Annotated in this window: 45 protein-coding genes, 1 tRNA gene and 1 other RNA gene; 25 read left to right on the forward strand and 22 right to left on the reverse strand. The window is 68.0% G+C overall.

The window, feature by feature from the left end; all coding sequences use genetic code 11:
- Window positions 1-26: 26 nt before the first annotated feature.
- Window positions 27-2,321 carry an MMPL family transporter gene (locus ACFU5M_RS07590; protein WP_379045411.1) on the reverse strand — a complete coding sequence of 765 codons (2,295 nt, stop codon included), beginning with the start codon at window positions 2,319-2,321 and terminating at the stop codon, window positions 27-29.
- Window positions 2,322-2,524: 203 nt separating this feature from the next.
- Between ACFU5M_RS07590 and ACFU5M_RS07595 the strand changes: the two genes are divergently transcribed.
- From ACFU5M_RS07595 to tgt, 5 genes are all read left to right on the forward strand, one after another.
- Entirely contained in the window at window positions 2,525-3,115 is a 591-nt protein-coding gene (locus tag ACFU5M_RS07595; protein ID WP_379045414.1) for a TetR/AcrR family transcriptional regulator, read from the forward strand.
- A gap of 36 nt (window positions 3,116-3,151) precedes the next feature.
- On the forward strand, window positions 3,152-3,655 hold the full coding sequence (locus ACFU5M_RS07600) for an RrF2 family transcriptional regulator (protein WP_379045417.1): 504 nt from the start codon (window positions 3,152-3,154) through the stop codon (window positions 3,653-3,655).
- Between the two features lie 87 nt (window positions 3,656-3,742).
- Window positions 3,743-5,476, forward strand: a complete 1,734-nt coding sequence (locus ACFU5M_RS07605) for an ABC transporter ATP-binding protein (protein WP_379045420.1) — start codon at window positions 3,743-3,745, stop codon at window positions 5,474-5,476.
- The gene (locus ACFU5M_RS07610) at window positions 5,473-7,377 is read left to right on the forward strand and encodes an ABC transporter ATP-binding protein (protein ID WP_379045423.1); all 1,905 of its coding nucleotides are present in this window, start codon (window positions 5,473-5,475) and stop codon (window positions 7,375-7,377) included. Before ACFU5M_RS07605 ends, ACFU5M_RS07610 begins: the two co-directional genes overlap by 4 nt.
- A 57-nt stretch (window positions 7,378-7,434) precedes the next feature.
- On the forward strand, window positions 7,435-8,706 hold the full coding sequence (gene tgt, locus ACFU5M_RS07615) for a tRNA guanosine(34) transglycosylase Tgt (protein ID WP_379045426.1): 1,272 nt from the start codon (window positions 7,435-7,437) through the stop codon (window positions 8,704-8,706).
- Window positions 8,707-8,773: 67 nt separating this feature from the next.
- Here tgt and ACFU5M_RS07620 read toward each other — a convergent pair whose 3' ends face one another.
- Window positions 8,774-9,553 (reverse strand): queuosine precursor transporter, encoded by a 780-nt coding sequence (locus tag ACFU5M_RS07620; protein WP_379045429.1) that lies wholly within the window; start codon window positions 9,551-9,553, stop codon window positions 8,774-8,776.
- Between the two features lie 29 nt (window positions 9,554-9,582).
- Between ACFU5M_RS07620 and ACFU5M_RS07625 the strand changes: the two genes are divergently transcribed.
- Window positions 9,583-10,101: a DUF4190 domain-containing protein gene (locus ACFU5M_RS07625; protein ID WP_379045432.1), complete on the forward strand. Its 519-nt coding sequence runs from the start codon at window positions 9,583-9,585 to the stop codon at window positions 10,099-10,101.
- A gap of 77 nt (window positions 10,102-10,178) precedes the next feature.
- On the opposite strand, the gene ACFU5M_RS07630 is transcribed toward ACFU5M_RS07625, so the two are convergent.
- From ACFU5M_RS07630 to ACFU5M_RS07640, 3 genes are read right to left on the reverse strand one after another with little or no spacing between them, the layout of a single operon-like run.
- Window positions 10,179-10,865 (reverse strand): RDD family protein, encoded by a 687-nt coding sequence (locus tag ACFU5M_RS07630; protein WP_379045435.1) that lies wholly within the window; start codon window positions 10,863-10,865, stop codon window positions 10,179-10,181.
- A gap of 46 nt (window positions 10,866-10,911) precedes the next feature.
- Window positions 10,912-11,829 (reverse strand): tRNA glutamyl-Q(34) synthetase GluQRS, encoded by a 918-nt coding sequence (gene gluQRS / locus ACFU5M_RS07635; protein ID WP_379045438.1) that lies wholly within the window; start codon window positions 11,827-11,829, stop codon window positions 10,912-10,914.
- Window positions 11,830-11,885: 56 nt separating this feature from the next.
- A complete protein-coding gene (locus ACFU5M_RS07640; protein ID WP_379045441.1) occupies window positions 11,886-12,368 on the reverse strand; it encodes a DUF309 domain-containing protein in 483 nt (160 codons plus the stop codon).
- Between the two features lie 447 nt (window positions 12,369-12,815).
- Between ACFU5M_RS07640 and ACFU5M_RS07645 the strand changes: the two genes are divergently transcribed.
- Window positions 12,816-13,001, forward strand: a complete 186-nt coding sequence (locus tag ACFU5M_RS07645) for a DUF397 domain-containing protein (RefSeq protein WP_379045683.1) — start codon at window positions 12,816-12,818, stop codon at window positions 12,999-13,001.
- A 98-nt stretch (window positions 13,002-13,099) separates the two neighbouring features.
- Here ACFU5M_RS07645 and ACFU5M_RS07650 read toward each other — a convergent pair whose 3' ends face one another.
- Entirely contained in the window at window positions 13,100-14,740 is a 1,641-nt protein-coding gene (locus ACFU5M_RS07650; protein ID WP_379045443.1) for a cytochrome bc complex cytochrome b subunit, read from the reverse strand.
- A 164-nt stretch (window positions 14,741-14,904) separates the two neighbouring features.
- Between ACFU5M_RS07650 and ACFU5M_RS07655 the strand changes: the two genes are divergently transcribed.
- Window positions 14,905-16,485 carry a WS/DGAT domain-containing protein gene (locus ACFU5M_RS07655; protein WP_379045446.1) on the forward strand — a complete coding sequence of 527 codons (1,581 nt, stop codon included), beginning with the start codon at window positions 14,905-14,907 and terminating at the stop codon, window positions 16,483-16,485.
- Between the two features lie 19 nt (window positions 16,486-16,504).
- Here ACFU5M_RS07655 and ACFU5M_RS07660 read toward each other — a convergent pair whose 3' ends face one another.
- A complete protein-coding gene (locus ACFU5M_RS07660) occupies window positions 16,505-17,143 on the reverse strand; it encodes a hypothetical protein (RefSeq protein ID WP_379045449.1) in 639 nt (212 codons plus the stop codon).
- Between the two features lie 293 nt (window positions 17,144-17,436).
- A tRNA-Ser gene (locus ACFU5M_RS07665) sits at window positions 17,437-17,524 on the reverse strand.
- 127 nt (window positions 17,525-17,651) lie between these two features.
- Between ACFU5M_RS07665 and ffs the strand changes: the two genes are divergently transcribed.
- Window positions 17,652-17,746, forward strand: an RNA gene (gene ffs, locus ACFU5M_RS07670) — signal recognition particle sRNA small type.
- A 241-nt stretch (window positions 17,747-17,987) separates the two neighbouring features.
- Window positions 17,988-19,277, forward strand: a complete 1,290-nt coding sequence (locus ACFU5M_RS07675) for an aminotransferase class I/II-fold pyridoxal phosphate-dependent enzyme (RefSeq protein ID WP_379045452.1) — start codon at window positions 17,988-17,990, stop codon at window positions 19,275-19,277.
- A 78-nt stretch (window positions 19,278-19,355) separates the two neighbouring features.
- On the opposite strand, the gene ACFU5M_RS07680 is transcribed toward ACFU5M_RS07675, so the two are convergent.
- Window positions 19,356-19,796 carry an SRPBCC family protein gene (locus tag ACFU5M_RS07680; protein WP_379045455.1) on the reverse strand — a complete coding sequence of 147 codons (441 nt, stop codon included), beginning with the start codon at window positions 19,794-19,796 and terminating at the stop codon, window positions 19,356-19,358.
- A gap of 8 nt (window positions 19,797-19,804) precedes the next feature.
- On the reverse strand, window positions 19,805-20,611 hold the full coding sequence (locus tag ACFU5M_RS07685) for a methyltransferase domain-containing protein (RefSeq protein WP_379045686.1): 807 nt from the start codon (window positions 20,609-20,611) through the stop codon (window positions 19,805-19,807).
- 218 nt (window positions 20,612-20,829) lie between these two features.
- On the opposite strand from ACFU5M_RS07685, the gene ACFU5M_RS07690 reads away from it, so the two are divergent.
- From ACFU5M_RS07690 to ACFU5M_RS07700, 3 genes are all read left to right on the forward strand, one after another.
- Complete coding sequence (locus tag ACFU5M_RS07690; protein WP_379045458.1) at window positions 20,830-21,405, forward strand: HhH-GPD-type base excision DNA repair protein; 576 nt, start codon at window positions 20,830-20,832, stop codon at window positions 21,403-21,405.
- Window positions 21,406-21,530: 125 nt separating this feature from the next.
- Window positions 21,531-22,241 (forward strand): hypothetical protein, encoded by a 711-nt coding sequence (locus ACFU5M_RS07695; protein ID WP_379045461.1) that lies wholly within the window; start codon window positions 21,531-21,533, stop codon window positions 22,239-22,241.
- Window positions 22,242-22,584: 343 nt separating this feature from the next.
- Window positions 22,585-23,859 (forward strand): ROK family protein, encoded by a 1,275-nt coding sequence (locus tag ACFU5M_RS07700; protein ID WP_379045464.1) that lies wholly within the window; start codon window positions 22,585-22,587, stop codon window positions 23,857-23,859.
- Between the two features lie 60 nt (window positions 23,860-23,919).
- On the opposite strand, the gene ACFU5M_RS07705 is transcribed toward ACFU5M_RS07700, so the two are convergent.
- Window positions 23,920-25,551 carry a DUF2207 family protein gene (locus tag ACFU5M_RS07705; RefSeq protein ID WP_379045467.1) on the reverse strand — a complete coding sequence of 544 codons (1,632 nt, stop codon included), beginning with the start codon at window positions 25,549-25,551 and terminating at the stop codon, window positions 23,920-23,922.
- A gap of 127 nt (window positions 25,552-25,678) precedes the next feature.
- Between ACFU5M_RS07705 and ACFU5M_RS07710 the strand changes: the two genes are divergently transcribed.
- Window positions 25,679-26,758, forward strand: a complete 1,080-nt coding sequence (locus ACFU5M_RS07710; protein WP_379045470.1) for a neutral zinc metallopeptidase — start codon at window positions 25,679-25,681, stop codon at window positions 26,756-26,758.
- 289 nt (window positions 26,759-27,047) lie between these two features.
- Here ACFU5M_RS07710 and ACFU5M_RS07715 read toward each other — a convergent pair whose 3' ends face one another.
- The 4 genes from ACFU5M_RS07715 to ACFU5M_RS07730 all read right to left on the reverse strand — a co-directional run bounded on the left by ACFU5M_RS07715 (window position 27,048) and on the right by ACFU5M_RS07730 (window position 32,277).
- Window positions 27,048-28,361, reverse strand: a complete 1,314-nt coding sequence (locus ACFU5M_RS07715) for an ammonium transporter (protein WP_379045473.1) — start codon at window positions 28,359-28,361, stop codon at window positions 27,048-27,050.
- Between the two features lie 85 nt (window positions 28,362-28,446).
- Entirely contained in the window at window positions 28,447-29,136 is a 690-nt protein-coding gene (locus ACFU5M_RS07720; protein ID WP_379045476.1) for a TetR/AcrR family transcriptional regulator, read from the reverse strand.
- Window positions 29,133-31,379 (reverse strand): MMPL family transporter, encoded by a 2,247-nt coding sequence (locus ACFU5M_RS07725; protein WP_379045479.1) that lies wholly within the window; start codon window positions 31,377-31,379, stop codon window positions 29,133-29,135. Before ACFU5M_RS07725 ends, ACFU5M_RS07720 begins: the two co-directional genes overlap by 4 nt.
- A 79-nt stretch (window positions 31,380-31,458) precedes the next feature.
- Window positions 31,459-32,277 (reverse strand): hypothetical protein, encoded by an 819-nt coding sequence (locus ACFU5M_RS07730; protein ID WP_379045482.1) that lies wholly within the window; start codon window positions 32,275-32,277, stop codon window positions 31,459-31,461.
- 449 nt (window positions 32,278-32,726) lie between these two features.
- Here ACFU5M_RS07730 and ACFU5M_RS07735 point away from each other — a divergent pair, with 449 nt between their 5' ends.
- The 4 genes from ACFU5M_RS07735 (at window position 32,727) to ACFU5M_RS07750 (ending at window position 40,724) form a co-directional block, all read left to right on the forward strand.
- Complete coding sequence (locus ACFU5M_RS07735; protein WP_379045485.1) at window positions 32,727-35,747, forward strand: DNA polymerase III subunit gamma and tau; 3,021 nt, start codon at window positions 32,727-32,729, stop codon at window positions 35,745-35,747.
- Window positions 35,748-36,039: 292 nt separating this feature from the next.
- A complete protein-coding gene (locus ACFU5M_RS07740; protein WP_379045488.1) occupies window positions 36,040-37,254 on the forward strand; it encodes an acetyl-CoA C-acetyltransferase in 1,215 nt (404 codons plus the stop codon).
- Between the two features lie 114 nt (window positions 37,255-37,368).
- Window positions 37,369-39,519: a 3-hydroxyacyl-CoA dehydrogenase NAD-binding domain-containing protein gene (locus tag ACFU5M_RS07745; RefSeq protein ID WP_379045491.1), complete on the forward strand. Its 2,151-nt coding sequence runs from the start codon at window positions 37,369-37,371 to the stop codon at window positions 39,517-39,519.
- Between the two features lie 113 nt (window positions 39,520-39,632).
- Window positions 39,633-40,724 (forward strand): esterase-like activity of phytase family protein, encoded by a 1,092-nt coding sequence (locus ACFU5M_RS07750; protein WP_379045494.1) that lies wholly within the window; start codon window positions 39,633-39,635, stop codon window positions 40,722-40,724.
- On the opposite strand, the gene ACFU5M_RS07755 is transcribed toward ACFU5M_RS07750, so the two are convergent.
- On the reverse strand, window positions 40,721-41,191 hold the full coding sequence (locus tag ACFU5M_RS07755) for a MarR family winged helix-turn-helix transcriptional regulator (protein ID WP_379045497.1): 471 nt from the start codon (window positions 41,189-41,191) through the stop codon (window positions 40,721-40,723). The two genes, ACFU5M_RS07750 and ACFU5M_RS07755, sit on opposite strands and share 4 nt — an antisense overlap.
- Before the next feature lie 91 nt (window positions 41,192-41,282).
- Here ACFU5M_RS07755 and ACFU5M_RS07760 point away from each other — a divergent pair, with 91 nt between their 5' ends.
- Both ACFU5M_RS07760 and ACFU5M_RS07765 read left to right on the forward strand, forming a co-directional pair.
- Window positions 41,283-41,735, forward strand: coding sequence for an SgcJ/EcaC family oxidoreductase (locus ACFU5M_RS07760; protein WP_379045500.1), 453 nt, complete (start codon window positions 41,283-41,285; stop codon window positions 41,733-41,735).
- Between the two features lie 329 nt (window positions 41,736-42,064).
- Window positions 42,065-45,646 carry a protein kinase gene (locus ACFU5M_RS07765; RefSeq protein ID WP_379045503.1) on the forward strand — a complete coding sequence of 1,194 codons (3,582 nt, stop codon included), beginning with the start codon at window positions 42,065-42,067 and terminating at the stop codon, window positions 45,644-45,646.
- Window positions 45,647-45,656: 10 nt separating this feature from the next.
- On the opposite strand, the gene ACFU5M_RS07770 is transcribed toward ACFU5M_RS07765, so the two are convergent.
- Both ACFU5M_RS07770 and ACFU5M_RS07775 read right to left on the reverse strand, forming a co-directional pair.
- Window positions 45,657-46,973: a class I SAM-dependent methyltransferase gene (locus ACFU5M_RS07770; RefSeq protein WP_379045506.1), complete on the reverse strand. Its 1,317-nt coding sequence runs from the start codon at window positions 46,971-46,973 to the stop codon at window positions 45,657-45,659.
- Entirely contained in the window at window positions 46,970-48,412 is a 1,443-nt protein-coding gene (locus tag ACFU5M_RS07775; RefSeq protein ID WP_379045689.1) for an FAD-binding oxidoreductase, read from the reverse strand. The genes ACFU5M_RS07770 and ACFU5M_RS07775 overlap by 4 nt, the downstream gene beginning before the upstream one ends.
- Window positions 48,413-48,611: 199 nt before the next feature.
- On the opposite strand from ACFU5M_RS07775, the gene ACFU5M_RS07780 reads away from it, so the two are divergent.
- The gene (locus ACFU5M_RS07780) at window positions 48,612-49,046 is read left to right on the forward strand and encodes an SRPBCC family protein (protein WP_379045509.1); all 435 of its coding nucleotides are present in this window, start codon (window positions 48,612-48,614) and stop codon (window positions 49,044-49,046) included.
- A gap of 53 nt (window positions 49,047-49,099) precedes the next feature.
- Here the strand turns inward: ACFU5M_RS07780 and ACFU5M_RS07785 are convergent, their stop codons facing one another.
- From ACFU5M_RS07785 to ACFU5M_RS07795, 3 genes are read right to left on the reverse strand one after another with little or no spacing between them, the layout of a single operon-like run.
- Window positions 49,100-49,447 (reverse strand): VOC family protein, encoded by a 348-nt coding sequence (locus ACFU5M_RS07785; protein WP_379045512.1) that lies wholly within the window; start codon window positions 49,445-49,447, stop codon window positions 49,100-49,102.
- A 14-nt stretch (window positions 49,448-49,461) separates the two neighbouring features.
- A complete protein-coding gene (locus ACFU5M_RS07790; protein ID WP_379045515.1) occupies window positions 49,462-50,274 on the reverse strand; it encodes a MerR family transcriptional regulator in 813 nt (270 codons plus the stop codon).
- Window positions 50,275-50,324: 50 nt separating this feature from the next.
- Entirely contained in the window at window positions 50,325-50,957 is a 633-nt protein-coding gene (locus tag ACFU5M_RS07795) for a hypothetical protein (protein WP_379045518.1), read from the reverse strand.
- 192 nt (window positions 50,958-51,149) lie between these two features.
- On the opposite strand from ACFU5M_RS07795, the gene ACFU5M_RS07800 reads away from it, so the two are divergent.
- The 3 genes from ACFU5M_RS07800 to ACFU5M_RS07810 all read left to right on the forward strand — a co-directional run bounded on the left by ACFU5M_RS07800 (window position 51,150) and on the right by ACFU5M_RS07810 (window position 52,783).
- Window positions 51,150-51,482 carry a YbaB/EbfC family nucleoid-associated protein gene (locus tag ACFU5M_RS07800; protein ID WP_379045521.1) on the forward strand — a complete coding sequence of 111 codons (333 nt, stop codon included), beginning with the start codon at window positions 51,150-51,152 and terminating at the stop codon, window positions 51,480-51,482.
- A gap of 13 nt (window positions 51,483-51,495) precedes the next feature.
- The gene (recR, locus tag ACFU5M_RS07805; RefSeq protein WP_379045524.1) at window positions 51,496-52,104 is read left to right on the forward strand and encodes a recombination mediator RecR; all 609 of its coding nucleotides are present in this window, start codon (window positions 51,496-51,498) and stop codon (window positions 52,102-52,104) included.
- 61 nt (window positions 52,105-52,165) lie between these two features.
- Window positions 52,166-52,783 (forward strand): LysE family translocator, encoded by a 618-nt coding sequence (locus ACFU5M_RS07810; protein WP_379045526.1) that lies wholly within the window; start codon window positions 52,166-52,168, stop codon window positions 52,781-52,783.
- Window positions 52,784-52,787: 4 nt separating this feature from the next.
- Here ACFU5M_RS07810 and ACFU5M_RS07815 read toward each other — a convergent pair whose 3' ends face one another.
- Entirely contained in the window at window positions 52,788-53,432 is a 645-nt protein-coding gene (locus ACFU5M_RS07815) for a hypothetical protein (protein ID WP_379045529.1), read from the reverse strand.
- Between the two features lie 491 nt (window positions 53,433-53,923).
- Between ACFU5M_RS07815 and ACFU5M_RS07820 the strand changes: the two genes are divergently transcribed.
- On the forward strand, window positions 53,924-56,738 hold a 2,815-nt coding region (locus ACFU5M_RS07820; RefSeq protein ID WP_379045532.1), incomplete at its 3' end, for a circularly permuted type 2 ATP-grasp protein.

The following is a 56,738-nucleotide window of genomic DNA, read 5'->3' on the forward strand; positions in this document are numbered from 1 at the left end:
TGCGGGGCCGAGCCATGGCCGTCGAATCAGCTGACGCCGACCGGTTCCTTCGTCGTCTCGGTCGAACGCTGCTGCAACTCACGCAGCTTGGAGCCCTCGACGTCGATGTCGGGCAGGATGCGGTCGAGCCACTTCGGCATCCACCACGACCACTTGCCCATGATCACCAGCAGCGACGGAATCAGCACCATGCGGACGATGAACGCGTCCAGCAGCACGCCCGCCGCGAGTGCGAAGCCGAACGACTTCGCGGTCACGTCGGTCTCCAGCAGGAAGGAGCCGAACACCGAGATCATGATGATCGCCGCCGAGGTGACCACACGCGCGCCGTGGTGGTAGCCGGCGACCACCGCGTCCTTGGCCGACTTGCCGTGCACGAACTCCTCGCGCATCCGGGTCACCAGGAAGACCTGGTAATCCATCGCGAGGCCGAAGACCAGCCCGATCAGCATGATCGGCAGGAAGCTGATCAGCGGATGCGGGTCCTCGATCAGGCCGAGCTTGCCCTCCTGGAAGATCAGCACGGTCGCGCCGAAGGTCGCGCCCATCGACAGCAGGAACCCTAGCGCCGCGGTGAGCGGGACCAGGATCGACCGGAACACCAGGATCAGCAGGACGAATGCCGCGCCCGCCACAATCGCCAGGTAGGGCACGATCTTGCTGAGCAGCACGTGGTCCACGTCGGCGTAGATCGCCGTGGTGCCGGTGATGCCGTACTCGATGCCGTACTCGGCCTTCAGCGCTCCTTCGGCCTCCCTGGCGTCCTGCACCAAGTCCTTGGTGGCCTGGTTGTTGGGCCCGGACTTCGGCACGCCGTCCAGCAGCGCGCCCTGCTGGTCCTGGCTCCACTGCGGCTCGGTGACGTAGTCCATGCCGGGGTAGGACGCGAGCTTGTCGCGCAGCGCCTTGACCGCGGCGTCCCGGTTCTCGGCGGGCACGGCGCTCAGGTCGACGGCCACGTTCAGCACGCCGTTGCTGCCCTCGCCGAAGCCCTCGGTGCGCAGCTCGTAGGCCTTCCGGATGGTGGAGGTCTTCGGCATGCTGTCGTCGCCGGGCAGGCCGAGGTTCAGGCCGGCCGCGGGGGCGGCGAGCGCGCCGAGCACCACGACGCTCAGGATCAGCGCGACCCACGGCATGCGGCCGATCAGCCGGCCGAAGCGCATGCCGTTGGTGACCGAGTTGTCGTCATCCGGATCGTGCTGGGCGACCACCGGCAGCTTCGGCTTGAACAGGAAGCGGCCGAACGCGCCGAGCAGCGCGGGCATCAGCGTGACCGCGGTGAGCACCGCGAAACCGGCGGCGATCGCGCCACCCAAACCCATGAAGGTCATGAACTGGACACCGACGATGCTCAGGCCGGCCAGCGCGATGATTACGGTCAGACCGGCGAACACGACGGCGGAACCGGCCGTGCCCAGCGCGGTGCCCGCGGCCTCTTCCGGCGAGTCCTGGACCGCGAGTTCGTGCTTGTACCTGGACACGATGAACAGCGCGTAGTCGATGGACAGCGCGATACCGATCATCGAGGCGAGGAACGTGGTGAAGCTGGGGATCTCGATCACCGAGGTACCGAGCATGATCAGCGAGGTGGCCGCGCCGAGGCCGATGATCGCGGTGACGATCGGCACGAACGCCGCGACGATGGCGCCGAACGCGACGATCATCACGACCAGCGCGACGGCCATGCCGATCATCTCGGACTTGCCGCTGGGCGCTTCCTGTTTCTGCGCGATAGAGCCGCTCATCTCGACCGTGAGCCCGGCATTGCGCGCGTCGGAGGCGACGTCGTACGCCGCTTCCCGGTGGGCGTCGGTCACGTCGGTGAACTTCGCGATCGTGAACGGAACGTTGATCACCGCCACGGTCGCGGGCGCGGTCTGGCTGAGCACGTTCAGCGGGGCGCCACTGCACTGCGCGGGGTCGGGGTCGGCCAGGCAGCCCATCTTGTCGGCCGCTTCGACCGGGTTGACGATGGGTTTGCTGTGATCGACGATGTCGAGCTGGCCGAGCTTGGCGATGAACGCGTCCAGTGCCGCGCGGTTCGCCGGGTCGGTCAGCTTCTGCCCCTCCGGAGCGCCGGCGACGTAGGTCCCGGTGACCGCGTCGAACTGGAACGCGGCGGAGGCGCCCGGGAAGTGCTTGTCCAGGATCTCGTTGGCACGTTCGGACGGCAGGTTCGGCATGCTGAAGTCGTTGCTCATCGGCTTGCTGAGCTGGGCCCCGAGACCGCCGAGGAGCACGAACAAGACGAGCCAGACGGGAAGGACTATCCATTTCCGGCGGAAGGCGAACTTCCCCCATCTGTACAGATAAACGGACACGAGTGGTTCTCCTAGCGATGACTGGGATCGTGCTGGGTCTGCGTGTAGACAGCACTTGCGGGGGTAGCCCTGCCTGCCTCCGCCTCCACTGACGCTTTCTGCCTACCGTGCGGTAGGTAGACTACCCAGGAGCTAAGCGGAGGAACAACCTCTATTCTGCGGGCGACGTTCGCTCCATGCGAAGGTGATGAGAGGATCATCGAATGTCTGTGCGTGACACACCCGGCGCTGTCGCCGCAGGTAGAGGCACTAAAAGTGCGATTCGAGACGCCGCGGTGAAGCTATTCGGGGCCAAAGGATTCGAGCAGACCAGCTTGCGCGAGGTCGCGGATGCGGTAGGAATCACAAAGGCGTCGCTCTACTATCACTATGCGTCGAAGCTCGATCTGCTATTGGCGATCATCGATCCGATCGTCGATCACATGCGTTCGGTGGTGAACGATCTCGACCAGGTGCCGCACGAAGCCGAGAGCATCCGCCAGGTGCTGCGGACGTATCTGCGCGGCCTGATCCATCACCGCGACGCCGGGGCGCTGATCGTGCGCGACACCGTCGCCATCATCAACGCCATGGCCGACCGCTATCCGGATCTCATGGACGCCAGCCAGGCGCTGCGCGAGTGGCTGGCCGGACCGGACGCCACCGAGGAGGCGCAGTTGCGCGCCTGCGCCGCGCTCGAGGTGATCGGGGTCGCGCTGGTGTCCAAGGAACTCGTGCCCGGTGCCGACGATTCACTGGTGGAATCCTCACTGCTGGATGCCGCGACCTGCGTGCTGGCAGGCGGCGGCGCGTAGATTCGAGCTATTCCCTCGATGCCAGGAGTCGCCGCTGTGCACATCACCGCGAAGGTCGATTACGCGGTGCGGACGCTGCTCGAGATCGCCAGTGCGCCGCGAACAGACCAGTCCGTCGTCGGGCTCGGCGCACCTCTCGTGCAGGCCGCGCCCGTGGTCAAGGCCGAAGCGATCGCCACCGCCCAGCGGATTCCGCCGAAGGTGCTCGAATCCGTGCTCGGCGAACTGCGCCGCGCCGAACTGGTGATCAGCAGGCGCGGTCCGGACGGCGGCTACTGGCTGGCCAAACCCGCCGCCGACATCTCCATCGCCGACGTGATCCGTGCGATCGAGGGCCCGCTGGCGTCGGTGCGCGGCGCCCGGCCGGAGGACGTTCGTTATTCCGGTGCGGCCGAGCCGTTGCAGCGGGTGTGGATCGCGCTGCGGGTCAATATTCGTGCGGTGCTGGAGGACGTCACCATCGCCGACATCGCGAGCGATCGGCTGCCCGGATTCGTCGAGGCGCTCACCGAAGACCCCGGCGCCTGGGCGCGCCGCTAGCTCCGTATACCCCGACGGGAGAGCATTCATGCAGGTCAGAAATCTCCACGACGCCTCGCGCCGACAGCCGGTAGCCTGCGATCCATCATGCTGATCAGACTCCTCCGCTCGCATCTGTACCCCTACCGCGCCCAGCTGGCGGGGGTCGTCGTGCTTCAGCTGATTTCCGTGATCGCGATGCTGTATCTGCCGAGCTTGAACGCGGACCTGATCGACAACGGCGTCACCAAAGGCGATCTCGGCTTCATCTGGACCACCGGCTTGTGGATGCTCGCGGTCACGGGCGTGCAGATCGTCGCGTCTGCCGCTTCGGTCTATCTCGGCGCGCAGGCGGCCATGGGCGCGGGCCGCGACCTGCGCGGCGCGCTGCTGCACCGCGTCGGGACGTTCTCCGCGCGCGAAGTGGGGATGTTCGGCGCGCCGTCGCTGATCACCCGCAATACCAATGACATTCAGCAGGTTCAGCTGCTCATCGTGATGTCGGCGACCATCCTGGTGATGGCGCCGATCATGTGTGTGGGCGGCATCATCATGGCGTTGCGCGAGGATCTCGGTCTGTCCTGGCTGCTGCTGATCGCGGTGCCCGCGTTGGCGCTGTCCATGGGCGTGATCATCTCCAAGATGGTGCCCGGCTTCCGGGACATGCAGGCCAGGATCGACGAGGTGAATCGGGTACTGCGCGAGCAGATCACCGGAATTCGCGTGGTGCGGGCGTTCGTGCGGGAACGGCAGGAGACCTGGCGATTCGGCCTGGCCAACACCGAACTCACCGACACCGCGCTGCGAGTGGGCCGGTTGATGGCGCTGATGTTCCCCACGGTCATGCTGATCAGCAATGTCACCGCGGTCGCGGTGATCTGGTTCGGCGGGCACGCGATCGACGCCGGGCACATGCAGATCGGTTCGCTCACCGCGCTGCTGTCCTACATCATGCAGATCCTGATGGCCGTGATGATGGCCTCGTTCCTGGCCATGATGGCGCCGCGCGCCGCGGTTTCCGCCGACCGGATCGGCGAGGTGCTCGACACCGAATCCTCGGTGCACCCGCCGCGGCTGCCGCAGCCGTTCACCGATGACCCGGCCGTCGTGGACTTCCGATTCGCCGAATTCGCCTTCCCCGGCGCGGAAAAACCGGTACTCAAAGCCATCCGATTCCAGGTGCGCCCCGGCACCACCACCGCGATAGTCGGCTCCACCGGCGCCGGGAAAACCACGCTGATCAACCTCATTCCCCGGCTGATGGACGTCACCGACGGCGCGGTCTACATCGGCGGCACCGACGTCCGCCACATCGACCTGGAGATATTGCGTTCGCAGATCGGCCTCGTGCCGCAGAAGGCGTACCTCTTCTCCGGCACGATCGCGAGCAATCTGCGCTACGGCAATCCGCACGCCACCGACGAAGAACTCTGGCGCGCATTGGAGATCGCGCAGGCCGCCGATTTCGTCCGGGAGATGCCGGAGGGGTTGCAGACACCCGTTGCCCAGGGCGGCACCACGGTCTCCGGCGGTCAGCGTCAGCGGCTGGCCATCGCGCGAGCGCTGGTGAAGAAGCCGAGGGTGTACTTGTTCGACGACTCGTTCTCCGCGCTCGACGTCGCGACCGACGCCAGGCTGCGTGAGGCGCTGAAGCCGGTGACCGCGGACGCGTCGGTCCTCATCGTCGCTCAGCGCATCGCCACCATCCGGGACGCGGATCAGATCGTGGTGGTCGAAGACGGCGCGATAGCGGGTATCGGCACCCACGAGCAGCTACTACGGGATTGCTCGGAGTACCGGGAGATCGTCGAGTCGCAACTGAGTGCCGAGGAGGCGCGATGAGACCCGGAATGCCCACTCCCGGTGCGCCGGGCACCAAGGCGAGATCGTTCGGACCATCCCTGAAACGGCTGCTGCGCAGGCTCGCTCCGGAGCGTTTCCAGGTCGGCCTGATCATCGCGCTCGTCATCGTCTCGGTGGTGCTGAACACCATCGGGCCCTACATCCTCGGCAAGGCGACCAACCTGGTCTTCGACGGCGTAGTCGGCAAACAGCTGCCGTCCGGCGTGACCAAGGACCAGGCGATCGAAACCCTGCGGGCCAAGGGCGACAACACCTTCGCCGACATGCTCGGCGCCATGGACGTGGTGCCCGGGGTCGGGGTGGACTTCGGCGCGGTCGGACGAGTCCTCGCCCTGGTGCTCCTGCTGTACATCGGCGCGGCCGTGTTCGGATGGCTGCAGGGCTACCTGCTCAACATCGTGATCAACCGGACGGTGAAGCGGCTGCGCGGCGAGGTCGAGGACAAGATCCATCGGCTTCCGTTGCGCTACTTCGACTCCGCACCACGCGGTGACGTGCTCAGCCGCGTGACCAACGACGTGGACAACGTCTCGCAGAGCCTGCAACAGACCATGAGCCAGCTACTCGTCTCGGTGTTCTCGGTGCTCGGCATCCTGGTCATGATGTTCTGGATCTCCTGGCAGCTCGCGGTGATCGCATTGCTCACCGTGCCCGCCGCCATCGTGGTCACCGCGCAGATCGCGAAACGGTCCAAGCCGCACTTCGTCAACCAGTGGAAGTACACCGGCCTGGTCAACGCTCAGGTCGAGGAGGCGTACACCGGGCACGAGGTGGTCATCGCGTTCGGCCGCAACCGCGAGGTCGGCAAGGAATTCGACCAGCGCAACGAGGAGCTCTACCAGGCCAGCTTCAAAGCGCAGTTCATCTCGGGACTGATCATGCCCGCGATCATGTTCCTCGGGAACGTGAACTTCGTGCTGGTGGCGCTGGTCGGCGGCCTCAAAGTGGCGACGGGCAGCTTGTCGCTCGGCGAGGTGCAGGCGTTCATCCAGTACTCCCGTCAGTTCAGTCAGCCGCTGACCCAGCTCGGTGCGATGGCCAACCTGTTGCAGTCCGGCGTCGCCTCCGCCGAGCGGATCTTCGAGATACTCGACGCCGAGGAGCAGAGCCCGGACCCGGTGATGGCCGACGCGCGCCCGGTCGACCGCGGCCGGGTGGAGTTCGAGGCCGTGTCGTTCCGCTACGAACCCGAAAAGCCGGTGATCGAGCGGCTGTCGCTGGTGGCGGACCCAGGGCACGTGGTCGCCATCGTCGGGCCCACCGGCGCGGGCAAGACCACGCTGGTGAACCTGCTCATGCGGTTCTACGAACTGGACGCGGGCACGATCACCATCGATGGCGTCGACATCACCGAGATCACCCGCGATCATCTGCGCTCGCGCATCGGCATGGTCTTGCAGGACACCTGGCTGTTCCGCGGCACCATCCGGGAGAACATCGCCTACGGCAACCCGAACGCGAGCGAAGAAGAGATCCTCGCCGCGGCGCGCGCCGCCTACGTCGACCGTTTCGTGCACGCGCTGCCCGACGGCTACGACACCGTCATCGACGAGGAGGGCTCCGGCGTCAGCGCGGGCGAGAAACAGCTGATCACCATCGCGCGCGCGTTCCTCGCCAAGCCGTCCATCCTCATCCTGGACGAGGCGACCAGCTCGGTGGACACCCGCACCGAGTTGCTGGTGCAGCACGCCACCGCCGCCCTGCGCCGCGACCGGACCAGCTTCGTCATCGCCCACCGCCTGTCCACCATCCGCGACGCCGACCTGATCGTCGTCATGGAAGCGGGCCGGATCGTGGAACACGGCTCGCACGAACGATTGCTCGAGGAGCGGGGGGCGTACTACCGCCTGTACAACGCCCAGTTCGCCGGGGTGGTGTGAGGTCGGTGAGCGGTGGGCTGGTTCGGGTGGCGGCCGGCGAACTGCGAGGATAGCGGGGTGTCCGGTCCCGAATCCTTTTCCTTCACCGTCGGTACGCGCCTGGACGGGCGGCACGGCCGGTCCGGTGTGATCGCCACCCCGCACGGGTCGATCGCGACGCCCGCGTTCATCCCGGTGGGCACCAAGGCGACGGTCAAGGCGGTGCTGCCGGAGACCATGCGGGAACTCGGCGCACAGGCGCTGCTGGCCAACGCCTACCACCTCTACCTGCAGCCGGGCGCCGACATCGTGGACGAGGCGGGCGGGCTCGGCGCGTTCATGAACTGGCCGGGGCCGACCTTCACCGACAGCGGCGGGTTCCAGGTGATGTCACTGGGCGTCGGCTTCAAGAAAGTGCTGGCGATGGAGGCGGTCGACGTGCGCAGCGACGACGTGATCGCACCCGGCAAAGAGCGGCTGGCCACCGTCGACGACGACGGTGTCACGTTTCGCTCCCACCTCGACGGCTCCCTGCACCGGTTCACCCCCGAGGTGTCGATGGGCATCCAGCACCAGCTCGGCGCCGACATCATGTTCGCTTTCGACGAGCTCACCACGCTGCTCAACACCCGCGCCTACCAGGAGCGATCCGTGCAGCGCACGCACGAGTGGGCGCAGCGCTGCATCGACGAGCACGAGCGGCTGACCACCGCGCGCACGCACCGTCCGTACCAGGCGCTGTTCGCCGTCATCCAAGGCGCGCAGTACGAGGACCTGCGCCGGAAGGCGTGTCGCGGGCTGGAATCGATTCGCGGAAGCGCGGGAACGGGGTTCGACGGCTACGGCATCGGCGGCGCGCTGGAGAAGCACAATCTGGGCGCCATCGTCGGCTGGTGCTGTGACGAGCTGCCCCAGGACAAGCCGCGTCACATGCTCGGCATCAGCGAACCGGAGGATATCTTCACCGCGATCGAGAACGGCGCGGACACCTTCGACTGCGTGAATCCGTCCCGGGTCGCCCGCAACGCCGCGATCTACGTCGATACCGGCCGGTTCAACATCAACACCAGCCGCTTCCGTCGCGATTTCACCCCGATCGACGAGAACTGCGATTGCTACACCTGCGCCAACTACACGCGCGCCTACATCCATCACCTGTTCAAGGCCAAGGAGATGCTCGCTTCCACGCTGTGCACCATTCACAACGAACGGTTCACGGTCCGTCTGGTCGACCGCATCCGGCACAGCATCGAGGGCGGCTACTTCGACGAGCACAAGGCCGAGACATTAGGGCGGTGGGGGAGTGGAAAGGCTGTTCGGGAACACGACGGCGCGGGTCCGCAAGGTTGATCGGTAGCTTCGCGGAGCCGCGATCGTCCCTTGTGGCGCCCGCGCCGCAGGGTGGTCAGGGAACTCGTCAGGTGTGCAGTGGATCTGCTCCGGTCGGCGCGTAACTGGGTTCGTGCTTCTTGAGCAATGCGATCACCCGGTACGTGATCGGGAGCACGATCACCTCGCAGAGGGTCTTCCAGAGGAAGCCGACGATCACGTAGTTGAGGAACTGCTGCCAGGTATCGATGCCGATGGCGCCGGCGGCGATCGAGCAGAAGATCAGCGTGTCGGCGAACTCGCCGACGATGGTCGATCCGATGAGCCTGGCCCACAGATACTTTTCCTTCGTCCGCTCCTTGATCGCCACCAGCGTCGCCGAATTCAGCAGCTGGCCGACGAAGTACCCGGCCAGGCCCGCGATGACGAGCCGCGGTGTCGTCCCGAGAACGGTCCGGAACGCCTCTTGGTTCTCGTAGAAGCTCGCGGCGGGCAGCCGGATCGCGATGGCGAAGCACACGACCGTCAGCAGGAGACCCGCGAAGCCGTAGTAGATGGCCCGGCGGGTGGCGCGGAAGCCGTACACCTCGCTCAGCACGTCGCCGAGGATGTAGGCCAGGGGGAACAGGAAGAAGGCGCCGTCGGTGGCGATCGGCAGGATTTGTAGCGGCCCGAGCGACACCGATCGATCGCCGAGGAACTCCACCCCCTTGGTGGCGCAGATGTTGGAAATGATCAGGGTGGCGGTGAACAGGGCCACGATCGGTGCGTAGTACCCCCGCGCGACCTGGGCAAATGCCGCATGGTCCGCGGGGCGCCCAGGCCCGCCGTGCTCTTGCGTGGTTTTCGACTCACTCACCCGCATCATCCAACCAGGTTGTGGAATACGCTGTAGCAATGACGAATCCCGGCGATTCCGACGAGTGGTGGAAGCAGTACGGCGGCCAAGGCGTGTCGCCGGAGTCCGGTGGGCAGAGTTCGGTCCCGCAGTATCCGAGCCCTGAGCAGCAGCCGTCGGGTTACCCGTCGGCTCCGCAGTACCCGGTCCAGCCGCCCTCGCAGCCGATGACGCCGCCTCCGCAGCCGCAGTATCCGTCCTACCAGCAGCCTGTGCAGCCCTACGGCCAGCCGAACTACGGCTACCAGGCCCCCTACCAGCCCTACGGTGTCCCGGCGCAGGGCACCAACGGCATGGCGATCGGTGCGCTGATCTCGTCGCTGGTCGGGTTCGTCACCTGTGGGCTCGGCTCGATCGTTGGCATCATCCTCGGTGTGATCGCGCTGAATCAGGTCAAGCAGAGCGGTCAAGAAGGACGCGGCATGGCGCTGGCGGGCATCTGGATCGGTGTGGGCGCGATCGTGCTCGGCATCCTGTGGTTCGTCGTCGTGATCATCGCGGGGGCGACCAGCGCGTAGCGGCAGGGCCGGGAAAGCAAAACAGGGGCGCACCCGATTCGGGTGCGCCCCTGCGCGTTCGATGCCGCTGTGGCGGATCAGGCCTTGACGACCTGGGTGCCGCCGGCGAACTTGTCGTGCCAGCCCTGCTTGTTCGGGTCCTGCGAGATGGTGACCATGATGTAGATCGCCAGACCCAGCGAGACCAGGCCGCCGACGCACGGAATGATGTTCGCCGCGACGAAGGCGTTGCGCTTCAGCGAGGTGACCGGGTCGATCTTGGCGGCGCCGCCCGGGGCGAGCACCTTCAGGCCGAGGATCTTCTTGCCGAGCGTGGTGCCCTGCGAGGTCTCCATGCCGACGAAGTAACCGAGCTGGACCAGGGTCCACACCAAGCCGAGCCCGATGGTCAGCCCCACCGAGTTGTTGACCAGGATGTACAGGATGAAGTACGGGATCATCAGGATGATCGCGTCGATGACACGGGCGCCGATGCGCGTGCCGAGGTCGCCCGGCTGGCCGCCGTAGGCGTTGAACCCTGGCTGTTGCGGGTACTGACCGTAGGGATCCTGCCCGTACTGCGGCTGCTGCTGCCCGTATTGCGGCTGCTGCCCGTACTGGGGCGGCTGCTGCCCGTATTGCGGCTGCTGCCCGTACTGGGGCGGCTGCTGCCCGTACTGGGGCTGCTGCTGCTGCCCGTACTGTTCGCCCCCCTGCGGGTGCGGCTGCCCGTACGGCTGCCCGCCCTGAGGATACTGGTTGGGGTCGTACCCACCGCTTGTCATAGTTGTTTGTCCTCGTCGATTGATCAGTAGTTGGACGATGCGTACGTTACGGACATGGGCTGCTTCGCAACAACCCATGAACGTCGAGTATCCACGGTTCGCGGGGTAGCCGCCGGGTGTCGAAACACGCGAGTAGCTCGGACGACGATGTCGCGGTCCAGCCGAGCGAAGCGGCCAGTGCCGAGACTACTTCCTCCGGCGTGTTGCCGAGCGCCAATCGTTCGCGGAGTGTCACCGCCCCATCCCGTTTCGCCAGTCGCCGCCGCTCCGCGTTGAGCACCAGCGGCACGTGGGCGTAGCTCGGCACCGGCAGACCGAGCAGCGTCGCGAGGTAGGCCTGGCGCGGGGTCGACGGCAACAGGTCGTCGCCGCGCACGACCTGGTCGACGCCTTGTGCCGCGTCGTCCACTACGACGGCGAGGTTGTAGGCCGGGACGCCGTCGCCGCGCCGCAGTACCACGTCGTCCACCGGGCCTCGGTAGCGTCCGTGCAGCTCGTCCCACACGTCGAATTCGGTGGCCGTGGCGCGCAGGCGCAGTGCGGCCGGACGACCCTCGGCGCGCAACCGGGCACGTTCCGAAGCGCCCAGCGTGCGGCAGGTACCCGGGTAGGCGCCCATCGGGCCGTGCGGCGCTGTCGCGGCTTTCTGAATTTCCCTTCGGGTACAGAAGCATTCGTAGGTGAGCCCGGCGGCGGCGAGGCGTTCGATGGCCGCCTCGTACCGCGCCGATTGTTCGGACTGGCGTACCACGGGTCCGTCCCAGTCCACGCCGATCGCCGTGAGGTCCTCCAGCTGCCGCTGCTCCGCACCGGGACGCACCCGGTCCAGGTCGTCGATCCGCAGCAGGAAGCGACGGCCGGTGGAACGAGCGAACGCCCAGGCCAGCAGCGCTGTGCGGAGATTGCCCAGATGCAGGTCCCCGGACGGGCTCGGCGCGTACCGGCCCGCGCCCGACTCAGCCACAGGCCCGGCTGGTAGACGATGAGGTGCGCACGTCGGCCATGGTAGGAGCGACGCGATCAACCGCGCAGACGCGGCCGCAGGTCGGCGTCCGCTGGTTCGCCGCCGGCGTCCAGCGTGGCGAGCAGTGCCTCGGCGTGGGTGACCAAGCCGGCGAGGTCGATATCGTAGGGCGCTTGTCCGCCCTCCGGCTGGTATGCCGTCAACCGCGACACGGCGCGGTCGAGCAGTGTACGCGCCCCTTTGGGATTACCGCGCTGTATGTGGGTTAGTCCGACAGCGAACTGCGCGAGCGCCTGCCACAGCATCCGCTCGGCGAACGGTCCGTTCTTCCATGCAGCCTCTAAAACCTCGTGTGCGTTGAATGCAAGTCCGTCGTCCAGCAGTTGCTGGGCGAAGGTCAAGGTTTGCTGGGGTGGAAGATCGAGATCGTCCGGAATTCGGGCAACTCCGGTGCTGCCGGGAGGCAGCGGACGCCCGAGACGGTCGCGCGGACGGGCGTTACGGGCGCGACCTGCGTCGTCGCGTGCGCGTTCGACCATAGGTTCCATCATGCACGGCCGCCGTGGGCGCGTCGACGCGGGCCGTGGGCGTGCGCGAATTGTCCTCCGATAACAGAGCAATCACATCCGTTAAAAAGATTGTGGTACACCAGTGTGTGGAATGAATGAGGAGGGCTGGCAATGCTCCCGCAACTTCTTCTCTTCGCAAACGTGTGTGGTTGCGATGATTGAATAGGCAAGAGCCGGGCAAACTTTCGAAGGACCTGCTAGTGTTACCGCGCGGGGACAGGCCCCGCGCGAGGTTAATTTCCTCTCGAACTCGATGTGCGATTTCGACGCACCGGGAAAGTGCGCTCCGGCACGGGGTGCACCACGGGATTCGGCTTTCCAGTCGGGTACCGATGCTAGCTGGAACGATGTCAGGAGAAATCTCGCTCTCGACGCAGCAAAGGAGCTAGTGCCGTGGAGGTTGATTGGACGGGCGCTGTGTGGCGCAAGAGCACATACAGCGGTCCGGATGGGAACTGCGTGGAAGTCGCTTTTCTCGGCGACGGCAATGTCGCGGTTCGTGACACCAAGGACAGTGGACGTGGCCCGGTCTTGGCGTTTGCGCCGGGTGAGTGGGATGCATTCCTAATGGGGTTCTCGACGGGAGAGTTCCGGCGCGGCTGAACCGCTTCGGAATCGCCTGAACAAGGCAAAGCGGGCCCCGGGTCGTGTGGACTCGGGGCCTTCGCGATTTTCGGTCGGGTGGGGTGTGGCGTCGATCCTCAGTGCGCAGAACCGTTTCCGTCACCGTTCGCCCGTTGCTGAACCTTGCGCAGCACAGTGAGCTGCCTGCGTTCCTCTTCGTGCTCGATCTCGAAGTGCCGCACGCTTTCGGCGCGCGGATCCGCGCGCAGGAAGCTGCCGGTGCCCGGCTTGCCCGCCGCGCCCAGCTTGCTCATCTTCTTCGGGACCGGCGCGCCCTGGTACTCCAGCGGAATCGGGTGACCGTGCGCGTCGACCGGACCGAGCGGCTGATGCACCTCGATGTACTCGCCGTGCGGCAAGCGCTTGACCACGCCGGTCTCCACGCCGTGCTCGAGCACCGCGCGGTCACTGCGCTGCAAGCCGAGGCAGATGCGGTAGGCCAGCAGATACGCGATCGGGGGTGCGAGCAGGATGCCGATGCGACCCATCCAGGTCGTCGCGTTCAGTGAGATGTCGAACTTGTACGCGATGATGTCGTTGACGCACGACAGCGTCAGCACCACGTAGAACGCGATGGCCATCGCGCCGATCGCCGTGCGGACGGGCACGTCGCGCGGACGTTGGAGCAGGTTGTGATGGGCGCTTCTGTCGCCGGTGAGGCGCTTCTCGATCCACGGGTAGGCGATCAGCACGGCGAACACCAAGCCCATGAGCAGCGCCACCCAGAACACCGCGGGCACGGTGTAGCGGCCCAGATACAGCTCCCACGGCGGCATCAACCGGGCCAGGCCGTCGGTCCACATCATGTAGAAGTCCGGCTGCGAACCCGCCGAGACCTGCGAGGGGTTGTACGGACCGAGGTTCCAGATCGGGTTGATCTGGAACACGCCGCCCATGATGCCAACGATGCCGAGGGTGAAGGCGAAGAAAGCGCCCTGATCAGCGGCGAACACCGGCACGATCCGGGCGCCCACCACGTTGTTCTCCGTACGGCCCGGGCCGGGGAACTGGGTGTGCTTCTGGTACCACACCAGCGCCACGTGCGCGGCGATCAACGCCAGGATGATGCCGGGGAACAACAGCACGTGCGCGATGTACAGGCGCGGGATGATGATCTCGCCGGGGAAGTCACCGCCGAAGATCAGCCAGTGCAGCCATGTGCCGATGATCGGGATGGAGATCGTGATTCCCGAGAACGCGGCCCGTAGGCCGGTGCCCGACAGCAGGTCGTCGGGCAGCGAGTAGCCGAAGAAGCCCTCGAACATCGCCAGGATCAGCAGCAGCGAGCCGATCACCCAGTTCGCCTCGCGCGGCTTGCGGAACGCGCCGGTGAAGAAGATCCGGAACAGGTGCACGATGATCGAGATGGCGAACAGCAGCGCCGCCCAGTGGTGCACCTGTCGGACGAACAGACCGCCACGCACTTCGAAGGAGAGGTCGAGCGCCGTCTCGTATGCCCGCGACATGGTGACACCACGAAGTGGCTGGTAGGAGCCGTTGTAGACGACCTCCGTCATGGACGGGTCGAAGAACAGCGTCAGGTAGACGCCCGACAGCAGCAGGATGATGAAGCTGTAGAGCGCGATCTCGCCGAGCAGGAACGACCAATGCGTCGGGAAGACCTTGTTGATCGACCGCTTCATGAACGCGGCGGCACGATATCGCTCGTCCGCCTCATCGGCTTGGTTGGCAATTGTGCGAGCTAGATCTATAGCCATGGCCGACACCCCGCCCTGGGTGAGTGGTATCTGTTCCTACTACAGACGGTAGCAGAGCCGTGCGCGGGAATCGATGGGGTTTTCGGGAGAATTGTGGAACAAGATCATTCACATTGCGCCGGATCGTCGGGCGGTGCCCGATCCGAGTCGATATCGTTTTACTCGTGAGCGCAATCGCACCGCAGGACGCGACGATGTATTGGCTGTCCAAACGGACGCGCAACGACCTTTTTCTGCTGTATTGCTTCGCCGACCGCGGACGGCCCACCGAGGAGCTGCGCGCCGCCGTCGCCGAACGGAGCGCGCGCATCGCGGACCTCGGTGTCCGGTTGCGCGAACTGCCCGCCGACGTCGATTACCCGCTCTGGACGCTTTGCGAATCCGCTGCCGAGCAATTCGTGGAACACGAACTGGCGGTGCGTAATTGGTCGCACCTGCTGGACACCCTCGGCGACCTGCTCGGCACCGGCGTCGATGCCGCCGTGCGCCCGTGGCGGCTGCACGTCTTCCGTGCGATCGCCGACGCGCCAGGGCAGGAAGGTGAGCCCGCGCTGGTGGTGGTGCTCCAGATGTCCCATGCGCTGGCCGATGGGCGGCGGGCCTCGGCGATCGCGCGTGCGCTGTTCGGCGGGGAAGACACTCGCGCAATGGGGGACGAAGACCGAACGCGGTTGTCGGCGCCCGGAGGGGTTCGGACAAGAGAAGACGGCGGTATCGAGGCCGCGGGTGCCGGCAGTTCGGTCGGCGAGGCTCGGCGCACGCCCGGTGATCGATCGTTGCTGGACGTATTCACGCAGAAGGTACTCGCTGATTCGCGGGGGTTCGGCTGGGCGGCCGTGGCCCGTGGGCGGACGATCGGTGCTGCGGTGTCGGCCAGTGTGTTGCCGGTAGGAGTGCTGGTCGACTCGGCTGTCGGTCTGCTGCGTGTGCCGGTTCGGCTGGCCGCGACCGCGGTGCGTGGCTACCAGGCATTTCGAGCCCAGCAGCGGTTGACGGAGCTGACGAAGGCGGGCGAATTGCCGCCGCCCGGACAGGGGTACCCCCCGAGCGCGCTGAATCGGACGACAGCGGAGGGGATCTCGCGGCACGAAGCTCGGATATTGGTGTTTCCCGCCGAAGATTTGCGGGTGCCCGGTCGTACCGTCACGGTCGTCGTCTTGACCGCGGTGTCGCTGGCGCTCGCCCGCTACCTCGCCGACCGGGGCGAGCCGGTGCAGCGTCTCGGTGCGCAGGTCCCGATGGCCCTTCCCGAGGTCGACCGCCCCCGCAACAACTATCGCAGCCTCGGCGTCGATCTCTTCATAGACGAACCCGATCTGCGCCTGCGCGCCGACAAGATCGCCGCCGCGCTCGCCGACCGGCGCCGCCGCGCGCGGCATCCGCTGTTGTCGGCGCAGGACCGCGTCACCGCCACTGTCCCCGCCCCGGTGCTGCGCCGGGACATGGACCGCTATCCCCTCGACACCGTTCCCGGCTCGATAGCGGGGCACACGGTCGTCTCCAGTGTCGATCGTGGCCCGGCCGACCTGTCCTTCGGCGGCGGGAAGGTGCGATTCACGGGCGGGTTCCCGGCTCTCGGCTCCGTCATGCACCTCACGCACGGCGTGCACGGCCTCGGCGACACCGTCACCATCTCCCTGCACGCCGATCCGGCGGTTCTACCGGATCTCGACGCCTACGCCGCCCACCTCCGTGCCGCGCTGCTCGAAACACACCTCGCCGGGCGTGACTCCGCTCCGGCTTGACGAGCGGTTGCCCGCGGGGTCAAGAACGGGCGAGGGCAGGCTGGGGCGTGGCCTGATGGACTTCGGCGGAGATCTTGATCTCCAGTTCGAGCCGGGTGACGTTGATGACCGAGCGTTCCTCCTCGACGGTGTTCTCGATCGCTCGCGACCACAACGCCTGGATCTCGGTGATCTCCTCGGCGGTGGCCTCGCCGTCGAGTTCGATCCTGCGGCGCTGCAAACTGATGTTCAGCGCCGCCGTAAGCGTACGCATCAGGTCTTCACAGCGATTGGGGATCTTGCGGTGTGCCACGACGCGCAAGCTGCTGATGAAACCCCGCGAGCCGATGATGATCTGCCGGATCTCCTCGTCCACCTGATCCAGTTCATCGGTCTCCCAGCGCTCGCAGCGCAACAACTGCTGGCGCACGTCGCTCGAGATGGCCAGCACGGCGGAAACCGCGGTCAGCACCGATTCCCGTCGCCATTTGTCGTGCTCGCGCCGCTCGGCCGCCGCGTTGGTCGACTCCACGCTGCGCTGCGCCGCGTCCAAGGTGACCCGGTTCCGCTCATCCGCGGCGGTGAGCGCCGCCCGGTTCGTGCGGTTGTTGACCAGCACGCCGACCAATGCCGCTATGGCAACGATGAGGGAACCGAAGAGCGGAAGCCACTGAGTCACGGGGACGATCATTCCATCGGAATGGGATGTCGCACAGTCTAGATCGGACGAACCGGGCTCACCCTGGTGTTCGGGCGCTAGGGGTCGGCGCGAGCGCCCCGGCTCTTGCGGATTGATTGCGCCGCGAACCCGTAGCCACCGAACGGCGAATGCCGCCCGTCGAGTCGACTCCTGTATCGGGCGAGTGGCCTAGCTCACAGCTGGCTCAGCCGTTGAACGCGTGGTCTGGACGCCGCCGTAGCACATGCGAAAGGCCAGGCCGGACGCGTTCAAGCGTCGGGCCTGGCCTTTCGTGGCGGAGGATAGGGGATTTGAACCCCTGAGGGCGTTAACCCAACCCGCGTTCCAGGCGAGCGCCATAGGCCACTAGGCGAATCCTCCGTGGAGCAGCATACCGGTAGTCCCCGGTCGGTCGCCAAATAGGTGGGGGGATAGGAGTGAAGTGCCTGGTCGAGCGGGGTGGTGGACCCGGAGGGTGGTGTTGCGGGCGGGAGGCGCTACACTGGCCGACGGATCCCGCGCGGCGCGCATCCTGTGAACTCCCCCAGGGCCGGAAGGCAGCAAGGGTCAACGGGCTCTGCCGGGTGCGCGGGGTCCCCTTATCTATCGGCTCGCGCGTGTTGATGCGCGGATGCCGAGCATTCGCTCGATCGGTGCGGCCTGTGCGACCCCGGTCCCTGCGGATCCGCGTCGGTCGGCGGATAACGCCTCCAAATCCGGGCACCACGCGGGTAACGTGAACAGCGTCCGCGGATGCACGTGCCTCTGCATGGACAACTGTTCGGTCGCCGCCCATCGGTCCGGCCAGACCATCGTCCCTTCGCTGCTTGAAAGGCTGCCCAGGATGCCCCGGCAAACGCAGATCGGTTTGATGAGCCATGAGGAGCTCGTGCTCGAGCACGACACCCAGACCGCGAACTACGCGAAGCTCGAGACCGAGAAGCTCACGCTGGACCTGACCAGGGGAAAACCTTCGCCGGAGCAACTCGACTTGTCCGCCGCGCTGCTGCACCTGCCCGGCGAGGGCGATTTCCGCGACGGCACAGGCACCGACTGCCGCAACTATGGTGGCCTGCACGGTCTCCCGGAACTGCGCGCGATCTTCGGCGAGTTGCTGAACATCCCGGTGGACAATCTGCTCGCGGGCAACAACGCCAGCCTCGAGCTGATGCACGACGTGATCACCTACGCGATGCTGTACGGCACCAATGATTCCGAGCGTCGCTGGGCCGCCGAGGACACCCTGAAGTTCCTGTGCCCGGCCCCCGGTTACGACCGGCACTTCGCGATCACCGAGGCGCTCGGATTCGAGATGATCCCGATCCCGATGCGCCACGACGGCCCGGACACCCACGCCATCGCCGAGCTGCTGGCGAACGACCCGCAGATCAAGGGCCTGTGGGCGGTGCCGAACTACGCCAACCCGACCGGCGTGGTGTTCTCCGAAGACGTCGTCCGCGAATTGGTTTCGATGCCTGCGGCGGCGCCCGACTTCCGGCTGTTCTGGGACAACGCGTACGCGGTGCACCCGCTCACCGACACCGCCGCCCCGGTGATCGACGTGCTCGGCCTGGCTGCCGCCGCCGGAAACCCGAACCGCCCCTTGGTGTTCGCCTCCACCTCGAAGATCACCTTCGCGGGCGCGGGCGTGAGCTTCCTCGGCGGTTCCACCGCGAATCTGGACTGGTACCTGAGCCACGCGTCGAAGAAGAGCATCGGCCCCGACAAGATCAACCAACTGCGTCACCTGCGCTTCTTCCGCGATGCCGACGGCGTGCGCGAGCACATGCAGAAGCACCGCGCCATCCTGGAGCCGAAGTTCGCCCTGGTGCTGAAGGTCCTCGAGGACCGCCTCGGCGCGTCCAAGGTGGCGTCCTGGACCGAGCCCAAGGGCGGTTACTTCATCAGCCTGGACGTGCTGGAGGGCACCGCGGCGCGAGTGATCGCGCTCGCGAAGGACGCGGGTATCGCGCTGACGGCAGCCGGTTCGGCCTTCCCATACAAGAACGACCCGGAGAACAAGAACATTCGCATCGCGCCGAGTTTCCCGAAGCTGCCCGAGCTGGAGAAGGCGATGGACGGCCTGGCCACTTGCGTGCTGCTTGCGGCCACCGAGAAGCTGCTCGGCAAGTAGCAGCGGACCTGGAATCGATCGCCCGGCGCAGGTTTCGTGCCGGGCGATCCTCCTGTGTGCTCGACCGCCGACAGCTTCCTACCCGGTCTCCAGCAGTTCCTTGAGCCGCGCCAGATCCCCGCGGTTCGCCCGCCGGATCGCTGCTTCCAGCACCGGTGCGGCGAGTTTCCCGAATCCGCTCGGCTCGCCGCGGTTGCGCAGCGTCATGCGGGTGCCGCCCTCCGGCGTATCGGCCCAGGTGTAGCTCGTCTCCATCGGAAACGGCCCCTGCGCGGTGCGCATCACCAGCCGTATGCCGGGCTCGTAAGCGATCACCTCGTAGGTATAGGTCAGCTTGTTGCCGAGGAAGTGCGCGACGAACGCCATGCGCGAGCCGACGCCCAGCGGCGGCTCCGTTTCCCAGGTGACGCGGTGGATGCGCGAATACCAGGCCGGAGCATGCGCCGGATCGGCCGCGTACGCCGCGACCAGCTCGCGGGAGCGGTCGATCACGACGTCGGTGCGCACGTCGACGGCCACCGGCCGGGTCAGTGCGGCTTGTGCGCGAGGACGGCGAACATGGTCACCGAGAGATGGATGTCGCCGTTGGCGGCGCCCGCCTTCAGGTCGGTGAGCAACTGCTCGCGCTGCGCCTCGGTGATCGCGCCGCGCGCGACCGCCATCGCCGAGACTCTGGTCACCAGCGACCCCGCGCCCACGCTGCGGTCCTGCACGAGGGCCTGCGAACCGATGTCGTCGACCACCAGGCCCGCCTTGGTGAGCAGGCCGGGGAGCCGACGGCCGGACAGCGGATTGGTGGTGGCCGACACGAGAGTATCGATCACCTCCCGGACGACCTGCCGGTCACCGGGGTGCATGATCGCCGTTCCCCAATCGCTGTCCACCACGACGACGCGTCCACCCGGGCGGAGTACGCGCGCGATCTCGTTGGCCGCGCGGGCGGGCGCGGTCAGATGCTGGAAGACGCGTTCGCACAGGACGGCGTCGAAGGTGTCCGCGCCGAACGGCACGCCGTAGGCGTCTCCGGAGTGGAATCTGGCGGTCGAGCCGGCCTCGGCGGCGCGGCGCTCGGCGGAGGCGAGCAGATGCGGGTCCGGCTCGATCCCGACCGCGCTGCCGTCCGGCCCCACCGCTTCGGCGAAGGTGATGACCTCCGTGCCGGTACCGGAGCCGATGTCCACGGCGTCCTCGCCTGGCCGCAGCGCGAGGGCTTCGTGCGCCCAGGTGCGCAAGCGGCGGATACCGGGCAGCGCGGCCTGTAGGTCGCGCACGTCGACGAGTTGGTCCTCGCCTGCTCGGTCGAACCGATCGGGGCGCAATGCGTAGGTGTTCATGGGCCCGTGTCCATCCCTGGCCGTTGCCGTCGTCTTGGTCGGTGTCGCCGTCATCTGAGGCATGGCCTGGAGCCTACGCGGCAGGTCATCTACCCGCGCGTAGCCACTGTGAGGTGAGTCACTCTTCATGTCGGGCCGTGCCGACCCGGGCTCTGCCGCCCCGACGGCGCCGATGAGATGATCGACCCGTCCCCAGCACACCGAGCAGGAGGTAGGCGATGACTCGCACGCTATGCCTGGCGCAGGACGCCGAGGCGGACAAGCTACTGACCGAGGATCACTTCGCCACGCTGCTCGGTATGCTCCTGGACCAGCAGTACCCGATGGAGCACGCCTTCCGCGGCCCGAAGAAGATCGCCGACCGGATGGGCGGTTTCGACATCCGGCGTATCGCGGAGGCCGACCCGCAGGAGTTCGAGGAACTCGCCGCGACGCCGCCCGCGATCCACCGCTACGGCCGCTCTATGGCCCGGCGCGCCCAGGAACTCGCGCGTTATGTCATCGAGCACTACGACGGCAAGGCCGAGCACATCTGGACGGCGGGCGACCCGGACGGGAAAGAGGTGCTGCGCCGCCTGAAGGACCTCCCCGGCTACGGCGAGCAGAAGGCGAAAATTTTTCTGGCCCTTCTGGGTAAGCAGCGCGGCGTGCGGCCGGAGGGCTGGCGCGCCGCGGCGGGCGCGTACGGCGACGAGGGCTCACGCCGATCGGTTGCCGACGTGACGGACACCGAATCTCTCGGGCAGGTAAGGGAATTCAAGAAGCAGGCGAAAGCGGCGGCCAAAGCGAAGTAGTACGGCGACTGTAACTCTCCGGTTGCCTATTTGAAATCGTCCTGCGTTTTTTCCTCGTTCTCGCACAGCCGGTGCCTGATGCTTTTGCCTGGAACGGCTCCACCTGAGATGAGGGATTGCAGGACATGAGGATGAGGAAACTCGCCGTGGTGGCGGCGCTGGTGACCATTGCGACCGGAGTGGCCGCGGGGACATCCGGTGCCGCGCCGGCGGAAGAAAACGCTGAAAGCGCAATTAATTTCACCGCGTACGCGACGGATACCCAGTCGATCATCGAAACCGACGCGGGTTCGCTCGCCGTCGAGGACGAGGTGCTCAAAGTAAAGGCCTCCAACGGTACCGTGCTCGCGGCGCAGCCGCTGCGGTTTCAGTTGGAGGACTTCGAATTCCCGATCGCCGCACAGATTTCCGGTCGTAGCGCGACGCTGACGCCGCTGTTCGACCGCGAGCACGCGGTGTACAAGCCGGTCGCCCTGCCGTACGAGGACAAGGCGCCGTGGAAGACCGAGTACGACCGTGAGGTCGCCGCTTGGACCCGCCTGACCAGTACGATCGCCGCCGGTGCGACCGTCGGCACGCTCGTCGGCGGCATCGCGGGCGGTGCCGTCGGTTGCGTGCTCGGCGGTATCGCCGGCGCCACCGTCGCCTCCGCGGCGATCGTCGGTCTGTTCGGTGCGTTCATCCCGGCCGCCGCCATCGGCTGCCTCGGCGGCATCATCGCCGTCGGCGCGCTCGGCACCCTGGCGGGCCAGCTGCTGGTGACCGCTCCGGTGGCGGTCGCCGCCGCGATCCAGTACTTCACGACGATCAATCAGCCGTTCAACGCGCCGAAGTAATCCTTCCGAGCGAAAATACCTCGCCCCCTGCGGAGCTCTCCGGGGTGCGGGGTCTTTTCGCGTGCCCGCGACCTGCGGAAACAATGTGCCTGTGCACACAACGGCGCGTCGGGGGTTGGTGCGTCGCGGAAATCGGTGTTAATTTTGATGACATGTCTGCCGGCCGATGCAACCTCCTGCGCGTCACTTACGTGACCGCCGCGCTGGGTCTGCGGCTGCCATTGACACGCGAACTGTGTCGCCTCTCTTGCTGCAGCTGAGCGGTTTTTCCTGCTCGTTTGCTGCCTCGCCGCCCATGTAGGCATGTCCCGTCGATTACGGGACTTCAGCAAGGATCCGCACAATGTCCCTTCCCACCCTTGAACGATCCGTCTCCAGGGTTGCCAACGGCCGCGCCCGCGTTCAGCGTCCGGTTGTCGCTCCCGAACTGCGCCTCGCCGACAACCCGGCGGCCGCGGTCCTGCGCGCCGCCACCGGAGGTCCCGTTTCACGCGACAACGCCGCGCGCACAACGGGTCTGAGCATCGCCACGGTCAACCGCCAGGTCTCCGCTCTGCTCGCGGCAGGCCTGCTGCGGGAACGCCCCGACCTGACGGCCTCGGGTGCGGTCGGGCGCCCCCGCGTCCCCTTCGAGATCGACCACGACGCCTACCTCACCATCGGCATCCACATCGGCGCCGCGGTCACCAAGATCGTCGCCGCCGACCTGCGCGGCCGCATCCTCGGCGGCCTGGCCATCGCCACTCCGCAGACCGGTCAGGAGTTCGCCACCACCACCGTCGCCCGCAGTGCGAAGGCGTTCCTGCAGCGCTGGCACCGGCGCAAGGCGCTGTGGGCCGGCGTCGCGATCGGCGGGCGGGTCGACCCGCTGACCGGCGTCGTCGATCACCCGAAACTGGAATGGCGCGCAGCGCAGGTCGGTTCGGTGCTCGGCGAGGTGCTGGAGTTGCCCGTCTCGGTGGCGCCGCACGTCGAGGCGATGGCCGGCTCGGAGCTGTTGCTGCCCACGGGTGAGCCCAAGGACCAAGCTCGCCTCGAGCGGGGCAGCAGTCTGTACTTCTACGTGCGTGAAACCGCCGGTGTCGCGGTGACTCTGGACGGCCGCGTGCACACGCCGAGCAACGGCCCCGGATCGATCGCGCATCTGCCCACGGGTTCGGACGTTGAATGCACCTGCGGACGGCGTGGCTGCTTGGAAGTGACCGTCGGTGATCGGTCGCTGCACTCCAGGGCCGTCGGCCGCGGCATCATCCCGGCGCACAACGGCACCGCGGGCTCGACCATCGCCGACCTGTACCGGGCCGCGGAGGCCGGATCGGAGTCCGCGCGCGAATTGCTCGCCGAACGGGCCACCATTCTCGGTCACACCGTGGCGATGGTGCGCGACATGCTCAACCCCGATCGGGTGGTCCTCGGCGGCCAGGCCTTCACCGGTTACCGCCCCGCGGTCGCGCATGTGGCGCGGGCGTTCAATCAGGGGTCGACGCTGCCGCCCACCGACATCCGGATCAGCGGATTCGGTGGCAAAGTGCAGGAATACGCCGCGGTCGTGACCTCGCTGAGCGTCCTCTACGCCGATCCGCTGGCCGCGGTACGGCGAACCGCACTGAGCGACTGAGTAATACGACGAAGGGCGACCGGCCACTGCGGCCGGTCGCCCTTATTCGTGCGCGTGACGCTAGCGGTGCGGATCGCCCGCGATGGCGAAAAGCCCCTCCAGCGCGGTGATGAAGAACGGGAAGTGGCCTGCGAAGCGCTGCAGGTTGCGGTCGCGTTCGAAGCCGCCGAACCAGTAGAGGCCGGGTTGCGCGTCGGCCGACGGATCCAGGTCACGGAAGACGCGGACCCAGTTGTCGGCGCGTGCGCCGAGCACCATGAACGGCAGAGCGCGGGAGAACACGGTCTCTTGGTCGATCGGCGGGATCTGTTCGCGCCGGACATTTTCCAGGCCACGCTGCAGCGCGCGGATCTGCCGGGCAAGCTCCATCCCGCGCGCTGTGCGCACCGGCAGGTACTTCGGCGCGAACAGGGTCGCGACGCCACCGAGCGCGATGGCGACCCCGACCAGGGCATGTCCGGAGGTGAGCGCGAGCACCACGGTCGCCGCGACACCCGCGACCACCAGGGCCCCGCCGAGCCACAGGGCGAGGCCGGGACGGCGGCGATCGAGGAAGTTGCCCTGAGCGACGGCGTCGGCGACCAGCGCGGCGCGTACCGGTTCGGAGGCCACGCGCCCCGGCTTGCGCAGCTCGCCCAGTGTCACCGCGTCGGAGCCGTCGGGCAGCAGCGCTCGGTAGACGGCCTTCTCGTAATCGCGCAGCTGATCGTCGGGAGTGTTCACCCGGGTGATCCGCCAGTCGCTGTCGCTGAGGGGCGCGATCCGGATGTAGCGGCGCACCGCGAGATCCACCACAGTGGCGGCGATGTCGACCGGATCGACATGTCCGTCCAGCAGCAGCCCGGCCGAACCGGGCAGCGTGCCCTCGGGCGAGGTGAATTGCACGCGATCGCCCTCGCGCAGCAGCGGGTCGATCGTCGCGGAACCGCCGCCCACCGTCGCGTCCTGGCGGCGCGCGCGCAGCACGAAGGCGGTCAAGCCCGCCAGCGCGAGCAGCAACACGCCGAACGCGACGAGCACCGGGGTGGTGATCGTGAAGGGGCCCGCGTCGCCGCTGTCACGGACGTCGGCGTTGCTCGGCACGGTGCCGGGCGGCAATTGCAGCGTCAGGTCGATCGCGTCGCCCTTGTGCAGGTCGGTCTGCTCGAGGAAGAGGACGCCGTCGGACTCGATCTTGACGTCGGCGCACGGCCGGGCGTTACCCGGCGGGCCGAGTTTGCAGTCCACGATGCCCATTTCGAAGCTCGGGCTGATCAGCGCCGCGCTGATGGACGCGATGTCGGTATTGAGCACACCGAGCCAATGGAAGACCTGGGTGCCCCGCGCGTCGCTGACGGTGTTCTGCACGGAATACCGGAAGGTAGATTCGCCGGGCCGAGCCTCGATGGTGAACTGGTCGTTGGCGACCGTCGCGGTGCCCGCGCCCTCGGTGTCCACATCGGTGACCCGGAAGACGCGCTCGGCGTCGTCGCTCACCTGCAACCGCAGCGGAAGCGACATCCGGAACGAGCCGTCCGGCGGCACCGAGACCTGTTCGACCACTTCGAGGACGCCCTCGCGGCTCAGCTTCAGATCGGCGGTGATGGTCACGCCGTCCGGCGCGGGCTGGGCCTGGGTGACCGGGGCCGTCGCGAACATCCCCGCGATGGCGAGAAGCAGCGCGCCTAGGGCGGCCCCCCGAAAAGTCAGCATGGCTGCCTACTCTAGACAGCTTGCTATCCTGCGTCAGCGGCTGTCGGCGATCACTGAGACGAGGGGGTACGGGGGCTTGACACAACCACCGTACGGACACGGACCGGTCCCGCACGGGGGGCGTCCGGTGCCTCCGCCGCCCGGCTACGGCGCGCCCTACGGCCAGCGACCGGGTTACGGCCCGCCACCTGGCTACGGTCCGCCGCCCGGCTACGGCCCGCCGCCTGGATACGCCCCGCCTGCCTACGGCCCGCCACCGGGTTACGGCCCACCGGTCCCACCGCCGATGCCATACGGTCCGCCCGGGCGGCCGCCCTACCCGCCGCCACGCAAACGGGGTGGCGGGGGATGGGTGGTGCTGCTGGTCGTCGTCGTATTTTTGGTCGCGGCGGGGCTGGTACGCAACGCGATCGCCGTAGGACGCGACGTCGGTGACGCGGCCGGTCCGCAACCGAGCTTCACGTTCGACACCCAGCCGGACGGCTCGGTCGGCCCCTCGGAAACCGGCAACAACCCGCTGCTGACCGATCCGAACGCGACGCTGCTTCCGGCGCAGTGTGATTACTCGCCGTGGGGCACCCAGGTGGACGCCGCCCGCAAGTTCTTCGAAAGCGCCGCGTCCTGCCTGGAGGCGGCGTGGAAACCCGTGCTGCGCAAGGCGAATCTGCCGTTCCAGCCGCCGTCGCTGAACGTCAGCGCGACCACGACGGGCATCACCACCCCGTGCACCGGCTCGACCACCAATTTCGCCGCGTTCTACTGTCCGGCGAACAAGACCGTCTACATGCCGATCAGCCAGTTGCAGACGGACTACTTCAAGGACAATTGGGTGGTCTACCTGTCGGTCTTCGCGCACGAGTACGGGCACCACGTGCAGGCGATGTCCGGCATCCTGCGCAAGGCCAACAGTGAGCGGGCCGATGTGGGACCGCGCAGCGCCAAAGGATTGGAATTGTCCCGCCGAGTCGAGTTGCAGGCCAATTGCTTCGACGGCATGTACCTCTCCTCGTCGTCGAAGGGCGGTTCGCTCACCGACCCGCAGCTCACCCTCGCCCGCAAGGATGCCTACGGGCGCGGCGACCAGGCCGGGGACATGCGCGACCACGGATCGTCGGAGAACGGCGGGCAGTGGTTCGAGACGGGTGTGGACAACAACCGTGCGGCCCAGTGCAATACGTTCACCGCGTCGGCGAGTTCGGTGAGCTGAGGAGCGACGCAGACGCCAGGGTACGGTCGCGCCTGCGGACCACAGCCCGCATGGCCATCCGTCGACTTCGTACCTCGGGCGAAGGTCGGCGAGCGATCCTGTGCCGCAAGCGGGCTATCCGCCTCCGCCGGCCCGCCGGTCGCTTACCCGTACGGTCATGTCTCGCACGAGTCCGCCCGCGGGCCGCGGTTGGTCACCGCGACGCACAGCGGCCGGATCGGCACGCATCGCGGGCGCTACCTTCTGCCGTACCTTCGCCCCGGGCACTGTCCCGGCGACGCGGCGGTGGCTAGTCCCGGTCTTCGGCGCGCGGGCGATCGGTATGCGGACGCCCGAGATGACCTTCGCCGAGGCGGCGCGGCGCATGGCCGTGCACTCCTTCGGCATACGCCGTCTCGGCGTGCAGGGCGAAATCGATGCCCGCGGTCTCGTCCTCCTTGCTGACCCGGAATCCGACGAGCCGGTCGATGCCCTTGCCCAGCGCGAACGAGACGCCGAACGCGTAGGCCGCGACCACGAGCACCGCCACCAGCTGCTTGCCGAGCTGAGCGAGCCCGCCGCCGAAGAACAGGCCCTCGACGCCGCCGGTCATCACTTCGGTGGCGAGCAGGCCGATCAGCACGGTGCCGACGATGCCGCCGACGAAGTGCACGCCGACCACGTCGAGCGAATCGTCGTAACCCGCCTTGAACTTCCAGCCCACCGCGAACGAGCACAGCACCCCCGCCGCGAGGCCGACCAGCAGCGCGCCCAGCGTGTTGACCGACCCGCACGAGGGAGTGATGGCGACCAGACCGGCCACCACGCCGGACGCGGCGCCGAAGGTGGTCGGCCTGCCGTCGCGGATCTGCTCAACCGCCAGCCAGCCGAGCATGCCGAGGCAGCCCGCCACCAGGGTGTTGAGGAAGACGGCCGCGGCCAGGCCGTTGGCCGCCAGCGCCGAGCCGGCGTTGAAGCCGAACCAGCCGAACCACAGCAGGCCCGCGCCGAGCAGCACGAAGGGCAGGTTGTGCGGGCGCATCGCATCGACCTTGAATCCGATGCGCGGGCCGAGCACCAGCGCGAGGGCCAAGGCCGACGCGCCGGAGGCGATCTCCACCACCAGGCCGCCCGCGTAGTCCAGCGCACCGAACGAGGCGAGCCAGCCGTCCGGGCCCCACACCCAGTGTGCGATCGGCGCGTACACCGCCAGCGCCCACAGCGGCACGAAGATCATCCACGCGCTGAACTTGGCGCGGTCGGCGATGGCGCCGCTGACCAGTGCGGCGGTCAGCACGGCGAAGGTGAGCTGGAACGTCGCGAACAACAGCTCCGGCACCGAGCCGCGCACCGAAGTCGGATCGATGCCCGCCATCCCGAGGTGGCCGAGGCCGCCGATCAGGCCGCCGCCCGCGTCGGCGCCGAACGCCAGGCTGTAGCCGAATAGTAGCCAGGTCACCGTCACCAACGGGATCGCGATGAAGTTCATCATCAGCATGTTGAGCACGCCGGACGAGCGCACCATCCCGCCGTAGAAAATGGCCAGGCCCGGGGTCATCAGCAGGACGAGGGCCGTGCTGACCAGCAGCCAGGCGGTAGCCGCGGGGTCGATGGTTGAAGACACGGGTTCACTCCTTCCGCGCGCGTGCGCTGCGAGGAAGCTACCGAATGGTCGCTCGTGGGCCGACAGCCGCTCGGTCGAAACGCGGTCAGGCCGGGGGATGGCCCTTCCGGACGCGGCGCAGCCACGCCGTGACCGTGTCCGGGGTCGGCGGGTCCGAGCCGACCAGGTCGAGCACGCTGTAACCGAGACATGCCGCGCCCATCACGCGCGAGGCGACGGCCTCCGCGTCGCCCCAGGGCAGGAAGGGCTTGGCGAGCAGCAGGGAGGCGATGCCGTGGGCCACCGACCACAGTTCCAGCACGATCGGCAGCGGGTCGCGCGGCGCCATCGTCCCGTCGTCCATGCACTTGCGTACGGTGGCCGCGAAATGCTGGAACGCTCCACTGGTGAGCACTTGGTCCACCACGCCCCCGGTCTCGGTGGGCGCGGTGGCCAGCCGGTATTGCTCGGGATGATCGAGTGCGAAGCGGACGTAGGCCATGCCTTGATCGTGCAGTTGGTTCACCGGTGAGGTAGCCGGGTCGGTGGCCGCCCGCATCGCCTCGGCGAGGTCTTCGAAGACTTGGGCGACGACGGCGTCGATGAGTTCGTCCTTGTCGGCGAAATGCCGGTAGATCGACGGCGCGCTCACCCCGACCAGCTTGCTCACCGCCCGGATCGAGACGGCATCGGCATGCCCGGTCGTGCTGAGCAGTTCGGCGGTGGCCCGCAGGATCTCCTCGCGCAGCTGGGCCCCGGAGCCGCGCGGCGAGCGCGGACGCCTGCCACCGATCATGCGCGGCCCGCGGTTTCCAGCGGGCGTGCGGCGGCGTCCTCCTCGCCCTCGGTCAGCCCGATCTTGGCGTGCAGGCGGGCCAGCGGTGCGGGCGCCCACCAGTTGGCCCGACCGAGCAGGCGCATGAGCGCGGGCGCGAGCAGGCCGCGGATGATCGTGGCGTCGACCAGCACGGTCAGCGTGAGGCCGAGGCCGAGCAGCTGCATGAACGAGACTTTCGCGGTCACCAGCGCGCCGAGCACGATCGCCATGAGCAAGGCGGCCGCGGTGAAGATGCGGCCTGTGCGGGCCAGGCCGACGGCCACCGCGCGGGTGTTGTCATGCGTGGCCAGCCACTCCTCGCGCACCCGCGACAGCAGGAACACCTCGTAGTCCATGGACAGGCCGAAGGCCAGGCAGAACATCAGGATCGGCATGGTCGGCACCAGATAACCGACCGCGGTGAAGCCGAGCAGCCCGGACAGGTGGCCCTCCTGGAACACCCACACCATCGCGCCGAAGGCAGCGGCCAGCGACAACGTGTTCAGCAAGAGCGCTTTGATCGGCAGCACGATGCTGCCGGTGAACAGGAACAAGACGATGAAGGTGGTGAGGGCGATCAGGGCGGCGGCGAGCGGAAGGCGGGCGGCCAGCGCGTGTAAGGAGTCGGCGTTGGCCGCCGCGGCGCCGCCGTAGAGCGCGTCGCCCGGGGCCGGGATCGCCCGGAGCGCTGTCAGCTGACGGTCTCCGGCGGGGGAGAAGGGGTCGATCTTGGTAGCGACATTCAAGTAGGTCCCGGTGTCGTTGGCCATCCCGGGCGGGGCAGGCGCGACTCGGGCGCCCGCCGCGTAGACCCCGGCGGCGGAGAGGACCGCGGGCACGCCCTCGACCTTGGACAGTTGGGCGGCGTACCCACCGAGCGCCGCGTCGGTGCCGCGATAGGCGTCCAGCACAATCGTCGTGCTTGCGACCGGGTCGGCCTGCGGGAACTCGGTGCGCAGGGCGTCGCCGACCTGGCGGCTGGTGGCGCTGACCGGCAGCACCCGGTCGTCGGGATAACCGAACTTCACCGACAGGAACGGCGAGCCCAGCGCCAGCAGCAGCACGATGATCACGATCGCGACCGGCGCCGCGTGCCGCATCACCACGCCTGCCAGCCGATACCAGCCGCTGTCCTCCGGCGCCCGCGGGCCGGGCGCGGGCGCGCCGCGGCGGAACAGGCGGCGCAACGGGCCCCGCAGGTCGAGGGAGTTCACCCGGTGCCCGAGCAGGACCAGCGCGGCGGGCAGCACCACGATCGATGCCGCCGCCGCAGCGGCGACCACAGCGACGCCCGCGTAGGCGAAGCTCTTCAGGAAGTACAGGTCGAACACGCTCAGCACAGCCAGCGAGAGCGCGACGGTGAGCGCGGAGAACAGCACGGTGCGCCCCGCGGTCTGCACGGACCGGATGGTGGCCGCGGCCGGATCCAGGCCGTGCGCCAGTTCCTCCCGGAAGCGGCTGACGATGAACAGGCTGGAATCGATGGCCAGTGCCAGCCCCATCGCCGTCGTCATGTTCAGCGCGTAGATCGAGACGTCGGTGAACAGCGTGCACAGGCGCAGCAGCGCCAGCGTCGCCAGGATGGCGAACACCCCGATGGTCAACGGGAGGGCCGCGGCGACCAGGCTGCCGAACACCAGGACCAGCACGATCATCGACAGCGGCACCGCGACGCCCTCGGCCAGGGTGAGGTCGCGGGTGGTCTGCTCGGTGACGTCGTGGTAGATCGCGGCGATGCCGCCCTGGCGAACCGTGATGCCACCGGAGACGCCCGAGAACTGCCGTTTCAGTTCACTCGCGGTCTGCTGGACCTGTGTCTCGTCGCCGTCGAGGTAGGCGACGACCAGGGCGCTCTTGCCATCGGTGCTGCGCAACGCGTTCGCCAGCGGCTGCGGCGTGGTCCAGTAGGACTGCACGCCGCGCACGTCGCCGCGCGCCTTCAGCGCGTCGGCCAGCCCGACGCCCGCCGCCTTGGTGGCCGGATCGTCCGTGCCGGCGTCCGAACCGACCAGCAGGACGAAGTTGGGCGCGGCGCCGGCGAAATTGTCGGCGATCAGCTCACTGACGCGGGCGGATTCGGCATCGTTCGAGGTGAACCCGCCGGATTTCAGGTGCGCGGGCGCGGCGGCGCCGAAGACGCCGCACAGCACGGCGACGGCGAGCGCCGCGGCCAGCACCGCGCGCGGAAATCGGGTGATGAATCGGGCCATCCGGGTCAGCATCGCGGCTCCGCTCGCTAGGTTAACGGCGTTAGAGTAACGCTGTTAACCCAAGGTGTCGAGCCCGCGGGAGGCGCCCGGGTCAGCCGCGGGACTTACGGATGGCCCGCAATCCCCTCCGTCCGGGCACGGGCAGGTCGTCGCACATCTCCACCCACTCCGCGGTGGTCAACCAGAGCTGCTGGGCGCGGGCATCGGCGGTGTTGTGGAAGATCCGGCGGCCCCGGTCGTCGCGCAGTTCTTGCGCGACCACCGACCAGCGTGGCGCGCGGCCGTGCTCGTCGAGGTAGTCGGCGAGATAGGCCGCGATCGCCGTGCCGATGGTGTTCACGGGACGCAACGAGACCCGGTTCCCGTACTGGGCAGCGTAGAAACGGCGTGCGGCGCACAGGGACCGCGGATTGGCGTTGGAGGCGATCCATCCAGCGCGCTGGGCCCGCTCGATCAGCCAGAGGTGTTTGACCGCCGACGGCGCGATGTTGCCGACGCGGGTGCGGATCAGCGTCATGATCTGCTCGGTGCACAGCACATCGCGGCGGGTGGGCCCGTAGCCGTGCGCGGTCCAGTGCGCGTCCGCCAGTTTGGCGAGCACCCGGCCGAAGTCGTCGATACTGCGCTGGGCCCGGCGGCCGAGACGTTCGATGCGTTCGGCCTCGCGGCGCATCTCGTTCTGCGCGGTCAGCGTGCGGATCGCGGCCATGGTGGGGACCTGGCCGCGTTCGAGGAGTTCGAGGATGGCGGCGGCGGTGGCCGGATCGGCTGCCGCGGTGACCGGCAGCGAGTCGCGTTTGATCGCGAACTCCTCCGGGCTGATGGCGCGGCTCAAGAGGGCGACGGCGGAGCGGTCGCCGGCGAAATCGGTGCTGGACAGCCAGGCGGCGGCGATGTCGTCACACGACACGGTGGACGGTCCTCCGGTGGAAGTGGGGGAATTGGCGCTGGTCACCCGTGGTGCTCTGGAGGTTGTGCCCCGGTCGGGATGAGGGACCGGCCGGGGTCACCAACCTGATGAAGGTTTGGCTACCGAAGTTGCCGACTGCCACGTTAGCCAGACGATTGCATCGGTGTCACCCATGGTTGCGGTTTCGTTATCTCCGAAAAGTCGAGGTAAACCGGGGTGTGAGTACGTATTCTCTGGCTCGGTCGGGATGCCGTGGCGGGTGTGTCCGAACTTCGCTCGTGCAGCATGAGCGATAGCTCTGAGGTTGCTATCGCGTGTGGCGAGGGTGGTCGCGGAAGAAGGCGTCGGGCATGTTGTGACTTGGGTCACATTTCGGCGCCCATGCGGGACTCCGGGCGGCGCAGCGGGCGGGCATGTCCTTTGTCGGAGGTCGCCGGTAACCTCTGGCCGTGGCTCTGTACCGGAAGTACCGACCGGCAACGTTCGCTGAGGTGGTGGGTCAGGAGCACGTCACCGACCCGCTGAGTACCGCACTCGACACGGGGCGGATCAGTCATGCCTATCTGTTCTCCGGTCCGCGCGGCTGCGGCAAGACGTCCTCCGCGCGCATCCTCGCCCGATCGCTGAACTGCGTGGAGGGGCCCACCTCGACGCCCTGCGGTATCTGCCCGTCCTGTACGGCGCTCGGGCCGGGTGGTCCGGGCAATCTGGATGTCATCGAACTCGACGCCGCGAGCCACGGCGGCGTCGACGACACCAGGGAATTGCGGGACCGCGCCTTCTACGCCCCCGCCGAGTCCAGGTACCGGGTGTTCATCGTCGACGAGGCGCACATGGTGACCACCGCGGGGTTCAACGCGCTGCTCAAGATCGTCGAGGAACCGCCTGCCCACCTGATCTTCATCTTCGCCACCACCGAGCCGGACAAGGTGCTGCCCACCATCCGCTCGCGCACGCATCATTATCCGTTCCGGCTGCTGCCGCCCGCCACGATGCGCGGCCTGCTCGGGCGGATCTGCGAGCAGGAGCACGTTCCGGTCGAAGAAGCGGTGTACCCCTTGGTGATTCGCGCGGGTGGTGGTTCGCCGCGCGACAGCCTGAGCGTGCTCGATCAGCTGCTGGCGGGCGCGGGCCCCGAGGGCGTCACGTACGTCCGCGCGGTCTCGCTGCTCGGCGTCACCGACGTGGCGCTGATCGATGACGCGGTCGAGGCGCTGGCCGCCGACGACGGCGCCGCGCTGTTCGGCACGGTCGACCGGGTGATGGAGGCCGGCCACGACCCGCGGCGATTCGCCGCGGACCTGCTCGACCGCTTCCGGGACTTGATCCTCATGCGGGCGGTGCCCGACGCCATCGAACGCGCTCTGGTCACCGGCCCGGGTGACGTGCTCGATCGGATGCGAGACCAAGCCGAGCGATTGGGTTCGGCCACCCTGACCCGTTACGCCCAGCTGCTGCACGAGGGTCTCGGCGAGATGCGCGGTGCGACGGCGCCGCGACTGCTGCTCGAAGTAGTCTGCGCGCGCATGTTGCTGCCCTCGGCGTCCGATGCGGAATCCGCCACGTTGCAACGCCTCGAACGGCTCGAGCGCGGTATGGCCGGGGGCTCCTTCGCCGACGCATCCTCGGCGCCCACTACCGCCCAGCCCGCGGCGGTGGCCGGGGCGCCGTCGGAGCCGCCTCGTCGCCGGGGCGCCGAGGCGCTGGCCGCGATTCGTCGCGAGAACCGCGTGGGTGGTCGCTCGGAGGGTGCTACTGAAGAAGCCGGTGGTCACGCGGGCGGCGGGCTTCGGCCGATGTCTGCCGGTGGCGAGGCGTCCACGAACTCGATCGCGTCGGCTGCCGGTGCGGAAGGCGGCGCAGATCCTATTGGGCCGGTCGCCGGACCGGACTCCGCTGCTGTGCCAGGCGGTGGGCAGGCAGAGGCTTTGCCGGCGGGAGGGCCGAGCGCGGCCGCCGAGTCGGGCATTTCGAAGATCGGGACCGCCGATTCACCCGGGGCGAACTCCGAGACATCCGGGTCGGTTGACGGCGGAGCGGACCGTGTTCCTTCCGAATCCGCTGCGGCACAGCATATTTCCAGCACCACAGCGCGGTCGGAATCTTCCCCGGCGGTGCAGTCGGAGGGTTCTGCGGCGTCGGGCGCGCAGACGGCGTCGCCTACCGTCGATCCGGCCGACGGGCGCGATCGCGCGGCCGACTCCACTGCGGCCCGGAGTTCTCTGCGCGATAGCGGGCCAGCGGACGCGACTGCCGCGCAAGATGCTGCCGTTGCAGGTGAACGCGGCGCTTCCGATTCGAGGGCCGCGCGGAGTTCTGCCGTTGGTCGTGATCGCGACGCCGTCGGTGCGAGTGCCGCGCTGGATTCCGCTGACGAGAGTGATCGCGGGGCAGCGGACTCGGCTGCCGAGCGCAGGTCCGCCGTTGAGCCCGATCGTGGGGTTGCTGATTCGGCTGCTGCGCGCAGTTCCGCCGTTGGCTCGGATCGTGGGGTTGCCGACACGGCTGCTGCGCGCAGTTCCGCCGTCGGCTCGGATCGTGGGGCCGCCGACACGGCTGCTGCGCGCAGTTCCGCTGTCGGCTCGGATCGTGGGGCCGCCGACACGGCTGCCGAGCGGGAGTTCAGCGCCGGGCAGGGCAATCAAGGTCGATCCGATGCTCAGGTCTCGCAGGAGCCCGCTGCCGCTCCTTCTCTCGCGCCGAGTGGTGATCTGCTGCGTGAGGTGGAAGCCGCCTGGGCGGATATTCGCGCCAAAGTGCGCGAATTCGGCGCGGCCGTGCAGGCGATGCTCGCGGGCGCGTCGGTCGCCCGGGTGGAGGGCGAGGTGATCGTCTTCGCGCATCAGCACGCGCCGCTGGCTCAGCGCCTGTCCGATCCGCGGAATCTGGAAGCGGTCCGATCGGCGGTGCGGGCGGTGCTCGGCCGCGACCATGAGGTGCGCTGGGAGGCGGGCGGCGCGGCGCCACGGCCGGCAGCGGCGGCGCGGGCGGGCGCCACCGCGAACCGTGCCCGTGGGCAGGCGGCCAACCAGCCGGGACGTGAATCCGGCAACGCGACAGGCCGCGCTTCGGATGCCGCCGCCCCGCCGAAGTTCTCGCGTCCGAGTCAGGCGCGGAACGCCGGCGCCGACAAGCCGGGCAACGCGGCTCGCGCACGCGCGGGCGGCGCGAACCCACGTCCGTATCCCGCGGATGACGACATCCCGCCGCCCGATTACCCCGACCTACCGGACGATCCCGGCCCTGCGGACTATCCGCCGCCCTACGACGCCGAACCGAGTGGAAACGACGCCGCGAGCAGCCGGGGCCGGACCGGCGACGGCATCATCCCCGCCCCCACGCCGGAAGAGGAGCAGGAGATGATGGCCGCCGCGGCCGATCCAGTGGCTCCCGGCGACCGGCGCGACCCGGACGAGGTCGCCCTCGAATTGCTGAAGAGTGAGCTGGGTGCCACACGGTTGGATGGTTGACAACCACCGTTCTCACGACGTTAAGTTAACCGGAGTTCGCACTCCACGGTAGTATGTACGGGTAGCCGGGAGCTTCGGTACGCCGACGTTCTATGGTATGCCCAGGCGTACGGGCGACCGGACGTGCGTTCGCTGTTGCCTGCCTGGTTTTGTACAGCGTTAGGAAAGGTCGGCCGCGAGGCCGGTCAGCGAGGTCAGCCGCAGCCACGCCGCACCCGCGGTGTCGCCGCACACCAGCGCTCGGACGGATGTATGTCCGGCCGATCGCACATTGAGGAAGGAACACTCCGATATGACCACAGAGGCCTACATTTACGAGGCCATCCGCACTCCGCGCGGCCGTGGCAAGAAGAACGGCTCGCTGCACTCGGTCAAGCCGATCGACCTGACTGTCGGTCTGATCCAGGAGCTGCGCGGCCGCTTCCCCAACCTCGACGAGGACCGGATCTCCGACCTGATCCTCGGCGTGGTGGCGCCGGTCGGCGACCAGGGCGCGGACATCGCCCGTACCGCGGTCACCGTGGCCGGCCTGCCCGACACCGTCGGCGGCTTCCAGCTGAACCGTTTCTGCGCTTCCGGCCTCGAGGCCGTCAACCTCGCCGCTCAGAAGGTCCGCTCCGGCTTCGACGACCTGGTCCTCGCCGGTGGCGTGGAGTCCATGTCCCGCGTGCCGATGGGCTCCGACGGCGGCGCCTGGGCGCTGGACCCGGCCACCAACTACGACACCTACTTCGTCCCGCAGGGCGTCTCCGCCGACTTGATCGCCACCATCGAGGGCTTCAGCCGCGACGATGTCGACGCCTACGCGGTGCGCTCGCAGGAGCTGGCGGCCAAAGCCACCACCGGCGGCTACTTCGCCAAGTCGATCGTCCCGGTCAAGGACCAGAACGGCATCATCGTGCTGGACAAGGACGAGCACATGCGTCCCGGCACCACCGCCGAGGACCTGGCCAAGCTGCAGCCGTCCTTCGCCGTGATCGGTGAGATGGGTGGCTTCGACGCGGTGGCGCTGCAGAAGTACCACTTCGTCGAGAAGATCAACCACGTGCACCACGGCGGCAACAGCTCCGGCATCGTCGACGGCGCCGCGCTCGTGCTGATCGGTTCGGAAGAGGCGGGCAAGGCCTCCGGCCTGACCCCGCGTGCGCGCGTCGTCGCGACCGCCACCAGCGGCGCGGACTCCACCATCATGCTCACCGGTCCGACCCCGGCCGCCAAGAAGGTGCTGGCCAAGGCGGGCCTGACCCTCGATGAGATCGACCTGGTCGAGATCAACGAGGCGTTCGCCTCCGTGGTGCTGAAGTTCCAGAAGGATCTGAACATCCCGGACGAGAAGCTGAACGTCAACGGCGGTGCGATCGCGATGGGTCACCCGCTGGGCGCGACCGGCGCGATGATCACCGGCACCATGGTCGACGAACTGGAGCGCCGCAACGGCCGCTACGCGCTGGTCACCCTGTGCATCGGCGGCGGCATGGGCGTGGCGACCATCATCGAGCGGGTCTGACCCCAACCGACAGCTGAAGATTTGCGGCGGCGTGAGCGTCAGGCCCGGAGGCGGCAGCCTGCGTAACCACGTAGAGCCGCGAACGCCGCTAATTCACCTAGGAGACACAGAGCTGTGAGCGAAACCAACATGATCGGTTGGGAGCAGGATTCGGACGGCATCGTCGTACTGACGATGGACGACCCGAACCAGGGCGCCAACACGATGAACGAGCTGTACAAGAAGTCGATGACGGCCACCGTCAAGCGGCTCGAGGAGGAGAAGGACAGCATCACCGGTGTCGTCCTGACCTCCGCGAAGAAGACCTTCTTCGCCGGCGGCGACCTGAAGAACATGATGAAGGTCGGCCCGGACGACGCCCAGGCGCTGATGGAGGAGCTCACCGAGATCAAGAGCGCCCTGCGTCGCCTGGAGCAGCTGGGCAAGCCGGTCGTCGCCGCCATCAACGGCGCCGCGCTCGGCGGCGGCCTGGAGATCGCGCTGGCCACCCACCACCGCATCGCCGCGGACGTGCCGGGTTCGCAGATCGGTCTGCCGGAGGCCACCCTCGGCCTGCTGCCCGCGGGCGGCGGCGTCATCCGTACCGTGCGCATGCTGGGCCTGCAGAACGCCCTGATGCAGGTGCTGCTGCAGGGCCAGCGCAACAAGCCGGCCAAGGCCAAGGAGATCGGCCTGGTCGACGAGCTGGTCGGCTCGATCGAGGAGCTGGTCCCCGCGGCCAAGGCGTGGATCAAGGCCAACCCCGAGGCCGGTGTGCAGCCCTGGGACAAGAAGGGCTTCAAGATCCCCGGCGGCACCCCGTCCTCGCCCGCGTTCGCGGCGAACCTGCCCGCCTTCCCGGCGAACCTGCGCAAGCAGCTCAAGGGTGCGAACATGCCCGCGCCGCGCGCCATCATGTCGGCCGCGGTCGAGGGCTCGCAGGTCGATATCGACAACGCGTCGCTGATCGAGTCCCGCTACTTCGTGCACCTGCTCACCGGCCCGGTCGCGAAGAACATGATCCAGGCGTTCTTCTTCGATCTGCAGACGATCAACAACGGCGGTTCGCGTCCGAAGGACGTGCCGAAGAAGGAGATCAAGAAGGTCGGCGTGCTCGGCGCGGGCATGATGGGCGCGGGCATCGCGTACGTCTCCGCCAAGGCCGGCTACGAGGTCGTGCTGAAGGACGTCACGATCGAGGCGGCCGAGCGCGGCAAGAACTACTCCGAGAAGATCGAGGCCAAGGCCCTCTCCCGTGGCAAGACCACCGAGGAGAAGTCCAAGGCGCTGCTTGACCGGATCAAGCCGACCGCGGACCCGGCCGACTTCGCCGGCGTCGACTTCGTCATCGAGGCGGTCTTCGAGAACACCGAGCTGAAGCACAAGGTGTTCCAGGAGATCGAGGACGTCGTCACCCCCGACGCGCTGCTCGGCTCGAACACCTCCACCCTGCCGATCACCGGTCTGGCGACCGGCGTGAAGCGCCAGGAGGACTTCATCGGCATCCACTTCTTCTCGCCGGTCGACAAGATGCCGCTGGTGGAGATCATCAAGGGTGAGAAGACCTCGGACGAGGCGCTGGCCCGGGTGTTCGACTACACCCTCGCGATCAAGAAGACCCCGATCGTCGTCAACGACAGCCGCGGTTTCTTCACCTCGCGCGTGATCGGCACCTTCGTCAACGAGGCGATCGCCATGCTCAAGGAGGGCATCGAGCCCGCCACCATCGAGCAGGCGGGTCTGCAGGCGGGCTACCCGGCCGCGCCGCTGCAGCTGTCGGACGAGCTGAACCTGAAGCTCATGCAGAAGATCGCCAAGGAGACCCTGGAAGCCGCCGAGGCGGGCGACACCACCCTGGGCGTCAAGCGGCACCCGGCGCAGGACGTCATCGACTACATGGTGTCCGAGGGCCGTCCGGGCCGCCTGGAGAAGGCGGGCTTCTACGAGTACGACGAGAACGGCAAGCGCACCGGTCTGTGGGAGGGCCTGCGCGAGCACTTCAAGACCTCGGCGGACTTCGGCGTCCCGTTGCAGGATCTGATCGACCGCATGCTGTTCGCGGAGGCGATCGAGACCCAGAAGTGCTTCGACGAGGGCGTGCTCACCTCCACCGCCGACGCCAACATCGGCTCGATCTTCGGCATCGGCTTCCCGGCCTGGACCGGTGGTGTGCACCAGTTCATCGTCGGTTACCCGGGTGGCCAGGAGGCCTTCGTGGAACGCGCCGACTACCTCGCCAAGAACTACGGCGAGCGCTTCGAGGTTCCGGCCTCGCTGCGTAAGTAGTCTCGCGCCGGAACGCAACGGCGAAGTCCGTCACCGCTTTTCGCGGTGGCGGGCTTCCGTCGTTTCCCAGCCCGTACACCTTCGCGTTCGCTCGGCCGGATAGGTTGGCAGCCGTGCCGAGACGTAGTCGCCATGTTCTGATCGCCAGTTGCGCGCTCACGCTCGCATCGGCCCCGCTGGCGGCCGCGGACCCCGCGCCTTCGGTGCGCTTGCTGGGCGAGCAGGTGATCGCGTCGGGTCTGGACTTCGATGGCACCACCGTGGGCGGTCTCTCCGGGATCGATTACTCGGCACGTACTGGAGAATTCGTGCTGATCAGCGACGATCGGTCGAGCAAGAACCCCGCGCGGTACTACACCGCGCGCGCCGAGGTCGGCGAGCGCGGCGTCGGACCGGTGAAGATCACCGGTACCCGACCGCTGCTGGCCGCGACGGGTGCTCCCTACCCGCCGATGTCGGTCGACCCGGAGGAGATCCGGTTCGATCCGTGGACCGGCGACTACTACTGGATGCAAGAGGGCGAGCGGGACGGCGCCGTGCTGGCGGACCCGTCGGTGCGGATCGCGCACCCGGACGGCTCCTACGCCGGTGATCTGCCGATCCCGGCGAACGAACGGATGCGTCCCGATTCCGGCCCCCGCCGGAATCAGGCGCTGGAGGCAGCGACCTTCCTCGCCGCGGGCACATTGTTCGCGACCGCGACGGAAGGGCCGCTGCTACCGGACGGCCCGGCGGCGACCACGGCCGGTGGAGGGCTCGCGCGCATCACCGTCCAGGCCCGATCCGGGCCCTTGCTCGCCCAGTACGCGTACCCGATGGAGCCGGTCTTCGCCGAGTCGCGGCCGGAGCCCGGCCGCGGCGAAGCGGGGATCGCGTCCATCCTCGCCGCCGATCCGCTGGATCCCACGAAAATCCTTGTGCTGGAACGTTCCTACTCCCCGGGCGCGGGCAACAAGATCCGCGTCTACGAGGCCGACCTGAGTACCGCGACCGACATCCTCGACGCCCCGGTCGGCTCCGCGCGCCCGGTGGCCAAGCGGCTGCTGGTGGACCTCGACGACGTCGGCCTCTCCGCTGTCGACAACGTGGAGGGCATGACGTGGGGCCCCCGGCTGCCCTCCGGCGAGCGAACCCTGGTCCTGGTCAGCGACGACAATTTCGACAGCCGCCAGATCACCCAGGTCATCGCCCTCGCCCTCGCCTAATCCGCAGGACGCAACTCCTCGGCGGCGGCCTGGTAAGCGGCGGCTGCCCTGGTGAAGTAGTCGAACAGCACCTCGCGCTGTTCGGGCGAGTAACCGCCGATGATCTCGCCGATGCGTTTGCGCGCCGGGGCGAGAATCTCGTCGAGATCGGCGGGCTTGCCGACCGGTTCGACGATCACCTTGCGCCGGTCGCCCTGGACCGGCGCACGACGGACATAGCCCGCGTCCTCCAGCCGGTCGATGAGCCGGGTGGTCGGGCCGGTGGTCAGACCGCTGCGAGCGCCGAGTTCGCCGGGCGTCATCGGTCCGGCCAGTTCGAGGATGTTGAGCGCGTAGAGGTCGGTGGCGCCCAGGTCGACCGCTCGCGCCCCGGCTTGGCCGTGCAGCATGACCGCGCTCACGTAGCGCCGGTAGACCTCATGGGCGTCCGCCGGAAAGCCATGCGGCGCGGTCTCGGGTATTGACACAGATCTCTCCAGCCTTTAATTTCTTCCTTCATAAAGAGACTTCCTAAAAGAAGAAAGCTCTTACGGGAAGAATTTATCATGGAGGCACATCATGAGCGGCGACGACAACACCGACCGGCTCGGCATTCTGGCGCTTCTCGCCGACATGACAGACGCCTGGGGCCGAGCGGACGCCGACGCTTATGGCGCGGTCTTCACCGAGGACGCCACCTACACCAGTTACCTCGGCACCCATTACCGCGGGCGCGCGGACATCGTCGCTTCGCACCGCGCCTTGTTCGCGGGTGTCCTGAAGGGCACCCGGCTGGCCGACGAGGTGCTGGACATTCGCCACTGCGGCCCGGACGTCGCCGTGGTGACCAGTCGTGGCGACACCTACAAGGGATCGCCGAAGCCGGCTCCGGCCAAGGTGCAGACCTACACGGTGGTCCGCCGGGACGGCCGATGGCGCATCGCCGCTTTTCAGAACACCAAACGCAGGAAGCTCATGGAGCGCATCACCTTTTGGTTCACCCCGGCGGCACGTCCCACCGGGCAGCGCTGATCGATCCACGGTGAATACGCTCGTCGGCCGGTTGGCCGGCTTCGCCACGGGTATCCCTTCGGATGGACCAGACGTGGCGGCGGCCACGAGCCCGAGCGGCACCTGCAAAGGTGAGCGCGAGAGCTTATTTCGTGCCGGACATCGAGCCCCGGCCGGAGCGCTGAGCGGCGCGCGACACGCGGATCCGCGGTACGAGTCGTCTTGTTCGGAAACGTCACCCGCCTGATACCGGGCCGCGCTACGTTGGAGTATGCGCAGACATATCGGACACGGCGTCCGGGGTCGGCGCGGAGTTGGTCGCCGATTCGATGTGAGTTCGAGGTGATCACATGAATCCACAGACGCGTTCGGGCCGGGTGCGCCCCGAATCGACTGCGGCCGAGACGAACACGCGCCGGGAGACGCCCATCGGCATCGCCGACGAGTTGGAGGCGATGGGCCTGTCCGGTGCCGTGGAGATCGGCCGTGGCGGATTCGGGGTGGTGTACCGCTGCGTGCAGACCGCGTTGGATCGGGTGGTCGCGGTGAAAGTGCTCCCCTCGGAGATCGACCAGGAGAGCCGGGAGCGGTTCCTGCGTGAGGAACAAGCCATGGGCAGGCTGTCCGGCCACCCGAACATCGTCGACATTCTCCAGGTGGACGTGACGGCCACCGGCATGCCGCTCATCGTCATGCCGTACTGCACCCACGGGTCACTCGAGCAGCTGATCCGTGATCAGGGCCCGCTGACCTGGGCGGACTCGCTGCGAGCCGGTGTGAAGCTGGCGGGCGCCATCGAGAGCGCCCACCGCGCCCGGATCCTGCACCGGGACGTGAAACCGGCCAACGTCCTGCTCAGTGGCTACGGCGAGCCGCAGCTGACGGATTTCGGCATCGCCCGCATCCCGGGCGGATTCCGCACGTCCAGCAGCATGATCACCGGCTCGCCCGCGTTCACCGCGCCGGAGGTCCTCAAAGGCGACGAGCCGACCATCCGCTCCGACGTCTACGGCCTCGGTTCGACGTTGTTCGCCTTGCTTACCGGGCATGCGGCCTTCGAGCGGCAGGCGGGCGAGCGGGTGGTCGCGCAATTTCTGCGCATCACCACCCAGCCGGTGCCCGACCTGCGCGAACAGGACATTCCCCCGGATGTGGCCACCGTCATCGAACACGCGATGGCCCCGAGTCCGCGAGATCGCCCGGTCAGCGCCTACGAGTTCGGCGAGATGCTGCGCGAGGTGCAGCGCAACCATGACCAGCTGCCGGACGAGATGGCTCTGCTGGACACCACGCCGGAGGCCGAACCGACGGTTCCGACCGCCGTGGGCATACCGACCGTGGCATGGACCGGTTCCCGTCCCGCGGTCACCGCGCGGCGCAGCTGGCCGTTGACGCTGCGGCCCGCCGTGTCGCAGCATCCGGCCACCTCGACGACGACACCGCCGACCGCCGTGACCAAATTCCGTCCCCCCACGCCCACGCGAGATCCGATACCGCGGCCGCGTCTGCTGGACATCCTGCGTGGGGGCGGGCGGCGCCGACTCGCGGTGATCCACGGGCCCGCGGGATTCGGCAAGAGCACGCTGGCCGCGCAGTGGCGCGCCGAGCTCACCGAAGGCTCTGCCGCCGTCGCCTGGATCGGCATCGACCGCGACGACGACAACGAGATCTGGCTGCTCGCCCATCTGATCCAGGCGATCCGCCGGGTGCACCCGGACGTCGGCGCCGGGCTGGATCAAGTGCTGGAGGAGCGGCCGGCCGACGCCGCCGCGTTCGTGATTCCCACGCTCATCGACGAGATCCACGCCGCGGGCAAGACGGTCGTGGTAATTGTCGAGGACTGGCAGCGGATCACCGACGCGGGCGCGCATCGGGCGATGGAAGCCTTGCTGGACAACGGCTGCCATCACCTGCGTTTCGTGGTGACCAGCCGGGAGCAATCCGGCCTGCCGACGAGCCGGATGCGGGTGCACGACGAACTGGTCGAGATAGGTTCGGCCGCGTTGCGGCTGACCGAAGCGGAGACCCGGCAGATCCTCGTCGAACGCAACGGATTCGATCTGACCCCCGAGCAGGTGACCGAGATCCACACCGCTACCGACGGTTGGCCCGCGGCCATCCAGCTGGTCGGACTCTCCCTGCGCGGCAACGCCGACCCCGCTCAGCTGATCGCCACGCTCTCGGAGGGCAACCACGGCATCCGCGAGTACCTCGCCGAGAACGTGCTGGACACCCTGGAACCCAAGATGCTCGAGTTCCTGATGTCGATCGCGGTGACCGAGCGGGTCTGCGGCTCGCTCGCCGCGGCGCTGTCCGGGGAGCCGGACGCCGAGCAGTTGCTCGAGCAGGCCGAGCAACGCGAGCTGTTTTTGCGGCGCATCGAGCACGACCCGGAGTGGTTCCGGATGCAGCCGCTGTTCGCCGAGCATCTGCGGACCCGGCTGGACCGCGTCCATCCCGGGAATTCGAAGTCGCTGCACCGCAAGGCTTCGCGCTGGTACGCCGAACATCAGCTGCTGCGCAAGTCGGTCGACCACGCACTGGCCGCGACCGATCTGAAGATGGCGCTGGACCTGCTCGAGGGCGGCGGGATGGATCTGATCGACGGATCCCGGCTCGCCACGCTGCTGGGCAGCGTGTCGAAACTGCCGATGCAGCAGGTGGCCTCGCGCTCGAAGTTGCTGATGGCGGTGGCCAGGGCGAATGTCAACTTGCAGCAGTCCGGCGCGGCCCGCAACGCGCTGGGCAGACTGTCCAGCATCCTGGCCCGCGGCTCCACGGGCGACGCGGATGTGCGCGTCCAGCGCTGCCAGGCGGCGGTGCTCGCCGCGTCGGACCAGATCGCGCGTGACCACACCGAGGGCGTGCTGGATCGGGTCGCCGACTGCTTGCGGGAGCCGGGCGATCTCCCGGCTTGGACGGTCTCGACCGCGGCGAACCTCACCACGTTCGTGCGCCTGTGCGGGTTCGATTTCGAGGGCGCCAGGAAGATCCAGGAGTGGGCCGAGGACTATCACAAAAACTCGAAGGATCCGCTCGGCCTGGTGTTCGGCCGCTGCGGCCAGGGCGCGGCCGCCTACGAGCAACTCGACGTCGCCACCGCCACCCGTTGTTTCCAGCAGGCGTGGGAGTCCGCGCGCGAGCGCTCCGGACCGCGCTCGCACGCGGTGCGCGTGGCCGCCGCGCTGCTCGGCGAGACCAGTTATCGCGGGGGTGATCTGGAGACGGCCGATCGGCTGCTCGACGAAAGCCACGAGCTGGTCACCCGGGTCGGCCCGGTGGACTTCCTGATCTCCACCTTCGTCGTCGGCGCCCGGGTCAAGGCGGTCGGCGGGGATCTGTTCACCGCGGCCACGCGTCTGGACGAGGGCGCGCGCATCGCCGCCGACAACCGCTTGGCCCGTCTTGCCGCGCACATCCGCGCCGAACGGCTGCGCCTGGGACTGCCGCTGGAGGCAGGGGAGCGCCGCTACACCGATCTCAGCGAGTCCACGCCGCTACAGGTGGGGCATCGGCTGACCGGCGCTGCCCTGCTCACCGCCGAGGCGGAGGAACTCGCCGCGATCCGCGCGCTGCTCGCCGAACACCGGCCCGGCTCCGACGACCGGGCCGTGCGCCGTGCCCGCGCGCTCTACGACCACACCCTGCAAAAGCACCGTCCGCGCGCCCAATTGGACGCCGCGCTGCTCCTCGCGGAATGCCTGGCCACCGCGGGCTGGGTCGGCGAGGCCACCAACCTGCTGCTGCCCGCCGTCACGACCTGCGCAGGCCTCGGCTGGACCAGGCCGCTGCTGGACGCCGGCCCCGGCGTGGTCGGCATCCTGCGCGTGCTGCGCACCGACCTGCCCGCCTCGGCCCAGGTCGGTGACATCGAGCTGCCCGCCCAGTTCCTGGACGAACTCCTGAACAAGGCGGGCAGTCAGGCCTACTGAGCGAACCGGGTCACGGCTGCCACCACGGGCGCAGCGGCACGGTCCAGTCGCCGTCGGCGGGGAGTTTGACCCCCAGCACCTGGTGCAACTGAACCACGTTGCGCTGGAAGCCCAGCCTGCATCCAGCCATGTACAGGCCCCACACCTTCGCGGTGCCCTCGCCGACCTCCGTGACGCAGGCGTCCCAGTTGGCGACCAGGTTCTTGCACCATTCGTGCAGGGTCAGGGCGTAGTGCTCGCGCAGGTTCTCCTCGTGCAGCACTTCGAGCCCGATGTTCTGGATCTCGGAGATGATCCGGCCGGAACCGATCAGCTCGCCGTCCGGGAACACGTAGCGGTCGATGAAATCGCCCGCCTTGGTGGTACGGGTGTTGTCCGGGCGGGTGATGCAGTGATTCAGGAACAGGCCGCCGTCGCGCAGTTTGCTCTTGATGTAGTCGAAGTAGAACGGGTAGTTGTGCACACCGATGTGCTCGGTGAGCCCGATCGAGGACACCGCGTCGAACTCGCCCTCCGGCACGTCGCGGTAGTCGGAATGGCGCACTTCGGCCAGATCGGCCAGGCCTTCCTCGGCGATCTTCTTCTGCGCCCAGCCGGCTTGCTCGGCCGAGAGCGTCGCGCCGATCACCTTGACGCCGCGCTTGGCGGCATAGCGCACCATGCCGCCCCACCCGCAGCCGATGTCGAGCAGTCGGTCGCCCTCCTTCAACCGCAGCTTCTCGAACACCAGGCGGTACTTGTTCTCCTGCGCCTGTTCCAGTGTCCAGTTCTCGTCACCGTAGACCGCGCAGGTGTAGGTCATCGACGGGCCGAGCACGTACTCGTAGAAAGCGTTCGAGACGTCGTAGTGGTGGTGGATGGCTTCGGCGTCGCGGGTCTTGGAGTGGCGCAAGCCGTCGAAGGCGATCCGCCGCCAGCGCGGCAAGGTCTCCTGCGGCGGCGGGGCGACCGGCTTGAGCCGCTCCCAGCCCAGCGAGCGCGCGATGGTCACCAAGGCCAGAGCGGACGGACGGCGGAATTTCAACCCGTCCAGCGCGTTCAGGAGCTCGTACGGATCTCCCGGGTGCACGCCGGTCGCGGTCATGTCACCGGAGATGTAGGCGCGGGCCATACCCAGATCGCCGGGGGCCGTCGCCAGATAGTTGATGCCGCGCGGTGTCCGGATGTCCAGTGCGAACTCCGAATCCAGCGGTCCGGTCGCGCTGCCGTCGTAGGCCGTCAAGCGGATCGGGACTTCGCCCTCGACGAGAGTCTCGAAGATCTCGGCGATGCCGAGTTTGGTCCCGAGATCGGCGAAGACATCGGAACGGTCCTTGAACGTCGTCATTTGCGTTGCACCGCCTTCGAATACAAATCCAGCAGGCGCTGGTCCGGGTCGTAGCGTTTCTTCAGTTCGGTGTAGATGTTTCCGCCGTAGAGCGCCGCGAACTCATCCTTGTCGTAGAAGGAATCCGAGTACAGCGACTTATGACCGTCGAACTCGGTCACCGTGTGCTCGATCGCGCGGTTGGCCGCGCCCTCTTGCTGCCCGGGGGTGGTGGGCACGGCCGACCAGAATCCGACATTCACGTAGGTCCGGTCCGGCTCCAGGGGATACAGCGGCCAGGTGCGTTCGCCCGTCCGATCCGGGTCGCCGGCTTCGCGCAAACGCAGCGGGCACAGCCAGATCGGCTCGATCGGGATCTCGCGCAGGAACCACTCCACGAAATCGGCGGTGCGATCCACCGGCACCTCGATGTCCTGCACGACTCGCTCGCGCGGGAGATTGCCCTTGCGGGCCTCCAGTTTGTCCGCGATGGCGTACTTGTGGTCCAGCGCCACGAGTTTCCAGTAGAAGCTGCTGCGCCGGTAGCGCTTCGGCCAGAACCGGCGGATCCGCGGATGCTGCGCGCCGAAAGCGCGGGAGCACCAGAACCAGTCGGTGTCCCAGCGCCACAGGTAGTCGTGGATGGTCAGGCGGTCACGCTTGGGCGTGTCGCCCTCGTGCTGGATGGAGCGGTAGTAGATGTCCATGCCGGTGTAGTCGCTGACCGGGCCCGGCTCGTCGGTCCGGCGACCCAGCGTCAGGTAGCTCTCCTCGGCGGAGAAGACGACGCCGTCGAGATAATCGACGGGCTCGCCCTCGAAGGCGCGGTCGGTCACGATCGTCGCGAGGGCGGCCTCCAGTTCGCGCAGTTCCCGGAAGCGCACGTGCCGCAGCGCGACGAACGGCTGCACCTCTTCCAGCTCGATCTTCAACCGCACCGTGTAGCCCAGCGTGCCGTAGGAGTTCGGGAAGCCGCGGAACAGATCGGCGTGCTCGTTGTGCGGCGTGGCGGTGAGGATCTCGCCCGCGCCGGTGAGCACGTCCATCTCCAGCACCGACTCGTGCGGCAGGCCGCTGCGGAAGGACGTGGACTCGATGCCGAGGCCGGTGACCGCTCCGCCCAGCGTGATCGTCTTGAGCTGGGGAACGACCAGCGGCGCGAGCCCGTACGGAAGGGTGGCGGCGACCAGTTCCTCGTAGGTGGTCATGCCGGCGACGTCGGCGGTCTTGGCGACCGGGTCAACGGCGATGACACGGGTGAGTCCGGACACGTCGAGACCGGGCGCGGGGTTCTTCGCCCTGGCGCGGAATAGGTTCGACGTTTTCTTCGCCAACCGGACGTCGGCGTGCTCGGGTATCGCGCGGTAGCTCGCCAGAAGACGGTCCACGCCCGCTCGATGCGCGGCAAATCCTGATTCGCGTGCGGCCGGTGCGCGTCCGGCCTTCCCCAACAGACTCACTGCCACCCCTCGACGCTAGTACGGACCAAACGGCGGGGCCACCGCGCGGGCATGGTGGCGGAGAAATGTCACGCATATGTTGCGAAATGGAATACCGAATTGTCTGGAGTAGTTCGCCGCACCCTCGGCGCTTTCCTCCGGCGCGGACAGGGCAGGATGGAGATCGGTCGAGACACCGCATCCGGACAAGGAGCTCATTGTGGGACAGGTCAGCGCCAGTAGTTCGATCGACGTGCAGGCGGATCCGCAGCGCGCGCTGGAGGCCATCGCCGACTACGACACGGTGCGTCCGCGCATCCTCTCGTCGCACTATCGCGACTACAAGGTGGTCGAAGGCGGCAAAGGCGCGGGCACCGTGGCGGAGTGGACGTTGCAGGCCACCGAGAAGCGCTCGCGGAATGTGCACGCGGTCGTCTCGGTGTCCGATTCCATTGTCACCGAGCGCGACTCGAATTCGACGCTGGTGAACACCTGGACCGTCACTCCCGAGGGGACGGGCTCGCGGGTCACGCTGCGCACCACCTGGAAGGGCGCGGGCGGCGTCGCGGGCATCTTCGAGGGCATCTTCGCGCCGCTCGGCCTGAAGAAGATCCAGGCCGAGGTGCTCGGGAACTTGCAGCGCGAGCTGGCCTGATCGAACGAACGCGACGACGGTCCGTGCGGACCGTCGTCGCGGTATCGAGCGGCCTACTCGGCCGCGATGTCGAACAGGTTCCCCTCGGGATCGGCCAGCGTCGTCCACTTCGTACCCCACTCGTCGAAGTCGCCGACGTGCTTCGCGCCGAGGTCGATCGCGCGTCCGACTTCGTCCCGGTCGGAGGCCAGCAAATCGAGATGGATCACGTTCTTGCCCGAGTTCTTGTCGGGCACCTGGATGAACATCAGCACGGTCGTGGCGCCCGCGGTCCGGCCGACGGTGGCGAACTCCGGGGTGGGGTCGGGATCGACGGGCGTCTGCAGCAATCGCGACCAGAATTCGGCGAGAGCGCCCGCATTCTCGCAGTCGACGGTGACGTGGGCGATCGAGAGCGTCATGGACATCTCCTCGTTCAGGGCTGCGCGATGGGCCAGCACACTTCGGTTCGGTAGGTGGCGGGATCGTCGGACACATCCGGTCCGAGCAGGTACAACTCGCGGATCGGCTCGGGCAACGCGACATCGTGTTCGGCGACATGACTGCCCAGCGTGCCGTAGGTGCGGTCGAAATCCTCGAACGGACCCTCGTGCACGGTGACGGCGAAACGGCGCGTGGGTAACTCGATCGCCGAAAGCCGTGGCGGCAGCACGATATCGGCGTCGGCGACCGGGACGAACGCGACGACCGCGCCCTCGTCCTCTTCGAAGAAATCCGTGCCGTAGGTGGCGCCGCCGATGCCCGCGGGCGCGATGTCCGCTGCGGCCAGCGCCTCGTACAACGCCTGGAACGTCGAAGCGCACCACTCGCCGATGTGGTCACGCGCCACCGTCGCGCCGATCGCCGCGGCCGGGAACGCCGCAACCACGCGGTACTCCACGGTGATCGGGGGCGAGGGTGTCAGCAGTGAGCGCAACGAGGCCACGACCGCGCGGGTACGGACCAGTTCGGCCTCCATGCGCTCCAGATGCGCACGCAGCGTGGCGTCACGGGCGTAGTCGTCCGGCGCGGCGAGCACGGCGCGGATCTCCGGGACCGGCATGTCCAGCTCGCGCAGCCGCCGGATCAACTGTGCCTGCGTCACCTGCGCTGTCGCGTACCGCCGATAGCCCGAACTCGCGTCGACGTCGGCCGGAGCGAGCAGGCCGATCTCGTGGTAGTAGCGCAACGTCTTCACGCTGAGGTTGCTCAGCCTGGAGAACTCCCCGATGGGGACGGTCGCCGTCATGGCACCAGCCAACACCCTCCAGCGACGGGAGGGTCAACGCCACCCGAAGTTCAGGCGAGCGCGAAGGTCAGCAGCAGGGTGGTCTGGAACGCGCCGCGCCACCACGAATAGCCGAACCACACACCCGGGGTGACCTCCCGGATCTCGTCGTAGACCGGCGGTGTCGGGGAGGGCGCGTAATCCAGGGCCCAGGCCGGCTGCCCGTCGGTCAGGGCGGGCGCCGTGTAGACGTCGGCGCGCCAGCCCTCGACGCCCGCACCGGTGAGGCGGTTCATCAGGTAGCCACCGTCCGGGCCGGTGTAGAAGGTCTTGCCGATCCACAGCGGGGGCGCGACGGCCTGCATCACCGGCGGGCGAGTGACCCAGCCCGACTTCACGCCGGAGGGAACGTCGCCGAGCGGCGCGGCGCGGAAGATGGCGTCCTGCTGCCCCGGCGAGCACCGGAAGCGCAGCGAATCGAGCGTCGCTGCCTTGTCGTCCGGATAGAGGACGCAGCCGTCCCCGTAGTCGGCGACCGCCGGGCTGGTCTCGGGGTCGATGACCTCTTGGGCCTCGGTCGCCTCGGTCGCCTCGATGATCTCCGTGTCCGCGGACGCCGTTGGACCCGCGGCGCCGAGAAAGATGCTGGGAACCCCAAGCGTGAGCACCAGGGTGCTCAGGAAACGTGCACGAACTGCGATCATCTTTTGTCTCCAGATTTGCACACCGGCCCCGACTCGGTGTCGATGGTAAGGCGCGCGCGGTCGGTCTCCACCAGAACTACCCAACCTGTTATCCACCATGCGCCGCGATATCGGACCCGTCGGGCCGCGCCGGGAGCCCGGTGCGGCAGGACTAGGCTGGCCGATGACACCTTCTCCAGAGAGGACCCTCCCGTGCAGCCAGGTGGCCAGTTCGACATGCAACAGTTGCTCGCCCAGGCGCAGCAGATGCAGCAGGCGGTGATGGAAGCCCAGGCCGAGATCGCGGCGACCGAGGTGGAAGGCGAGGCGGGCGGTGGCCTGGTCCAGGTCACCATCAAGGCCAGCGGTGAGGTGGTGTCGCTGACCATCGACCCGAAGGCCGTTGATCCCGAGGACGTCGAGACTTTGCAGGACCTGGTCATCGGTGCGGTGAACGACGCGATGGCCAACGCGCAGAGCGTCGCCGCGGAACGGCTCGGGCCGCTGTCCGGTGGCCTCGGCGGCGGTTCGCTGCCCGGTTTCTGAGCCGAGGTAGCAGTTGTACGAGGGTCCGGTCCAGGATCTGATCGACGAATTGGGCAAGCTGCCCGGCGTCGGTCCGAAGAGCGCGCAGCGCATCGCCTTCCACCTGCTCCAGGTGGAGCCGCCGGAGATCGATCGGCTACAGGCCGCGCTGCAGAAGGTGCGCGACGGTGTGCAGTTCTGCGTGACGTGCGGGACGGTCTCCGACGGCGAGCTGTGCCGTATCTGCGCCGACCCGCGCCGGGACCGGACCATGATCTGCGTGGTCGAGGAGCCCAAGGACGTGCAGGCGATCGAGCGCACCCGGGAGTTCCGCGGTCGCTACCACGTGCTCGGCGGGGCGCTCGATCCGCTCAGCGGTATCGGACCCGACCAGTTGCGCATTCGGGACTTGCTGGCGCGCATCGGAAACCAGGAGGACGGCGTCGACGTCAGCGAGGTGATCATCGCGACCGACCCGAACACCGAGGGCGAGGCCACGGCCACCTATCTGGTCCGGATGCTGCGCGACTTCCCCGGCCTGAGCGTGACCAGGCTGGCGTCGGGCCTGCCGATGGGCGGCGACCTCGAATTCGCCGACGAGCTGACCCTCGGCCGCGCGCTGTCCGGGCGGCGCGCGCTGTAGCCGCGAAAACCTCTCCGGCAGCGGGATTACGCCGTGCCGGGCGTCGGTTACCGTGTCGGAGATGAGCATCGAATTCTTGCTGACGACGCTCGTCATCGTCGCCACCCCCGGCACCGGTGTGCTGTTCACGCTCGCGGCCGGTTTGTCCAGGGGCGTGCGGGCCGCGGTGATCGCGGCTTTCGGCTGCACACTCGGCACCGTCCCGCACCTGATCGCGGCGATCACGGGTCTGGCGGCGCTGCTGACTGCCGGCGCGGTCGCGTTCCAGACGTTGAAGTACCTCGGTGTCGCCTATCTGGTGTACATGGCCTGGACCACGTTCCGGGACAACGGCGCGCTCGCCGTGCCGGAGCACACCGGGCAGCCCGCGCCCTCGGTGCGGAAGGTGATCACCTCGGCGGTACTGCTGAACCTCCTCAATCCCAAACTGACCATCTTCTTTTTCGCGTTCCTCCCGCAGTTCGTGCCCGCTGGCGCGCCGAACGCGGTGGCGCGCATGCTCGAGCTGAGCGGCATCTTCATGCTGGCGACCTTCGTGGTGTTCGCGGTTTACGGCGCCTGCGCGGCCGCCGTTCGCGACCAGGTCGTCTCCCGGCCCGCCGTCGTCACTTGGACGCGGCGAGTCTTCGGCGCCTCGTTCCTCGCGCTGGCGGGCCGGCTGGCCGTCCAGAATCAGTGACGGGTTACAAATCGATGCGAGACCAAGGTAGGCCTGGGAAGCGGCTGCGGTCGTCGTTGGCCCAGCCCCAGATGAGGGCGGCCACGGTGGCGGGGTCGGAGAGGGTGGTGCCGAAATGCTTGTCGGGGGCCCCGTCCCGGTATTCCACGGTGTAGGCGCCGGAGTTCTCACGGTAGGTCTGCATGTAGTACTGCTCGCCGCGTTCGACGACGAGGTACGGGTTGGGTGGGCTCAGCTCCGGAATCCACTGCTGGACAAGCGCTTCGGTCAAGTACGGCAATTCGCCCGCACCGCCGTGCGTGACGATGGCCCTGACGTGACCGGCGGGATCGATCAGCCAGGCCAGCTGTGGGTCGTAGACGGCGTAGTTCAGCGGTGTGGCGAGTTCGAACAGCAGGTGGCGGACGAAGCCGATCGCGTCGTAGGGACACGGCACGTGCAGCACCGCGCCGGTGGCCGCGCCGCCGACCGGCGCGGTGCTGAGAAAGCTGTCCTCCTCGGGCAGTTCCGCGTTGCGTCTGTTCAGTTCGGCCGCGATCTGCGCCACCGTCCCCGACTCGGGGGCGCCCTGCTGGGTGCTCAGGAAGGCGTCGACCTCCGCGATCGACGACGCGACACCGGACGGCAGCAACACGTGGTCATAGCTCACCGGGCCAGGGTACGGAACCGTTCAGGCGCGGCGGCGGACCGTGTCGCCGGTGCACCGGCAGCCGCCCGCCAGGTCTCGGCAATCGAGGACGAAGGCGTGCCGGTCATGGCTGAGCTCGAGGCACTGCTCGTCGGTGCATTCCGCGATCCGGCTCGCGTGCACGATAAGGGTTCCATGGCAGTGGTCGAACGCGGATTCACACGATGAACAAGCTGACTTACGCATATGACCTCCTGATGAGATCGTTGTCGTAGTTCGGTGATACCACCGGCTCGGCGGTCGAGGTGGGACCCGGACCCGCGTGTCGCCGTGTCCGGCGCCGGTGCGGCCACACCGCGACGGGCGACGGCGCGCGCTGCCGGTTCACCCGAAGCCGACGCTGCGACATGCGAAAATAGTCACACAGCCCACTGGCTGCTATATCGGGTGCGGGCCGCCCGGAGCGTTCGACGACCGTTGGTGACGGATGGCGCGAAAGCGAGGTCGGCGCGGTGACGTTGCGCGATGAGCGGCGGGAGACCGCGGCCGGTGACACCGTGCGCGAGCAGTTCACCCGCTACCGCTCGGAGGGCGCCGAAACGGCCGCCTACGACGAATGCGGTGCGCCCGTCGCGGGCTACTACGACGAACTGGTCGACGCGAACGGCGCCGTGCGCCGGATGTGGTCGGAGCTGTCGGCCGACTTCGCCGAACTCGGCGGGGACGGTCTCGGCAAGCTGGACAGCAGGGTGCGCAGGCTGATCGACGACGACGGCATCACCTACCTCGAGGTCGGCGCGGCGACCGAAACCACGGCGCCGTGGCGCCTCGATCCGATTCCCCTGCTGGTGGCCGCAGGCGATTGGACCCGGCTGGAGGCCGGTGTGGAACAACGCTCCCGCGTATTCGACGAGGTGCTCACCGATGTCTACGGGCCGCGCAGGACGCTCGGCTCGGGACTGCTCGCACCGGAAGCCGTCTTCGGCAACCGCGGCTACGTCCGGGCCGCGCACGGCATCACCGTGCCGGGGCGGCATCAGCTCTTCCTGCACGCCTGCGATCTCAGCCGTTGGGGCGACGGGCGGTTCCGGGTGCTCGCCGACTGGACGCAGGCGCCCGCGGGCGCCGGATACGCGCTGGCGGACCGCAGAGTCGTGTCGACCGCTATCCCGGAGTCGTTCGAGCACGCCAATCCGCGTCCGCTGACGCCGTTCGCCCGAGCGATGCGATTGATGCTGATCGAATCGGCGCCGACCGACGACGACGAGCCGGTAGTCGTGGTGCTCAGCCCCGGCGTGCGCTCCGAGACGGCGTTCGATCAGGCGTATCTCGCTTCCACGCTCGGTTTTCCGTTGGTGGAGAGCGCCGACCTGGTGGTGCGCGACGGCGCGCTGTGGATGCGGTCGCTCGGCACGCTGAAACGGGTGGACGTGGTGCTGCGCCGGGTGGACGCCGAATTCTCCGATCCGCTCGATCTGCGGCCGGATTCGCGGCTCGGCGTGGTGGGACTGGTCGAGGTACTGCGGCGCGGCGCGGTGACGGTGGTGAACACGCTCGGCAGCGGGCTGCTGGAGAACCCCGCGCTGACCCACTTCCTGCCCGCCCTGTCCCGCGCACTGCTCGGCGAGGACCTGCTGCTGGAGAGCGCGCCGTCGTACTGGGGTGGTCACGAACGAGAGCGCAAGCACCTGATCGCGAAGCTGGACGAGCTGATCATTCGCTCCACGATCGACGGCACCACGCTGTTCGGTCCCGAGCTGAGCCGGGATCAGCGCGAGGAGTTGCAGGCGAGGATCCATGCGCACGGCTGGCAGTGGGTCGGCCAGGCGCCGGCGCAGTTCTCCGTCGCGCCCGCCATCCGCGATCACCACGGTCTCGGCGCGGCTCCGGTCGGCATGCGGTTGTTCTCGCTCGCCCACCGGGGTGGCTACACGGTGATGTCCGGGGGTCTCGGTCAGTTGCGTCAGCGCACGACCGATCGTGCCGCGCGCACAGTCGCCGCCAAAGACATCTGGGTACGGGCCGCGCCGACCGCGGCCGCCGCGATCAGCACCGAACCGCCCCGCGAGCGCGAACGGCGCACCGACCCGATCGTGGCAGCGATCAGTTCTCCGCGCGTGCTCAACGACCTGTTCTGGATCGGCCGTTACGGTGAGCGCGCGGAGGACGCCGCCCGTCTGCTGATCGCCACTCACGAGCGCTACCAGGAGTTCCGTTATCGCCCTTGGCTGGAGGGCGCAGAGGCGCTGCCGATCCTCCTGGCCGCCCTTGGCCGGGCCACCGCCACCGCGGCGCCGACCGAGGAACTTTGTGGTCCCGAGGTGCGCGGCCCCGCGCCGCAGCAGAGTTCGGCCGATCGCGGCATGCTCTCGCCTGGTGGAGCCGGAGCCGACGAGCGATCGCACCCAGGCGCCGGAGCGGTCGACTCTTCCGCTGACGAGCCGAAAGCGATGGCGGCGCCGACCGGCGCGGACGGACTCGTGCGAGAGGCCTCGCACTCGGACCGGTCGCGACTGCTCGATCGTGATTCGGCCGGGGAGGATCCGGCCGCCGAGTCCTCAGGAGACCGGACGCCGGAACCGGCGATGGCCGATGTCGATTCGGAGCGGGCCGCGCGTCTTGCCGCCGTGGTCCGGAACGAAGCCGTGGCAGGCGCCGATGCGGGACAGCCGGTGACGGCCGGAGTGGAGGCCGTCGCCGAAAGATCGGACAGCGCCGCGACGACGACAGCGTCGCAGCCGCACCCGGTACCGGGTGCGTCCCGTACCGGCCACGACTACCTCGTCGCGCTGACGATCGACCGGGCGCTACCCGGCTCGCTGGCCTTCGCGATCGACCGGTACGGAAACGCCGCGCGCGCCGTGCGCGACCAGTTGTCGGTGGATACGTGGATGATCCTCGGCGCGGTCGACCGGGCGCTGGCCGGCTATCCGGCCGCGGTGGACGACCTGGAGGCGGAGCTGTCGGATGTGCATTCGCGCACTCTGGCCGGGCTGCTCGCGCTGTCCGGAATCGACGGGGAGTCGCTGATCCGCGATACCGGATGGCACGTCAGGGATATCGGCAAGCGCATCGAACGCGGTCTCGCCCTGACCGCGTTGCTCTCGGCCGCGCTGACCAAGCGGTATCCGGAGCAGACCGAGCGGGAAATCACGGACTGGGTACTGCGAGCCACCGAGTCCGCGGTGAGCTACCGCAGGCGACATCAGGATTCGGTGCGACTCTCGAACGTCGCCGAGCTCCTGCTGTTCGACACCGCCAACCCGCGATCGCTGGCCTATCAGCTGGACCGGCTGCACGCCGATTTCCACGCGTTGCCCGGCGCTT

It is taken from the genome of Nocardia sp. NPDC057455 (assembly GCF_042802775.1).
In the GTDB taxonomy this organism is placed as follows: domain Bacteria; phylum Actinomycetota; class Actinomycetes; order Mycobacteriales; family Mycobacteriaceae; genus Nocardia.

Bases quoted from the DNA above. Each gene is read 5' to 3' on its own strand.
- ACFU5M_RS07695 (WP_379045461.1), top strand. From the start codon at position 21,531: ATGAGGATGAGGAAACTCGCCGTGGTGGCGGCGCTGGTGACCATTGCG.
- ACFU5M_RS07765 (WP_379045503.1), top strand. From the start codon at position 42,065: ATGAATCCACAGACGCGTTCGGGCCGGGTGCGCCCCGAATCGACTGCG.
- ACFU5M_RS07760 (WP_379045500.1), top strand. From the start codon at position 41,283: ATGAGCGGCGACGACAACACCGACCGGCTCGGCATTCTGGCGCTTCTC.
- ACFU5M_RS07620 (WP_379045429.1), bottom strand. From the start codon at position 9,553: ATGATGCGGGTGAGTGAGTCGAAAACCACGCAAGAGCACGGCGGGCCT.
- ACFU5M_RS07675 (WP_379045452.1), top strand. From the start codon at position 17,988: ATGCCCCGGCAAACGCAGATCGGTTTGATGAGCCATGAGGAGCTCGTG.
- ACFU5M_RS07795 (WP_379045518.1), bottom strand. From the start codon at position 50,957: ATGATCGCAGTTCGTGCACGTTTCCTGAGCACCCTGGTGCTCACGCTT.
- ACFU5M_RS07720 (WP_379045476.1), bottom strand. From the start codon at position 29,136: ATGATCGGTGGCAGGCGTCCGCGCTCGCCGCGCGGCTCCGGGGCCCAG.
- ACFU5M_RS07625 (WP_379045432.1), top strand. From the start codon at position 9,583: ATGACGAATCCCGGCGATTCCGACGAGTGGTGGAAGCAGTACGGCGGC.
- ACFU5M_RS07810 (WP_379045526.1), top strand. From the start codon at position 52,166: ATGAGCATCGAATTCTTGCTGACGACGCTCGTCATCGTCGCCACCCCC.
- ACFU5M_RS07785 (WP_379045512.1), bottom strand. From the start codon at position 49,447: ATGACGCTCTCGATCGCCCACGTCACCGTCGACTGCGAGAATGCGGGC.
- ACFU5M_RS07700 (WP_379045464.1), top strand. From the start codon at position 22,585: ATGTCCCTTCCCACCCTTGAACGATCCGTCTCCAGGGTTGCCAACGGC.
- ACFU5M_RS07630 (WP_379045435.1), bottom strand. From the start codon at position 10,865: ATGACAAGCGGTGGGTACGACCCCAACCAGTATCCTCAGGGCGGGCAG.
- ACFU5M_RS07725 (WP_379045479.1), bottom strand. From the start codon at position 31,379: ATGCTGACCCGGATGGCCCGATTCATCACCCGATTTCCGCGCGCGGTG.
- ACFU5M_RS07595 (WP_379045414.1), top strand. From the start codon at position 2,525: ATGTCTGTGCGTGACACACCCGGCGCTGTCGCCGCAGGTAGAGGCACT.
- ACFU5M_RS07640 (WP_379045441.1), bottom strand. From the start codon at position 12,368: ATGGTCGAACGCGCACGCGACGACGCAGGTCGCGCCCGTAACGCCCGT.
- ACFU5M_RS07770 (WP_379045506.1), bottom strand. From the start codon at position 46,973: ATGACGACGTTCAAGGACCGTTCCGATGTCTTCGCCGATCTCGGGACC.
- ACFU5M_RS07610 (WP_379045423.1), top strand. From the start codon at position 5,473: ATGAGACCCGGAATGCCCACTCCCGGTGCGCCGGGCACCAAGGCGAGA.
- ACFU5M_RS07685 (WP_379045686.1), bottom strand. From the start codon at position 20,611: ATGAACACCTACGCATTGCGCCCCGATCGGTTCGACCGAGCAGGCGAG.
- ACFU5M_RS07740 (WP_379045488.1), top strand. From the start codon at position 36,040: ATGACCACAGAGGCCTACATTTACGAGGCCATCCGCACTCCGCGCGGC.
- ACFU5M_RS07650 (WP_379045443.1), bottom strand. From the start codon at position 14,740: ATGGCTATAGATCTAGCTCGCACAATTGCCAACCAAGCCGATGAGGCG.
- ACFU5M_RS07705 (WP_379045467.1), bottom strand. From the start codon at position 25,551: ATGCTGACTTTTCGGGGGGCCGCCCTAGGCGCGCTGCTTCTCGCCATC.
- ACFU5M_RS07790 (WP_379045515.1), bottom strand. From the start codon at position 50,274: ATGACGGCGACCGTCCCCATCGGGGAGTTCTCCAGGCTGAGCAACCTC.
- ACFU5M_RS07605 (WP_379045420.1), top strand. From the start codon at position 3,743: ATGCTGATCAGACTCCTCCGCTCGCATCTGTACCCCTACCGCGCCCAG.
- ACFU5M_RS07690 (WP_379045458.1), top strand. From the start codon at position 20,830: ATGACTCGCACGCTATGCCTGGCGCAGGACGCCGAGGCGGACAAGCTA.